The following is a 56,355-nucleotide window of genomic DNA, read 5'->3' as shown; positions in this document are numbered from 1 at the left end:
TCTTCGAGCCCAGCCAGCGATCGACGTAGCCTGCCGCGAAGCAGCCGAAGATGGCGATGACGTTCAGAATAATGCCGTAGATGCCGATTTCGATCGTCGCCCAGCCGAACATGCCGGCCGCGAAGGTGCCGCCGAGGATCAAGAGACCATTGACGCCATCCTGATAGATCATGCGGGCAATCAAAAAGAGGCTGATGCCGCGCCGGCGTTTCAGCTCACTGAGGGTCGCCGAGAGCTCACGCAGGCCCGATCGAACGGCGGCGCGAAATGGCAGACCGCGGGCTGCATCCGGGGTGAAGAAGAACATCGGCAGGATGAAGATCAGATACCAGACGGCCGAAATCGGCCCGGTGATGCGTGCGTCTTCACCGAGCGTGGCATCGAGGCCGAAGAGCGGCGTCAGGCCGAGGATGGTCTTGCCGGTCTGCGGATTGCCGGCCAGCAGCGCAACGACGGTAATGAGAACGATCATCCCACCGAGATAGCCGAGCCCCCAGGCGGCGTTTGACAGCCTGCCGACATCATCCTTGCCGACCAGCCGCGGCATCATGGAATCGTTGAAGACGATTGAGAATTCGGCTGAGATCGAGGCCAGGATCATGAAGATCACGGGATAGATGACAGGCGATCCGGGTGCAGCACCCCAGAGGCAGAACAGGCTCGCGATCTTGATGACGGCGAAGAAGGCGATCCACGGTTTGCGCGCACCGGATTGGTCGGCGATCGAGCCGAGGACCGGGGAGAGAATGGCGATGATCACCGAGGAGATCGTCGCCATGTTGCTCCAGGTCGTCTGGGCGGAGACGGGATCGGCCGTCAACCGCGCAACGAAATAGGGGCCGAAGATGAAGGTGGTCACCACCGTGAAGAACGGCTGAGCCGCCCAGTCGAAGAACATCCAGCCCCAGATGCCCCGTGCCGGCACTTTGGCCGGCACGTGATTGTCGATTTCGGTTACCACCAGATCCTGCCCTCAATCCCTCACCCGCCTGACGGGGTCGGGGCGGACTGTGTCACCTTGCCCGGCCGTTCGCAAGATCGCTGAGCAGGCCTGCGGCAACGGTGATGCGCGCGAGATTGGGCTCGCCGCTTTCACTGAGACCACCGAGTTCCTCAGCTATGCGATTGATGCGGATGCGATCCTCCGCATGCCATGCCTGAACCGGCTGCTTGTCCTTCGGATGGTTGGACAAGGCGGAGATGACGATATCGCGGCGGGCGCCGGCGATCTGGTCGAGGCTGCGCGCCAAGGCGAGGCTTTCGTAGTGATCGCCGGTGACGATGCGGCTGCCGGCCAGCAGCAGGCGGCCGACCCGGAAGGTCTGCGACACCGTGAAGTAGCTTTCCGCCGCCCGGTTCAGCGTATCGCCGGTGCGTTCGGCGATCTGCATGATCTCCGGGACGAGGACGAGCGCGTAGATCGTCGCGATCTCCGAAGCCAGCTTTTCCGGCAGGCCGGCTGCCAGATATTCCGCTTCGCGCGCCGCGATCTCGGCGGCGAAATCCGCCGGGATATGGCTGAGGAAGACGGGACGCAGCTTTTTCAGGGCTGCGCGAAGCCGGCTAACGGTTTCCTCGATCTCACCCTTCGTCGCACCGGTCTTCAGCAGGAGACGCGTCAGCACGGTATAGACCTCGGTGATCTCGCCATAAACGCGGTTCTGCATCTGGCCGCCCACCTTGCCGTCCAATGCGTCCGTCTCGTTCCAGAGCCGGTCGAGGTCAAAGCCGTCGCGAGCGATGACGGCAGCCTTGACCACTTCGGCGGCTGATGCCGCCGTGGCATCCATCATGCTGACAGCAAAGCCGGGGCCACCACGGTTGATGGCCTCGTTGGCAAGCGCCGTGCCGATGATTTCGCGGCGCAGACGATGGCTTTCGATATCGGTGGCGTTCGAACGCTGCATCTTGGCCGGGAAGTAGCGGCTGAGGGTTGCGGCGAAGTAGGGGTCGTCAGGCAAGTCGCTGGCCACGATTGCATCGAAGAGAACAATCTTGGCGTAGGAGAGCAGCACGCCGATTTCAGGGCGGGTGAGCGGCCGTCCGTTGGCGTAGCGCTCGGCGAAGGTCTGGTCGTCAGGCAGGGTCTCGACCTTGCGGTTGAGCTGCTTGGCGCCTTCCAGCACGCCCATGAAGCGGCTGAGCTCGAGACCGTTGCCGGTGCCCTTGCGCTCCGTCAGCGAGATCGCCAGGGATTGCAGGTAGTTGTTGCGCAGGACCAGCGTCGCCACTTCGTCGGTCATGGATGCGAGCAGCGTATCGCGCTTGGCGCGCGTCAGCCGGTCGTCGAACATGGCATTGGCAAGTGCGATTTTGATGTTGACCTCGACGTCCGAGGTGTTGACGCCGGCGGAGTTGTCGATGGCGTCGGAGTTGCAGCGCCCGCCCTTGAGGCCGTAGGCGATGCGGCCCTTCTGCGTGACGCCGAGATTGGCGCCTTCGCCGATCACCTTGGCGCGGACTTCCTCGGCCGTGATGCGGATCGGATCGTTGGCGCGGTCGCCGACTTCCGAATCCGTCTCGGACGGCGCCTTGACGTAGGTGCCGATGCCGCCGAACCACAGCAGATCCACCGGAGCCTTGAGGATCGCGGTCATGATCTCGAACGGTGTTGCGACCGATTTGTCGATGCCGATAGCAGCCGCCGCTTCCGGTGTCAGCGTCACCGACTTTGCCGAACGGGAAATGATCATCGCGCCCTTCGACAGGACGGACTTGTCGAAATCCTGCCAGCTGGAGCGCGCGAGGTTGAAGAGGCGCTGGCGTTCGGCCAACGTCTTCTCCATGTCCGGATCCGGATCGATGACGATATCGCGGTGGTCGAAGGCGGCAAGCAGCCGGATCTTCGGGGAGAGCAGCATGCCGTTGCCGAAGACGTCACCGGACATGTCGCCGACGCCGACGACGTTGAAGGGCGTCGTCTGGATGTCGATGTCCATTTCACGGAAGTGGCGCTTTACAGTTTCCCAGGCGCCGCGCGCGGTGATGCCCATCTTCTTGTGGTCATAGCCGGCCGAGCCGCCCGAGGCGAAGGCGTCGTCCAGCCAGAAGCCGGCTTCCTGCGCCAGCGCATTGGCGGTGTCGGAGAAGGTGGCGGTGCCCTTGTCGGCTGCGACGACGAAATAGGGATCGTCACCATCGAGGCGCACCGTATCGGCCGGCGGAATGATATCGGCGCCGGAGATGTTGTCGGTGATCGATAGCAGCGTGCGGATATAGGTCTTGTAGGCGTCGCGGCCTGCATTGAAGACCTCGTCGCGGCTACCGCCAACCGGAAGCTTCTTCGGATAGAAGCCGCCCTTGGCGCCGACGGGCACGATAACCGCGTTCTTGACCTGCTGCGCCTTCACGAGGCCCAGCACTTCGGTGCGATAGTCTTCGGCGCGATCCGACCAGCGCAGGCCGCCACGGGCCACCTTGCCGAAGCGCAGATGCACGCCTTCCACTTCGACGCCATAGACGAAGATTTCGCGGAAGGGGCGCGGCTCGGGCAGGCCGTCCAGCAGCTTCGGATCCAGCTTGAAGGCCAACATGGCCTTCGGCGTACCGTCCGCGTTCTTCTGGAAGTAGTTGGTGCGCAGAGTGGAATCGATGGCGTTGACGTAGCGGCGCAGGATGCGGTCGTCGTCGAGGCTCGGAACGTCGGCAAGTTCGGTTTCGATCGCCGCGTGCAGATCGGAAAGCTTCTTCGTGCGGTTCTTGTCGCTGAGCTTGGGGTCGAGCGTGTCGTAGAAGAGGCGGAAAAGCGACGCCGCAATGCGCGGATATTTATCCAGCGTCGATGAGATATAATCCTGCGAATAAGCGATGCCGGCCTGCCGCAGATAGCGCGAATAGGCGCGCAGAACGTTGGTTTCGCGAGCGGAGAGATCGGCCGAGACGATCAGCCGGTTGAAGGCATCGTTGTCGATCGTGCCACCGAAGGCCGCAAGGAACGCTTCCTCAAGGGCCGCACCGTGACGAGCGAGATCGATGGTCAGACCGTTGCGGGCTTCGAGCTCCATGTCATGCAGCACGACGTGGCCGGTCGAGCCGTCCTTTGCTGTGACATAGATATCGAATGTGCGCTCGCTGATGACGTTGAAGCCGAGATTTTCGAGCAGGGGCACGCGGCGTGAGAGCGCGAGGTTGCCGTCTCCATGGAAGATCTTCAGCGAGAGAATGTCGCCCGCCTCGTCCTTGCGGACATAAAAGCCGATGCGGATCGGATCGGCTCCGGCAGTTGCGATCATATCGGGTAGATCGGCGAAGGCGTCTTCCGGCGAGAAGGCTTCCTGAAAGGCCTGGCTGACAGAGATGCCGGGAGCCTTGGGGCCGGCCAGCATGACGAAGCGCTCGTCCCAGCGGGCCGTGATGGCGCGAATCGCCTCCTCGAGCTTCGCCTGTGGAACATGTGGCGTCTTGCCAGCGCTGCGGCCGATGATGAAATGCACGCGGGCGACGCTCGCCTCCGGGAAGGCCGGATAATAAGCGGAAACGCGCCCGTCATAGACTGTCTTCAGATGATTGCCGATCTTCTCGCGAACGACGGAATCATATTCCTCGCGGGGGACATAGACGATGACAGACACGAACCGATCGAAATGGTCGATGCGCGGCAATGCGCGCACGCGCGGACGGTCCGTGAGGTCGTTGATTTGTTCGGCGAAGCTCGCGAGCAGGGCCGTGTCGATCTGGAAGAGATCGTCACGCGGATAGGATTCCAGCGTGTTGTCGAGCATGCGGCCAGAATGGCTCGTCGGGTCGAAGCCGAAGTGATCCTTGACCTTCTGTACCTTCGAACGCAGCAACGGCACTTCGGCGGCAGCGCTCGTGTAGGCCGTCGAGGTGAAAAGACCGACGATGCGCAACTCGCCCGTCACATTGCCGTCGGCATCGAAGCGCTTGACGCCGACATAATCCATATAGGCGCGGCGATGGACGATCGACTTGACGTTGGCCTTGGTGACGATCAGGAAATCGGGGCCATCGAGGAAGGCGAGGATTTCCGGCGTCGTGGTGACGGCGTCCTTGCCCTGCCTGAGAACACGGACATCCGGATTGGAGAGAATGCCGAGGCCGGTGCCGCGATCCCGCTCGACCTTGGCGTTGGCGCCCTTGCCGGAATAGACATATTCGCGCATGCCGAGGAAGGTGAAGTTGCCGTCTCTTAGCCAGGCAAGGAAAGCAAGCGCTTCGTCACGGTCATTCCTGCGGCGGCCGGCGGCCTCATAGGTGGACAGCTCCGAAATGACGGTGTCGAGACGCGACAGCATCGGCTTCCAGTCGGAAACGGCAAGATGCGTCTGGTCGAGCACGGTCTGGACCCGCTTGATGAGGTCGTTGGCCTGCGCCGTTGTCAAAGGCGAGAGATGAAGCTGGATATGGCTGACGCGATGGGTGGGATCGCTCGGGTGCTCGGCGGAATAGAGGCTCGGCTGCTTGCCCTCCTCGATGACCAGAATCGGATGCACGGCCATGTAGAGGTCGCGATAGGTGCTGGTGACATCGCCCATGATCGATTCGTAGAGGAAGGGCATGTTGTGGTCGGTGATCGAGAGGATCGAGACAGCAACGCCATCCGGCTCGATGCCGGCGGCCTGCTCTATGCTGACGCGGGGCGCATTGCCGTTCCAGGCTGCAAGCTCCTTGGCCGCATGAGTTGCGGCAAGCGCCAGCATCTCCGGCGTATAGCGCTCCATATCGTCATTGCTAGCCCGGCCGAACAGGATTTCAGGGTCGAGGTGTGCCCCGCCCGCCGCCACGGCCAATTTGCGTGCCGCGTCGATCTGTTTTTCCCGTTTCGGATTGGTCTTGGGCGCCATGAAATTCCTCCCGATTTTCGAATTTTGGCCACAGTAGCAGAAGGTTTAGCGAAAAAACTGGCAAAAAGAATGCGAATTTGGTTCGTTTCGGACGGATTTTAGTCGGTTTTTTTAAAAAACTTACCGAAAATGACGATGTTGATGAAAAGCAGACTTAATCGGCGAGAAATTGGCGGAAACGACTCGTCAACAGAGGTTTTCATGACTCTGTGAAGGGCGGTTGACAGAGTGGCGCGAAAGGGATCATCAACGTGCGCCATTGCACTTTGAAGTCCTGAACTGAAAGCACAATCATGTCGCAAGTGTCTGCCGGCGCCGTTATCGTCATTTCCAGTCATGTCGTCAGAGGGTCCGTCGGCAACCGCGCCGCCGTTTTTGCGCTGGAAACGCTCGGGCACCCGGTTTGGGCGCTTCCGACCGTCGTTTTGCCCTGGCATCCCGGCCACGGCCGGTCGACGCGATTAAACTTCAATGAAGCGGATTTCGACCACGCGATCGACGATCTCATCGCTGCTCCGTGGCTGCCGGAGGTCAAGGCAGTTCTCTCGGGCTATTTCGGCAATGCGGCGCAGGCCCTGTCCGTGGCGCGGCTCGTCACGGCCTTGCGGGAAAAGAACCCCGATCTTTTATACGCGTGCGATCCGGTCATCGGCGACGCCGGCGGTCTCTATGTGCCGCAGGTGACCGCCGAGGCGATCCGAGATCATCTCATTCCGCTGGCATCGCTCGCAACGCCGAACCGCTATGAGCTTGCATGGCTGGCCGGGGCACCGCTTGACGACAACAATGCCATCATCGAGGCGGCGCTTGCGCTTGGCCCATCTCGCATGCTGGTGACGTCGGCCGTGCCGATGATGGCCGGCGGCATCGGAAACCTCTATCTCAGCGGTCGAAGCGCTTTGCTTGCCGAGCACCGCAGCATCGAAGGCGCGCCGAACGGTCTCGGCGATCTGCTGTCGGCCGTATTCCTATCGCGCCTGCTATCCGGCATGGACGAGGAGCGGGCACTGCAGCTGACGACGGCCAGTGTCTATGAGGTGCTGGCGCGCGCCGTCAAACGCGGCAGTGACGAGCTGACGCTGGCGACGGATGCAACGAGCCTGTCGACGCCGATGGCCATGGTGCAGATGCGGCACCTCGTTCACCCGGCGCAACGCCGTAAAAACTAGCGCTTTGCGGCGGTTAACGCTTTTTGCAGCGCAGCAGTTGCCATCGCTCACAGCGCGCTGTAATCCAATATCCATGCAAAGCTTTCCAGACACCCTTCTGAACGGTTATCGCAACTTCATGAGCGGGCGTTATGCCGATGAGCGCGAACGCTATCGCACTCTCGCCGAGCTCGGCCAGAGCCCATCGACGCTTGTGATTGCCTGTAGTGACTCCCGTTCCGCGCCGGAGATCATCTTCGATGCCGGACCGGGAGAGCTCTTTGTCATCCGCAACGTCGCGAACATGGTGCCGCCTTACGAGCCGGACAGCAATTTCCATGCGACGTCGGCAGCACTCGAATTTGCTGTTTTGTCGTTGAAAGTCTCCGACATCGTCGTGATGGGCCACGGCCGCTGCGGCGGTATTCGCGCGGCGCTTGATCCCAATGCCGAGCCGCTGTCGCCGGGCGATTTCATCGGCCGCTGGATGGCATTGCTGAAGCCTGCCGCCGAACAGATTCAGAGCAATGACATCATGACGCAGACCGAGCGTCAGACGGCCCTCGAGCGCATTTCGATCCGCAATTCGCTGGACAATCTGCGCAGCTTCCCGGAAATCAAGGCGCGCGAGGAGGAAGGCAAGTTGAGCCTTCATGGCGCGTGGTTCGATATTTCGACGGGTGAATTGTGGGTGATGGATCCTCAGACCCGCGATTTCAAGCGTCCGGATATCTCATAATCCGCAATGGCTGAAACAAAAAAGGCGCTGCGAACCGTTTGGTTGCAGCGCCTTTTTTGTTGTTGAGGGTGTCTTATCTGCCGTCGATCTGCTGGCCGATATAGGCAATCGCCTGCTGATAAACCCGCGCGTCGTTCCAGCCGGCGATGGCGGCGAAATTCGGCTCGCCGGGCTGATAGCCGGCACCGGGCTGCCAGCCGTGGCCGCGCAGGAAGTTTGCCGTCGAGGCGAGCGCGTCGGCGCGTGAGCCAACCAGGTCAACACGGCCGTCGCCGTCTTCGTCGACACCGAAAGCAACGACGTTCTTCGGCATGAACTGCGTCTGACCGATCTCGCCATGGGCAGCGCCGCGAGCGGACGGGCTGAGATAGCCTTCGCCGACGAGCTTGAGGGCGGAGTAGAGCTGCTCGGTGAAGAAGGCGGAGCGGCGGCAGTCATAGGAAAGAGTAGCGACGGCCGAGAGCGTATGCTGATCGCCCATGTAGCTGCCGAATCCGGTTTCCATGCCCCAGATCGCGATGATCGGGCCTGGGGGAACGCCGAAACGCTTCTCGATCTTGGCAAACAGGGCGGCATTGGCCTGCTTCATGCTCTTGCCGCGATTGATGATCGTCTGGCCGCCGCGCTTCTTCATGAATTCCTCGAAGGAAAGCTTGAAGCTCTTCTGGCCGCGATCGGCGCGGATGGTGGGCTGGTTGTAATGAACATTGGCGAAGGCCCGGTCGAGGACGGAGGGGCTAACGCCCTGTCCCTGAGCTTCGCGCTTGAATTCCTGCACCCAGTTCTCGAAGCCGGCGGACGTATTGCCGCAAGAGGCGGCATTTGCCGCAATCGGCATTCCCAGCAGCAAGCCGCCTGCCACGAGAGCCGCCATTCCAGACTTTGTGAAGCGCATTCAGTGTCCCCAATTCTTACCGCGATGCGAACGCGGTAACCGTTTTCAATGGCGCTCAAACCCTTCCTGTCCAAGGGATTGCGCACGTTTAGCCTTGATCGACAATGCCAGCATCCGGCCGTCATGTCATTATCACACTTTAGCGAGCGATATTTTTCGTTTCATGTGAAACATCGCTGCCAAAATCATTCACAAAAGCCCCGCCATTTCATGCGAATGGCGGGGCTTTTATTCAATCTTGAATACTTGAATAGCCAGAGAGGGTTTATAAACCGTAAATTGGTTTACAAAGCCTTATGCAGCCTGCTTGCGCGGCTTGATCAGGCCGCGGTTGACCAGCAGCTCGGCGATCTGGATGGCGTTGAGCGCGGCACCCTTGCGCAGGTTGTCGGAGACCACCCAGATGTTGAGACCGTTTTCGACCGTCGCATCTTCGCGAATGCGCGAAATGTAGGTCGCATCTTCGCCAGCAGATTCGTACGGCGTGATGTAACCACCGTTTTCGTGCTTGTCGATGACGAGGCAACCGGGCGCTTCGCGCAGGATGTCGCGGGCCTGATCCGCCGTGATCTCGTTTTCGAACTCGATGTTGACCGATTCCGAATGGCCGATGAAGACGGGGACGCGCACGGCCGTGCAGGTGACCTTGATCTTCGGATCGAGCATCTTCTTGGTTTCGGCCAGCACCTTCCATTCTTCCTTGGTGTAGCCGTCTTCCATGAAGCTATCGATGTGCGGAATGACGTTGAAGGCGATGCGCTTGGTGAACTTCTTGTTCTCGATCGGATCGGCGACGAAAACGGCGCGGGTCTGATTGAACAGCTCGTCCATGCCATCCTTGCCGGCGCCGGAAACGGACTGGTAGGTCGAGACGACGACACGCTTGATCTTGGCGAAGTCATGCAGCGGCTTCAGAGCCACGACGAGCTGCGCGGTCGAGCAATTCGGGTTGGCAATGATGTTGCGCTTGGTGAACTGCGTGACGGCATCCGGGTTCACTTCCGGCACGATCAGCGGCACGTCGGCGTCGTAGCGCCATGCGGAGGAGTTGTCGATGACGACGCAACCCTGGGCGCCGATCTTCGGCGAGAACTTCTTGGAGACTTCGCCGCCAGCCGACATCAGGCAGATATCGGTGCTGGAGAAATCGTAATTCTCCAGGTTGGCAACCTTCAGCGTCCGGTCACCGAAGGAAACTTCGGTTCCCTGCGAGCGAGCGGATGCAAGCGCCACGACCTCATCAGCCGGGAAGCCGCGTTCGGACAGGATGTTGAGCATTTCGCGTCCGACATTTCCGGTCGCGCCCGCTACTGCAACTTTGAAACCCATTTCTCAAGCTCTCTTTCTCTTCTCTCCTCTTTGGCGAGGGGGGAACCGCGGCCGTAACGACCGGTTCCTGTCCCCAGCCGAGCCGGGGAGAGAGCGGCAGGCCAGAGACGTCAGACGGTTTTCGTCGTCGTTTTGGCCTTGGTTTTGGAAGAAACCGGAAAATAGACATTCCCCCCGGCGCATTCCGCCAGGTGACTGAAGCATTCGATCTGTTCGAAGCGAGCCATGGAAGTCTTCCTTTTCCGTCGCCGGTTCTAAGAGGTTTTCCACAGGAGTCAAGGATTTCCTCGCTATTGCCGAGGGGCAGCGAGGAAATCGAGGTTATGGAATGCCGCTTGCGATCAACGCCTCCGAAGGCGGGTGACCGGGTAGTCAGCGATTGGTCTTGCGCGTGATTTCGAAGAGGAACCAGGTGCGGCGCTCGGTCTCGTCAATCCAGTTCTCGAGAAGGCTTGCGGTAGCGACATCGCCGTATTCGTCGCAGACATCGTGCACCGTGCGCATTTCAGCCGAGAGCTTGAGATTGTCGTCCGCCAGTTCGGCCAGCATATCCTGCGGATCGACATATTCGGCGTCGTTGTCCGGAATGCGCTGAAGCTTGGCGATCTGGCCGATAGACCGCAGCGTGGTGCCACCGATCTTGCGGGCGCGCTCGGCCATTGGATCCGTCATCGCGAAAATCTGATCGCCATGCTCGTCGAGAAGCAGGTGATAGTCACGGAAATGCGGGCCGCTCATGTGCCAATGGAAATTCTTGGTCTTCAGATAAAGGGCAAATACATCTGCCAGAAGGGCACTCAAGGCCGCGGAAATATCGCGGGTTGCGTCTTCGCTGAGATTGGTGCGGGTGCCCAATTTCGATTTGGTGTTGGCGGTATTCATAAGACGTCCTCCATTTGTTGTTCACGACAGCGATCGCCGGCGGATCTTAGGGGAGTTCGATGACATCGCTGCTGCGTTCGATCGCATTGAAAACAGGATCTATTTTGAAAATATCGCGGACGAAATGTCGCTGCGCGGCACGATCGACTACGGTTTTGAGCTGAAAACCCAAACACCTTGTTAACATAGGAAAAAGGATTGGTTTGGCAATCACCTGCCGAAAGCAGCTTGCCGGGCGCGCATCCAAGTCACGCGCCCGGCACCGCCACCTATGGGGGCGGCATGGCGGCGGAGTAATTATTTCAGGCCGCCGCCGGTATAGATGGTTTCGCCGGTCAGCCAGGCAGCATCCTGTGAGGCGAGGAAGACGGCGACCGGGGCGATGTCCGTCGGCTGGCCAAGACGGCCGAGCGGCGTCTGGGAGACGAGGTGTTTTTCAAAATCACTGCCGATAACGCCGGCGGCGACGACGCCTTCCGTTTCGACGCCGCCCGGCGCCAGGTTGTTGACGCGGATATTGCGAGGACCGAGTTCCTTGGCGAGGATTTTGGTGATGGAATCCACGGCCGCCTTGGTTGCGGTGTAAACGGACGCAGTCGGCAGGTTCATGCTGACGGCGTTGGAGCCGATATTGATGATATTGCCGCCTTCCGGACCAAAATGCTTGACGGCTTCACGAGAGGTCAAAAGCGTGCCCAGCACGTTGATATTGAATTCACGATGGAATTCTTCCTCGGTGAACTCCTCGATCGGCGCGAACTGGTAGACGCCGGCGTTGTTGACGAGGATATCGACGCGGCCGAAAGCCTGCTTTGTTTCCGCGAAGAGCCGCTTGACGTCTTCGGATTTGGAGACGTCGCCATGGACGGCGAGCGCCTTGCCGCCCTTGGACGTGATTTCAGCCACGACCTTGTCCGCACCCTCGCGGCTCGAGGCGTAATTGACGATGACGGCGGCCCCTGCTTCGCCCATCGCCTTGGCGATCCCAGCGCCGATTCCCTTTGATGCACCGGTTACGATCGCAACCTTGCCTGCCAGCTTGCTCATGCCATTTTCCTTCAGAAAATTGTTAGACAGTTTTATAATCATCGAATCAATTTGGCGCATGCGACCCAATCGTGGTTCCGCATCGTCACTTTGATATTTAGATAATCATCTAAATGATACAAGAGCAGTGTGAGAAAATGGTGAGGCCGTGAAGAGCGTCAGATTTTGGAGAGTTCCGCCAGATATGCGTTCAGGGTATCGCGCTTGAGCACGAGATTTGCGAACTTGCCTTCACGCTGGATCTCGATGAGACCGGCATGTTCGAGTTCCTTGATGTGATGTGACATCGTTGCTGCGCTGACGGCATGGCATTCGTTGAGGGCGCTGCAAGCCATGGGCTCGGTTCGCGTGCCGATCTCTTTCAGGATCTGTACACGTCGCGGCTCGGCAAGTGCGCGGGATATCAATCCCATCTGCCTTTCGCTTAAACGTACCGGTCCTGCATCCATCGCTTTTTCATCGCAAACATCATGAAATCGGATTGATCTTCTTCGACAACCCGTCAGCCAGATATATGAATGTGAGCGGGGCTTGGCAACCTTTGCGCTGCGATCATGCTTGAGGCTGCCATGGGAGGGAGAAATACCGTCGAATACGGATTGGATCAGGCGGCGGCCTGATCCTGCTTGCTGATCTTGAACAGGGTGCGGCGCGGTGTCGGCAGGCCGGCATCGTTTATCCGGAAGAGCAGCCCATAGCGGGAATAGACGATCGCCGTCATGAAGGAGAACCAGCCGCCCAGCGCCAGCCCGGCAATGACGTCGCTTGGATAGTGCGCGCCAACCATGACGCGGGTGATTGCCAGCCACAGCGCACAGGCGGCGAAGATATAGCGGTAGCGCGGGAAGAGGAAGGCAAGCGCCACGAACAGAGCACCGATGGTGGTCGCATGGCCCGATGGGAAGCTTTCGAAGCTGGCGCGGCCATTGAAGGGCGAGAAACCGAAAGGACCCCAATCGGCAAAATGCGTCGGGCGGGCGCGGCCGATGGCGCGCTTCAGAAGATTGGCGAGAATTCCGGAGAGAGCAATTGTTGTCAGCAGATAGCCGCCGATCTGGCAGATACGCAATGCCTGGCAGCGACAGCGCGGGGAATGCAGCAATCTGGCACCGGCCCAGCCTTCGAAGAACAGGAAGGCGCTGATGATGAGGATCCAGCCGGACTCGCCGAAATTGGTGAGCATCTCGCCGAAGAAATGGATGGAGGGCGACAGGCTTTTGAGGGTTGCGCCGACAGGCCAATCAAACAGGAAGGCCGAGAGAAGCACGACATTGGCCGTCAGAAACAGGCAGATCTTCCAATGGCATGGCGCAAGACCCGCGTCGCTTCGCCGCCAACGTCTATCGAGAGACGTCAAGATCGCCTGCATAAGTACCGTCCATTGTCGATTTCCAATCAAGTCGACGACTAGCAGGTTCCTGTAACAGGATTTTTAAAGCGCCGAGTCCTGGCCGTTGCTCCCGGTTCACGTCTTCGTGCAACGGAAGGCATGGGCAAATTCCGACGAAAAGATCCCGCCCTGTGTGGCAGAGCGGGATCGGGTGTTTCACGTGAAATATTTCAGGCGATCTCTGTCCGTGGCTTACGCCACTGCAGATTATGCCGAGAGAGCCTTGAATTCCGCGAGGATGGCATCGCCCATTTCGGTGGTGCCGACCTGACGGCTGCCTGCCGACATGATGTCGCCGGTGCGGATGCCGCTGTCGAGCACATTGGCGATCGCCTTTTCCAGCGCGTCAGCTTCAGCAATCAGGCTGAAGGAGTAGCGCAGGCACATGGCGAAGGAGGCGATCATCGCGATCGGGTTGGCAATGCCCTTGCCGGCGATGTCGGGTGCCGAGCCATGCACGGGCTCGTAGAGCGCCTTGCGCTTGCCGGTCTTGGCGTCCGGTGCGCCGAGCGAAGCCGACGGCAGCATGCCGAGCGAGCCGGTGAGCATGGCGGCGACGTCGGACAGCATGTCGCCGAACAGGTTGTCGGTGACGATGACGTCGAACTGCTTCGGCTGGCGAACGAGCTGCATGCCGCCGGCGTCAGCAAGCATGTGCTCGAGCTGCACGTCGGCATATTTTTCCTTGTGCGTCGCGGTGACGACCTGGTTCCAGAGCACGCCAGACTTCATGACGTTGCGCTTTTCCATCGAGCAGACACGGTTGTTGCGGGTGCGCGCCAGTTCGAAGGCGACGCCGGCGATGCGCTCGATTTCGTAGGTGTCGTAGACCTGGGTGTCGATGCCGCGCTTCTGGCCGTTGCCGAGGTCGATGATTTCTTTCGGCTCGCCAAAATAGACGCCGCCCGTCAGTTCGCGGATGATGAGGATATCGAGGCCGTCGACCAGCTCCGGCTTCAGCGACGAAGCCGATGCGAGCGCCGGGTAGCAGATAGCCGGGCGCAGGTTTGCAAACAGCTGCAGATCCTTGCGCAGGCGCAGCAGGCCTGCTTCCGGGCGTACTTCATAAGGAACCGCATCCCACTTCGGACCGCCAACGGCGCCGAAGAGAACCGCATCGGCCGCCATTGCCTTTGCCATATCGGCATCGGAGATCGCCGCGCCATGCGCATCATAGGCGCTGCCGCCGACAAGGCCTTCATCCGTGACGAAGCCGGCATTCTTTGCCTCGTTCATATAGGCGATGATCTTGCGAACCTCACCCATGGCCTCGGGGCCGATGCCGTCGCCCGGCAGGAGGAAAAGATTGCGAACTGTCATGGGAAAGCCTCCGCGAAAGAAAAAGTTGCGGGGTTTTTAGACCTGCAAATGCGGCTTTTCAAGCGAGGAAGCGGCCGAAACGGTACGGTTTTGGGACGTGTTGAGGCCTCTTGCCTTCCTCGGCATGTGCCAAGGTGCCTTGTCCGGTTTCGGCTTTTTACTTATGAGTGGCTATGCATAAACAAATACGAGCAATTTTTACTGACACTACAATTCGAGTTTATCAGGCTTATGGCGATCAGATCGCCGATGTAGCGCTTCGGCACGGCACTTTTGCAACGCCGTTCAGTTTCTCGCGAATGACCTGGATCAAACCTTCTTTTCTCTGGATGATGTATCGCTGCGGCTGGGGTCTCAAGGACGATAACCAAAAGCGGGTGCTGGCGATCGATATCGATCGTGCCGGTTTCGAGCGTGCATTGTCGATGGCATGCCTGAGCCATTTCGATCCTGAGCTTTACTCCAGCGAAGCAGCCTGGAAGGAAAGGCTCCAAACTAGCATGGTCCGGATTCAGTGGGATCCAGAGCGCGATATCTTCTTTCGGCCTTTGTCGTACAGATCACTTCAGATTGGCCTCAGCGGCGATGCAGTTCAAATGTATGCTGAGGAGTGGATCAAGGCGATTACCGATATCACGGATGAAGCTTCACGCCTCAAAAAAGCACTTGATGCGGGAGATCGCGCCTATCTCGAGGCAAACTTGCCGCAGGAGCAGCTTTATCCGCTGCCACGTTCGATTGCCTCGGTGATCGGAGCGGACTGATGAGCGCTGCCGTGATGCAAAGATAGGTGGCCGGCCTCCGATACCTGCTCGGAGACCGGTATAGTCCATTTGGCTTACTCGGCCAGACCGAGCGAAGCGAGGTAGGCAGCAGATGCCGGGATCTTCGACTTGTCCTTGATCTCGATGATCAAACGCGGATTGCTGTTGAGCTTGCCAAGCGCAGCAAAGACGGCGCGCCAGTGGATGTTGCCTTCGCCGAGGCTCCAGTGACGGTCGGCATAGCCGTCCGCATCCTGCAGGTGGATATGCTGCAGGCGGTTGCCGGCGGCATGGACGTAGTAGTCAACAGGCGGAGCGCCTGTGTAGCCATGGGCGTAATGGGCATGGCCGGTGTCGATCGAAACGGCGACGGCGGACGAATTGAAGCTGTCGGCGAGGCCGACGCGGATATGGGGATCCTTGTCCTCGATGTTCTCGATGACCATGGTAAGCCCGATATCTTCAGCGCGCTTGACGGCATCCTTCAGCGTCAGATGCGTGTATCCGATGATCTTCTCGCGCTCGCCCTTGTTGTTGTCGAGGTTGTTGTAGGACCACGACGTATAGGGGCTATGGATGACCATCTGCGTGGCGCCGATATTGGCGCAGACGTCGAGTGCCTGCAGCAGGCGCTTGGAAACGACGGCGCGGATATCGGGATCCTGCGAAGCGATGACGAAGCCCCAGAACGGGCCGTGAATGCCAAGGCGTCCCTGATGGCCGTCGAGCAGCTTGCGGGCACGCTCGGCAAGCGGAGCCCAGTCGCCGTTGAGGACTTCGGCTTCGACGAAGCTCTGGAGTTCCAGATCGCGCGGCTTTTCGAGCAGCCAGTCGCGATGGGTTTCGACGTCGTCGAGCGTCATGGCTGCGCCGACAATGGGAAGGGAGGTCATGGAGAAGCTCCATTGCGTGGGGAGAAATGAGGGTGGGGAGAAGCCCAAAGGGTCTCGGTTGGCCTATATGGACCTGCTTCTTGTCGAACATATTACAGGGGGTGGAAAAGATGCGTCTTTTCAAAAGCCTAAAATAAAAAAGCCGGGCTGTAAGGCCCGGCTTCGACATGCAGAATAGCGATGAAAAACCGATCAGGCGGCCCAGGGGCGCGATGCGCTGTTGGTCTTTTCGAAATTGTCGATCGCGGAGGATTTTTCCAGCGTCAGGCCGATGTCGTCGAGGCCGTTCAGCAGGCAATGACGCTTGAATTCGTCGAGTTCGAACTTCAGCGAGCCGCCGTCCGGGCCGGTGATTTCGAGGTTTTCCAGATCGACCGTCAGAATGGCGTTGGAGCCGCGCGAGGCGTCGTCCATCAGCTTGTCGAGGTCTTCCTGGCTGACCTTGATCGGCAGAATGCCGTTCTTGAAGCAGTTGTTGTAGAAGATGTCGGCGAAGCTTGTCGAGATGACGCAACGGATACCGAAATCGAGAAGTGCCCATGGAGCATGTTCACGCGAGGAGCCGCAGCCGAAGTTGTCGCCCGCGACAAGGATCTTGGCGTTCTGATAGGCTGGCTTGTTCAGAACGAAATCTTCGTTCAGGGAGCCGTCTTCGTTGTAGCGAGCTTCAGCGAAGAGCCCCTTGCCGAGGCCGGTGCGCTTGATGGTCTTCAGATAATCCTTCGGGATGATCATGTCGGTATCGACATTGACGACCGGGAGGGGCGCTGCGACGCCGGTCAACTTCACGAACTTGTCCATGGGGTCCTGCCTTCATTCTCGTCTAAGCACGAATTATCCTGCCAATAGAGCAAATTCGGCCCGAAATGAAGGAGAATCTTGGAAGTGCTCTAAAAGGCGGCAATTTGGTCGCCTCGCCCTGAGGCGAGCGTGGATAGGACAAACGAGTTAGGCGGCAGGCAATGCCGGACCGCCCTACCCTGCCTGCAAACTCAAAGGTCGATGATGGTGCCGCGACCGTCGTTCCAGATGCGCATTTCGCGCTGGCCGTTCGTCTTTGCCTTGGCATGCACCGGCGCCGGCTTCATGCGAAGCGAAATAGCGCGGGCGGCCATGAGCACGGTAAGAATGCCGCCAACAGCAAGCGTGACCGAAACGGTAAACAACGCCATGGCTGCGAACACGGTGATACCGGCAAGCGCAATGAACAGGGAACGAATATTTTGCATGGTCGAGACCTCTCTACGTCAAGCAATGTGGCCCTCTTCATTCCCCTCTGCAAGAGGAGCGTGGCTTTTTGTTGACTTGCCTGGCCATCAAAAGCGCGGCAAAACGGCACAATGAGCCAATCCGCGAGTCAAAACTCCCCTTCCCGCCCCGCTCGACTGCGCCGCTCGGTGCTGAGTGTTCCCGCCATCAACCGCCGCGCGCTCGACAAGCTTTCGAGTCTCGATTGCGATGCTGTCATCTTCGATCTCGAGGATTCCGTTTCGCCTGACATGAAGGCGGAAGCGCGGGAAAATCTGCGGGCGTTCTTTTCGGCCTCGCCGCTGCCGGGCAAGGAGCGGATCATTCGCATCAATGCGCTTTCCTCCAATTTCGGTGCGGAGGACATGGCGCTGGTCGCCGAGCTTGAGCCGGATGCGGTGTTGCTGCCGAAAGTTGACGAGCCGCAGGATGTCATGGCGGTTGGTGATTGGCTGGCCGAGGCCGATGCGCCGGAAAGCCTGCGTATCTGGGCGATGATCGAGACGCCGCGGGGCGTTCTCAATGCGGCCGCGATTGCCGAAGCGGGACGTACGGCCGGCAGCCGGCTGGATTGCTTCGTCGTCGGTCTCAATGATCTCAGGAAGGAAACGGGTGTTTTGCCGCAGTCGGGTCGCGCCTATCTCGTGCCCTGGCTGATGCAGGTGGTGTTGGCCGTCAGCGCCTATGGGCTTGAGGCTATCGACAGCGTCTTCAACGATTTCAGGGATGCCGATTCTTTCGAGGCAGAGTGCGAGCAAGGTCGTGCCATGGGTTTCGCCGGCAAGATGCTGATCCATCCGAACCAGATCGAGCCGGCCAATCGGCATTTCGGTCCGGATGCAGCAGCTATTGCCGAGGCCGAGGCCATCATCGCTGCCTTCACAGAGCCGGGCTCCGCCACTCTCAATGTCGTGAACATCGATGGCCGCATGGTCGAGCGCCTGCACCTTGTTCAGGCGGAAAGACTCGTCCATAAAGCTCGTCAGATCGAGCAGCGCTCATCGGGTGCGGCAGCGTCGCCTCGCACAGAGGCCTGACCGTCCGATAGACTGGCCACACAAGAAAGATGTCTTGATGAAACTCTACCGCTTCCTCACCGGTCCCGATGACGCTTCCTTCTGCCACAAGGTGAGTGCCGCGTTGAACAAGGGCTGGGAGCTATACGGATCGCCGACCTATGGCTTCAATGCTACGAGCGGTCGTATGGAGTGCGGACAGGCCGTCATCAAGGAAGTGGCCGGCAAGGATTACGATCCGGACATGAAGCTTTCCGAGCAGTAAGCGACTGAAGTTCGTCACCCCGGCCTTCTTGCGGTCGGGGTCGATATCACCGATCCGTCGCTTCCTCGGCGCTTTCCTCGATGCGCTCCATATCCTCGTCGCTCAGGCCGAAATGGTGGCCGATCTCGTGGATCAGGACATGGGTGATGATGTCGCCGAGGGTTTCTTCGTTCTCGGCCCAATAATCGATGATCGGCCGACGATAGAGCCGGATCTTGTTCGGCATGTCCCCTGTCTGGGCGGTAAAGCGCTCCGAAATGCCGCGCCCCTCGAAAAGGCCGAGCAGGTCGAAAGGGGTTTCCAGCGCCATATCCTCGAACACTTCGTCATCCGGGAAGTCCTCGATGACAATGATGAGGTTACCGGTCAGCGCGCGGAATTCTTCCGGCAGGTGGCTGTAAGCCTCCGTCGCCAGGGATTCGAATGTGCTGATTGAGGGCGAGTGGCGATCGCGCCAATCTTCGCTCTGGTCAACGCGAGCCATGAATGCTTCCTTCCATGGGGGTCATATAGAGCCTTTGCTCTGCTTTTACGAGAGTTGATTGGAGGGTGATGCTGAAAAGTGTTTGAGCAGTTTTGGGCCGATATCATGCTCTACCTCTTTGATTTTAAAATGGATTCACATTTTAGCTTGTTGCAGCCTGAAACAGCTCGCCTCTTTGCACAGGAATATTTTCTCATAAATTGGTGTTGACTCTTTTTCCCAGCTCTGGAATCCATAAGAACATAACAGGAACATTACTGATCTGGAGCTAACGTCATGGCTGAGACCGCCGTGGCGCGGGAAACGCTTTTTGCCCTGCGTGAAACCATTGCCCGACTGGAAGGCAGGCCGATACCGGCACTGGCGGCGGCTGCGCATGACATGCCGGCCGACAAGCCGATCATGGGATCGACGGATACTGCGAAGCGTCCGTCATCCCGGCCCATGCCCGAGCAGCAACTTCTTGCCATCGGTGTCGACGATCTCGATGACGCGCTGCAAGGCGGCCTGCCGCTCGATGCGCTGACGGAAATCCGTTCGCTTGGGTTGCGTGATGCCGGATCGGCGAGCGGGTTCACGCTGGCGCTTGCTGCGCGGCTGCGTGCGCACGCTTCGGAGACGACTGCGGCGGCCTCTCCGGTCCTGTGGATCGGCGATACGGTCGCCACGATGGAGGCAGGTCTTCCCTATGCCATCGGCATCCGGGATTTCGGGCTGGAGCCTGCGGATTTTCTGCAGGCTTCGCCGCGCAAGCTGGAGGATGCGCTCTGGGTGGCGGAGGCAGCGCTTGGCAGCGCCGCATTTGCGGTCGTCATTCTGGAAGTTCGCGGCAACCCCGCCCGTTTCGGCCTGACGGAAAGCCGGCGGCTGGCTTTGAGGGCAAAGGCGGTGGGGCGGCCCTTGTTTCTATTACGACAGGGAGGCGAGGAGGAAGCGAGCAGCGCCCTCTTCCGCTTTTCCGTCGAACCCGCGCCATCGCTGGCGCGTCCCCTGCCGGATGGATCGGTGCTTGGCGGCAGCATCGGTCACCCGGCCTTTCGTCTGACCTTGGAAAAGAGCCGAAACCCGGCGCCCCTTTCCATAACCCTGGAGTGGAATGCCCATGACCGCCGCTTTGCCCCTGTCCTCGACACTCAACGCCCTGCCTTTCCCGGCGAACACGCAGCGCATTCTGGCGCTGACCTTTCCGCATCTGCCGACCGACCGGATCGCACGCAAGCGATGGGGTCTGTCCTGGCGTTCAACAGGCAGGCTTGAAGCGCCGCCGCTTGCCTGTTCAGGAAAACTCAACAATGCCATGCGGCTGACTGCCCTGAACGAGCGCGCGGAGATGATCGGCCTGAAGCAGGGCCAAGGCGTGGCCGAGGCAAAGGCGATCTGCCCCGATCTCGATGTTGTCGAGGAAGACCTCGCTGCCGACCGCAAGCTTCTGGAAGCGATCGCCGACTGGTGTGATCGCTATACGCCGTTGGTGGCGATCGACGGCAAGGATGGGTTGTTTCTCGACATTACCGGCTGTGCTCATCTCTTCGGTGGCGAGGAAGCCCTGCTTGAGGACATCCTGATCCGGATTTCCCGGCTGGGCTTCGATGTGCGTGGCGCGATTTCTTCCGCGCCGGGCCTGTCGTGGGCGGTTGCACGCTTTGACGATAGCCGTGTCGTTCCTCCGGAAGCGATGGAAGAGGCTTTGGCGCCGTTGCCGGTCGCATGCCTGCGGCTCGGCGAGGAGACTGTTGTTGCCCTGCAGAAAATGGGGCTGAAGCAGGTAAGCGACGTTCTGGCTGCACCGCGTGCACCGCTCGCCCGCCGTTTCGGTACGCAGCTGCTTCTGCGGCTTGATCAGTCCGTCGGTCTTATCGACGAGCCGATCTCGCCACGCCGGCCTGTCGCACAATTGTCGGCCGAGCGCCGTCTGGCCGAGCCGGTGCAGGCGGAAGAGGAGATTCTCCAGCTTGCCCGCCAGCTTGCCGAAACCCTGAAGTCGGGGCTGGAAGCCCGCGGTGTCGGCGGCCGTTCTTTCGAACTCCTGCTGTTCAGGGTGGATGGTGAAGTCTTCCGCATCATGGCCGGCGCATCGCAGCCGCTGCGGGAGCCGAGCCGGATTTCGAGCCTGTTCACGGAGCGCTTCGGCGCTATTCATGACGATCTGGACGTCGGCTACGGCTTCGAGATCGTCCGTCTCAACGTCCTTCAGCATGCGCCTTTCGATGCAGCGCAAGGCGATTTCGTCGGGGAAGGACGTCAGGATGGTTCGCTTGCCGCCTTTGTCGACCGTGTAGCCGCGCGGCTGGGGCCGGAGTGTCTGCAAGGGTTCGAGCTGCAGCAAAGCCATATCCCCGAGCGCGCCGTGCGGCCGATGCCGGCGATGACCATTCTCGCGTCGAAACAGCGGACGGCCAATCAGGATGCCGGGCGCGGATTCTTCCGTGGCGAGCGGCCGTTGCGGCTCTTTCGCGTTCCGGAATTGATCGAGGCGGCAGCGGCCGAGGTGCCCGACGGCCCTCCCCGGCAATTCCGTTGGCGCAGGATCATGCATCGCGTTCGGCGGGCCGAAGGCCCTGAGCGACTTTCGGCGGAATGGTGGACGGAAGAGAAGCCGGAACCGACCCGCGATTATTTCCAGGTCGAGGATGAAGGCGGTCATCGCTTCTGGCTGTTCCGCAAGGGGCTTTATGGCCAGACCGCAACGTCGCCGGACTGGTATATGCACGGGGTCTTCGCATGAACGCGCGCCCGAGCTTTCATGAACCCATGCCCTTCTTCGAGATCGGGGTGAGAACGAACTTCTCCTTTCTCGAAGGGGCTTCCCATCCGGAAGAGATTGTGGCGCAAGCCGCCTTCCTGAAGCTGTCGGGCTTTGGAATTGCCGACCGCAATTCGGTCGCCGGCGTGGTCAAGGCGCATGCGCATACCAAGTTTCTCAAGGAAAAATACGAGGAAGGCGCCAGGAAGAACCTGGAGCTTCGCGCGAAAGGCGAGCCGGAAGAGCCGCTTTTAAAGCCGGTTCCTTTTAAACCTGGTGCTCGCCTGGTGTTTTCGGATGGCACGCCCGACATTCTTGCCTATCCGGAAAACCGCACGGGCTGGGCACATCTTTGCCGGTTGTTGAGCGAAGGCAATCTGCGCGGTGAGAAAGGCATCTGCATCCTCAATGAAGCCGACCTCGTGGAATGGGGCGACGAGATGATGCTGGCGCTCATTCCCGATGCCGACAGCGTCGAGACGACTGAAGGGCAAGCAAAGCTTGAGGCGTGCCTGAAGCGGCTCTGGATGCGCTTTGGTCGAAAATTCCACATGGTCCTGTCGCCGGCCTATGACGGGCGGGACCGGATGGTCTTTGCCACACTCTCCATTCTGGCGCAGCGCAATGGTGTGCGGCTGATCGCCAGCAACCAGCCGGTCTATCACGCGACCGAACGCAAGCCGCTTGCCGACATCGTCATTTCGATCCGCGAGCATGTGCCGATCGCCGAGGCGGGTTTCAAGCTGGCCGCCAATGCCGAGCGCTATATGAAGGACGCTGCCGAAATGATGCGCCTGTTCCGGGATTATCCGAAGGCGATCGCCAATACGCAGAAGTTTTTTAGCCGGCTGTCTTTTTCATTGGATGAGCTGAAGCATAATTATCCCGACGAAAGTGTTCCCGGTGAAACTGTTGAGGAAACGCTGAAGCGATTGACGTGGGAAGGGGCTAACTCGCGTTTTCCCGAAAAGATTCCCGAAAAGGTCTCGATGCAGATCGACCATGAGCTCAAGCTCATCCGTGAGCGGCAATATGAGCCCTATTTCCTGACGGTGCACCGGATCATGGAGTTTGCCCGCAGCCAGAATATCCTGTGCCAGGGGCGGGGATCGGCTGCCAATTCGACGGTCTGCTATTGTCTCAGGATTACCGAGGTCAATCCCGAACTAACAAGCTTGCTTTTCGAGCGTTTCATCTCGACGGAGCGGGAGGAACCACCTGACATCGACGTCGATTTCGAGCATGAGAAGCGCGAAGAGGTCATCCAATTCATTTATGAGCATTACGGCTTCAGACATGCCGGGTTGACGGCGGCCGTTACCAGCTATCGTGCTCGCTCGGCCGGTCGCGAAGTGGCGAAGGCCTTCGGTCTGTCGGAGGATGTGCAATCGGCTCTTGCGAGCGGCGTCTGGGGCTGGTCGACGGAGGATCTATCCGAGCGCGAGGCGAAGATTGCCGGCCTCGATCTCAAGGATAAGACAACACGGAATGTCCTCTCCTATGCCTCGACATTGATGGGCTTTCCGCGGCATCTCACCCAGCATGTCGGCGGCTTCGTCATCACCCGGGATCGATTGGACGAAGTGGTTCCGATCATGCATACGGCCATGGACGATCGTTACATGATCGAGTGGAACAAGGACGATCTCGACAATCTCAATATATTGAAGATCGACGTCCTGGCGCTCGGCATGCTGACTTGTCTCGCCAAGGCTTTTGACCTGCTGCTCCTGCACTACGACGTGAAGAAGGAACTCGCCGATCTTGGCAGCAAGGAATATCCCGATGGCAAACCGGTCTATGACATGATCTGCCGCGCCGACACGATCGGGGTTTTCCAGATCGAAAGTCGGGCGCAGATGAGCATGCTGCCGCGTCTGCGTCCCCGCAAATTCTACGATCTGGTCATTGAAGTGGCGATCGTCCGGCCAGGCCCGATCCAAGGCAACATGGTGCATCCCTATCTCAAGCGACGGGATGACGAGCTTCATAACCGGCCGATCAATTATCATCGTCCGGAACTGGAAGCGGTTCTGAAAAGAACTCTAGGGGTTCCGCTTTTTCAGGAGCAGGCGATGCAGATCGCCATTACGGCGGCCGGATTTTCTGCCGCCAAGGCCGATCGGCTGCGCCGGTCCATGGCGACGTTCAAGCGAACGGGAAGGGTAGACGAATTCAAGCAGGATCTGGTTTCGGGCATGGTCGCAAACGATTACCCTCGGGACTTTGCCGAGCGCTGCTTCAGCCAGATCGAAGGTTTCGGTGAATATGGATTTCCCGAAAGTCATGCAGCGTCCTTTGCGCTGCTCGTCTATGCTTCGTCCTGGTTCAAGACCTATTATCCCGATGTCTTCTGTGCGGCGATCCTCAATGCCCAGCCGATGGGTTTCTATGCGCCGGCGCAGTTGGTGCGCGATGCGCGCGAGCATGGGGTCGAAGTGCGCCCTGTGGATGTCAATTATTCCAATTGGGACTGCCTGCTGGAGAGAGGCCGCTTTGACAAGCGAGCCGTTGAGCCACGTCACGCCTCGATGCGCGAGGTCATCAAGACGGAATCTGCCGTTCGGCTAGGGTTCCGTCAGGTCAAGGGTCTATCGGAAAAGGAGATCGATCAACTCGTTCAGCGTCGCGGCGAGGGTTACAAGTCCGTGCGTGATCTCTGGCTGCGTTCCGGTCTCGCCAAGTCTCAGGTCGAGCGTCTGGCGGATGCGGATGCATTTGGCTCCATCGGCCTGAGCCGGCGCGAAGCGCTCTGGGCGGTGCGGGCGCTCGATGCCGGCAGTGCCGCCGAAAAGCTGCCTCTCTTCGATCTCGGCGATCACACGGATCTGCAGGTCGAGCCGGTGGTCGCGCTGCCCGAAATGTTGCCTGGGGAGCAGGTCATCGAGGATTATCGCTATCTTTCCCTGTCGCTGAAAGCGCATCCGGTTTCTTTCCTGCGTGCGGATTTCGCGCGCCAGGGCATCGTGCAGAACCGGGATTTGCTTAAGGTCGCGAATGGCCGGATGGTGACGATCGCCGGGCTGGTGCTGGTGCGCCAGCGGCCGGGCTCGGCAAAGGGCGTGATCTTCATGACCCTGGAGGATGAAACCGGCGTCGCCAATGCGATCGTCTGGCGGAATAAATTCGAAAAGTATCGCGCCATCGTCATGGGCGCGCGGCTGGTGAGGATCCGCGGCCGCCTGCAGAGTGCCAGCGGCGTCATTCACGTGGTGGTCGATCACATCGAGGATATGACGTCAGCACTCGGCATCCTGAAACGGGAGGCACGAAGCTTCGGTGCCTGCGAAAGGGCGGACGAGGTGCTGCGGGCCACCATGGATCACAGGCAGAAGCAACCGCGCGCCTTGCCGGACCTGTTCTCGAAGCATAATGGTCCAGCAGCGGAAGGCCGCAGGGATACCGCGGAAACGGCGAAAGTCATGCCGAGAGGCCGCAATTTCCATTGATGAGCGGTGTTTTACGCCCGCAGCGACAGGTGTTGATCTCGACTGTCGCTCAAAAGAATCGTTTCTTTCTTGACAAAGGCCGTCTTCTTTAACAATAACAAGACAGCAAATGTCATGTTTGACGGGCTGAGCGAAGAATGCTGGTTTGTAGCTGTAATTACATCACCGACAAGGAAATCCGGGAAGTCATCACTGAACTCCTCGATCAGGACTGTTGGCAGCTCATCGTTCCCGCCAAGGTCTATCACGCCATGTCGAAGCGTGGCCGCTGTTGCGGCTGTTTCCCGAATGTCGTTGATATCATTATACAGACTACCGAAGATTATCATGCCCGTCGGCACTCGACGGAAGCCGAAATATTTGATTTCATGTCCCGCCTGAAAAAATTCCATGAAGACAACAGGAGAGCGGACATTGAAAGGCGACAAAAAAGTCATCGAGCGGCTTAACGAGGCGCTGTTTCTCGAGCTTGGCGCAGTCAATCAGTATTGGGTTCACTATCGGCTTCTCGAGGATTGGGGCTACACCAAGCTCGCCAAGAAGGAACGTGCTGAGTCCATCGAGGAAATGCAGCACGCCGATCGTCTCGTCGCACGTATCATCTTCCTAGAGGGTCACCCGAACCTGCAGACGCTCGCGCCGCTGCGGATCGGCCAGAACGTCAAGGAAGTGCTGGAGGCAGATCTTGCCGGCGAATACGACGCCCGCACGGCTTACAAGAAGTCACGTGATATCTGTCACGATGCCGGCGACTATGTGTCGATGAAGCTGTTTGAAGAGCTGCTGATGGACGAGGAAGGTCATATCGACTTCCTGGAAACGCAGCTCGAGCTGCTCGGAAAGATCGGCGAAGCCAAGTACGGCCAGCTGAACGCCGATTCGGCTGATTCTGCGGAATAATCTGAAACCATGAGACCGGCCGCCATCGCGGCGGTCTCATTTTCGATCAGTCTTCGGCCTTCAGGCCGGCCAGATGCGTGAACTCGCTCACGACCTTTTCATAGACAGAGCGTTTGAAGGCGACGATCAGGCCCGGCAGCGTTTCCATCGGCTTCCATTCCCAGGCATCGAATTCCGCCTCGTGGCCGCCTGGCGGCGGGTTGATGGCGATTTCGCTTTCGTCTCCGTCGAAGCGGAAGGCGAACCAGCGCTGGGTCTGGCCACGGAATTTACCCTTCAGACCGATGCCGATGAGCTGCGGCGGCAGATCGTAATTGATCCAGTCCTTCGCTTCCGCAAGCAGCGTCACCGTCTTCATCCCGGTTTCCTCATAGAGTTCGCGATAGGCCGCCTTGAGCGGGTCTTCACCCTCGTCAATGCCGCCCTGCGGCATCTGCCAGAGCTGCGGCGAGCCGTCATATTCGGAATTGCCGACGGGGATGCGCCGTCCGGCCCAGACGAGACCGTCCCGGTTCAGGATCATGATGCCGACACAGGGGCGGTAGGGCAGGTCTTCGGCTCGCACGGGCGCGTTGGGCTTGCTCATTTTTCTCTCCAGTGGTCAGGGCTGCTTCGGGTCGTCGGCAAGCGCCGAGACCGCGACGATTTCGATGCCGCGCATGGCGGCTTCCTCGCTCCATTTGCTGATGGCATCGACGCTCTCGTCAAAGGCGGAGGCGACGCCGATCGCCGAACCGTTGCGGCGCGCGATGCGCTCCAGCTCATCGAGCTTCTTCATAATCGCATCCTGCTGCAATTCCGCATCCAGCTGCACGTCGGCAAAGGCATGCGGCACCGCCAGCGTCTTGGCCAGCATCCCGGACTTGGATTGTGCCGAGGACCCATCGTCGAGGAACAGCAGGCCGCGCTTGCCGATATCGCGCAGCACCGGCTCCATCGCACCCGGATTGGCAAGGAATTTGCCGCCGAGATAGTTCATCACACCGGTGTAATTGGTGATCTTGCCCATCGCCTTGTGCAGATTGTCGATATTTTTCGCAGCCGACAAAGAGGTCAGCAGCGTATCCGCACCTGGATTGTTGCTGGGGTAATCGAAGGGCTCGAAGGGCACCTGGATCAGGATTTCATGGCCGCCCCGGCGCGCATCCTGCATCCAGCGCTGAAGGCTGTTGCCGCTTGCCGCAAAGGCGAGGGTGATTTCCTCCGGCAGCTTTTCGATGGCGCGCTGCGTGCCGGTCTGGCTGAGGCCGAGCCCGCTGACGACAATGGCTATGCGCACCCCGCGAGCGCCAGACCATGGCCTGGCATATTGATCCATCGGTCGCAGACCATCCGGTCCGGTAATCGGCAACTTGCCGAAGGGAGAATCCTCGAGCAGGCTGTCATTCGGCGTTGCCGCCATGCGTGGGTCCTGGCCGATCCTGTTGGCATTGATGATCACAGGGCCGCTGCCATCGCGGTTGCTGGGGCTGAACATGGTCACGACGGAGCCGTCGCCGGTCACGACGCGGCTGGTGTTGGCGCCGGACTGCGGATCGACCTGGGTCAAGCTCGACTGGCTATTGGGTGCGGGCTTGGTTTCGGCTGGCGGCGCGGGATCTTCCTTCTTTGCGGTCTCGATCGGCCTGGTTTTCTGCAGATCGTCACGCACGAGCGCCGAGTAAAGCGAAAAGCCGGCAATCGCGATCAGACAGACGCCGCCGAGAATGCGTCCGAAGGGTATGGAGCGCCGGCGGCGACCAGGGCCGCGGTTCTGTCCCAACGGTGCATGCAAATCCGTTCCCAAAATTCCAAACCACTCCAAGCGGAAAATTTTACTGGCTCGAACAATCCCTCTCGACAGAGAGCAAAGCTGCTCGCAGCACCTAAAGCGCTAAAACATGAACGCAACTGTTTTGAACAGGGCCGATTTCGTTCGGCCGGGAAGAGCGGCACGCAACGCATTGTGCCGCTTCTCCTTATGAAAGCGCCGGGTCTGTTTCCAGCCCGGCGCGTGTTCCTTACTTGGAGGAAACTGCCTTTTCCGGGTTCGGCGGGAAGGACGGATCCTTCTTGGCGCCGCGCAGCAGATCGAGCGCGTAGTTGAGCTGGATATCGTCCTTCGGATCCGGCGGCATGTAAGCCGAGGAGCCCGAACCCTTGTCGGTTTCGCTCTGGCCCTTGATATGGCCCGGCAGGCTGGATTCACCTTCGGTCGTCAGCTTGCCCTTCAGATCATCCGGCAGCGGCTGGTCGACCTTGATGTCAGGCGTGATGCCGGTGCCCTGGATCGAACGGCCCGACGGGGTGTAGTAGAGCGCCGTCGTCAGGCGAAGCGCACCGTTGCCGTCACCCAGCGGGATGATCGTCTGAACGGAGCCCTTGCCGAAGGACTGCGTGCCGAGCACGGTGGCGCGGCGCAGGTCCTGCAGGGCGCCGGCGACGATTTCCGAAGCCGAGGCCGAGCCGCCGTTGATGAGCACGATAATCGGCTTGCCGTCGGTCAGGTCGCCCGGGGTTGCGTTGAAGCGGCGGGTCTCATCCGGATTGCGGCCACGGGTGGAGACGATCTCGCCGCGCTCAAGCACGTCGTCGGCAACATTGATCGCCTGATCGAGCAGACCGCCCGGGTTCAGACGCAGGTCAAGGACATAACCCTTCAGCTTGTCGGCCGGGATGTCCTTCTTGATCTTGGCGATCGCGGCTTCCAGATCCGGCGTTGTCTTTTCCGTGAAGGAAATGATGCGGATATAGCCGACATCGCCGCCTTCCTCGCGCGACTTGACCGCGGCAATGGCGATCACGTCACGAACGACCGTGACTTCGATGGGCTTGTCGACACCCTTGCGCAGCAGGGTCAGCTTGACGGGCGTCTTGACTTCGCCCTTCATCTTGTTGACGGCGTCTTCCAGCTTCAGGCCGCGCACGGACTGACCATCGATCGCAGTGATGTAGTCGCCGGCCAGCACGCCGGCCTTGGCGGCAGGCGTATCGTCGATCGGGGTAATGACCTTGACGAGATCGTTGTCCATGGTGACTTCGATGCCGAGACCGCCGAATTCACCCTTGGTCTGGGTGCGCATGTCTTCGGCATCCTTGGCATTCATATAGCTCGAATGCGGGTCCAATGAGGTCAGCATGCCATTGATGGCGGCTTCGATGAGCTTGTCTTCCTGCGGCGGCGTCACATACTGGGCGCGAACGCGTTCAAAGACGTCGCCGAAAATCGACAACTCCTTGTAGGTGGAGGTGCCCGCGGCTTCCGCTGGCGCTACCGCCGAGTATATAACGCCCATCGCGGTCGCACCCATCAATGCGCCGACGAGAACAAGAGAAGCCCTACGTATCATTGCGTGCCTTTCCAGTATCTTTGGAGGTCCACCAGGGCCGAGAATCGACCGGCTTTCCATCTTTTCGGAATTCAATGTAAAGCGTTGGCCGATCCGTTTCCAGCGCCAATGCGGTCGCGCTCGCGACTCTTTTTTGGCCCATCGTGGCGAGCGGCTCGCCTGCGAAGACAAATCTGCCGGGGCGCGTCTTGATCGCGTCCATTCCCGACAGCACCATATGATAGCCGTCGCCGGTATCGAGAATGATCATCTGGCCGTAGCTGCGAAACGCGCCGGCATAGACGACCGTGCCGTCGGCTGGAGCCGTGACCAGGGCATCCGGACCCGTCGCAATGGTCAATCCCATCGCCGTGTGGTCGGTGCCGTCGTTGTCGCCGAACTGGCGGAGAATATCGCCCGCCACGGGCAGCTCCAACTTCTGTTTCAAGTCGGAAAAGGGATATGCGGGGGTAATGCGGTTTTTATCGGGCACGCCGCTTTCGGCCAGGGCCTTGGCCTGCTCGCGCTGCTGATCGGTCATCTGCGCGCGGCGCGCCTCTTCCGCGCGGGCCGCAGCGGCGGCATCACGGACCGAGCCGATCTGGCTTTCGAGGGAGGCGACAAGCCCTTCCAGGCTGGTTGCCTGGCCCGCCAGTTCTTCGGCGCGCTTGCGCTCGGCATCGAGTTGAGCAGTGTTTTCCTTGCTGTGCTTGTCGTTTTCAGCGATCAGCAGGTCCATTCGCCGCTCCTCCTCCAGACTGTTCGTCACGGTGGTGGTGAAGCTTGCCTTTTCGGCTTCTGCCTGGTCATGCAGCTTGCTGAGATCAGTGAGGTCGGCGAGAAGCTTGTCCGTCTCCTTGCGCATGCCGGGCACGACGGCCCCGAGAAGGATGGCGCTGCGCACAGAGGCAAGGGCGTCATCGGGCGTGACCAGCAGTGCAGGCGGCGGATTGCGGCCCATGCGCTCGAGTGCGCCTAGAACTTCGGCCAAAAGGGCGCGGCGATCATGCAGCGAGGCGCGAATCTTGTCCTGCTTGACGGCGAGATCCGTCAGCGTCTTCTCGCTGTCCTGAATCTTGCGATCCAGATCCTTGCGGCGTGCGGCACTGTCTATCAGCGCCTGTCTCAGACTTGTCGTGCTCTTGTCGAGAGAGGCGATGCTGTCTTCCAGCTCCTTGGTCTTGTCGGAGGAAAGGCTAATCGTCTTCGAGAGTGCTTCGAGTTGCGTGCGGGTCTCGTCGCGCTTGCGGGCAAGATCAGCCGCCGGATCGGCCGCCTGCTGCGCAGGGGCGGCTTCGGATGTGCGATCGTCCGGTCCCTGCGATGTCGGGGCCGCTGATTCCTGCGCCAGCGCCATGTCCTTCACGGATAGGGGGCCGATCACATAGGCGCCCACGCCGATGGTTGCCGCCAAAGCTGGCAGCACGAGACGTGAAAGGATAGGCGGGGCTCTTCTCATCCAGTCGTTTCGGGCATGGTCCTTCGAATCGCGTGAAAATAGGCCGATTTGCCGCGATCATCCAGGAAGCATCGTCATTTTCAGGGCGGGAATCAAAACACGCCTGTGTGAGCGTTTCGTTAACGCAAAATGCCCGAAAGCCAAACTGCTTTAAAAGTGGGATCAGGCGGCTACACCCGGTGATACGGATGGCCGGAAAGAATGGTAACGGCGCGATAGAGTTGCTCGGCAATCAGGATGCGCACGAGTTGGTGCGGCCAGGTCAGTTTTCCCAGGCAAATCGTCATGTCGGCCCTGTCGTAAAGGGCGGGATCGAGACCGTCGGCGCCGCCGATCGCGATTGTCAGGTCGCGCTTGCCCTGATCGCGAAATGTGCCGAGCATGGCGGCAAACGCTTCGCTGTCGAGCGCCTTGCCGCGTTCGTCGAGCAGGATGAGGATGCCGCCGTCCGGATGCGCCTTTTGCAGGAGGCCCGCTTCTTCGCGTTTGCGGGTCTCGCTATTGGAGGCGCGGCTTTCGGCAACCTCGGTTATGCGCGCCATTTCCAGGCCGATGGCGGGGCCGGCCTTGGCGAAACGATCGAGATAACGAGCCGCAAGATCCTTTTCAGGGCCGGCTTTCAGCCGTCCCACTGCAAAAAGACCTATCCGCATTCTCGCTCCCAGACGCTTTCCGCCTTTGGCGGCACAAAAGAAAACTCTGGCCGGAAGGCTATGTCCGGCGCCGTAAAGCGACTAACCCTGGGTCGAGAAAACGCCCTTGGGGCTTTGAGCATTGCCAATGGGAAGCTGTCACGAACTTCCCTTGGAAATACGATTGCCCGGTTAGTGCAGCGTGCCTTCGTCGAGATCCGGTGCCCACATCTTTTCGATGTTGTAGAACTCGCGGATTTCGGGTCGGAACACATGAACGATGATGTCGCCGGTGTCGATCAACACCCAGTCACCGCCATCCAGACCCTCGACGCGGGCATTGCCGAAGCCCTCGTCCTTGAGATCGGTCATAAGATGGTCGGCAATCGCCAGGACATGGCGGTTCGATCGGCCGGAGACGACGACCATGTGGTCTCCAAGCGCAGATTTGCCAGCAATGTCGATGGTGACGATATTTTCGGCCTTGGAGTCCTCGAGGCTCACGAGGACGGCTTGCAGGGCGCGGGCAGCGGCATCGGCGCCACGTTCCGGGCTCTTCGGGATAACGACAGGCGTTCTTCCCTTGGCGTGTACTGTTGTCAGTGCTCTTCCTTCCTTGAGTAACAGAACATGCACATATGCGATCTGAGTCGATCACGCTACAAAGATAGGCATCAAAGCATAAAGGTTTCAAGACGCCCGGGGTGCTCCAACAGGGTACAAGACAAGGATTTGTGCCTCGATACGACAATTTCGCACCAAATATGGATGAAACCTACCTCCAATGGACGTGATATCCGCCCTTCGGCTTCTTACTCGGCAAAATGCCGTGATGGACATCCCGTAGGCGGATACCGATCCCGATGCTCAGCCTGGCATGTACAGGCAGGCTAAGGCCGCGTATACCACTCTGCAGAGCAGATCTCGTTCCAGGTACCATGACAGACGTTCCGCAGCCACCGTTGAAGCCCATACTCCGCATCAGCTTTTCGGGGCAGGATCGGCTCGGGCGCGGCAAGATGGAACTCCTGGAACATATTCAGGAAACCGGCTCGATCTCGGCTGCCGGCCGCGCCATGGACATGTCGTATCGCCGGGCCTGGCTGCTCATCAGCGAGTTGAACCATATGTTCAGAGAGCCGGTGGTGGAATCGCAGCGCGGCGGCCAGAAGGGCGGCGGTGCGGCACTCACGCCCTTCGGCGAGGAATTGCTGCGGCGGTTCCGCGGCATGGAAACGACATTGCGCGCGGCGATCGCCGACGATCTGAATTGGCTCGAGGCCAATCGCAGCCCGGCCGAGGCGGCCGGGCAGAAGTCCTGATTACTGTTCGAGCGCCACAGTCTTGATGACTGCGTGAACCGCCATGCCGATCCGCAATCCCAGCCGATCGGCCGAGAATTGCGTGATGCGGGCATTCACGATGTCTCCGCCGCAATCGACCCTGACCTCCGCCGTTCCGTCGGCAACCGTGCCGATCTCCAGAACCTTGCCATCGAGGATATTCAGGGCGCTCAGGCCTTCCGGCCGCGTTGTCGCCAGCATGACGTCGCGGGCGGGTATGTGCACGCGCACCGTTTTGCCGACGGTTGCGGTCTGACCCGGTACGATGAGTTTTGCCATCTTCAGCGCGACCACGGTCAGCTGATGGCGATCGTCCATCGATTCCACGCGGCCTTCCAGCAGCACGCCGGCTTCGCGGCGATCCGTCGCTAGCGGGCCGGAAAGCTGGCTGAAGATATCGACGGCTGCGCCGATGCTTTCGACCTTGCCATCACGCATGACGACGACACGGTTGGCAAGCCGCGCCACCTCGGCGATTGAGTGGCTGACATAGATGATCGGGATGTTGGTTTCATCGCGCAACCGCTCGAGATAGGGCAGGATTTCCGCCTTGCGGGCTTCGTCAAGCGCGGCAAGCGGCTCATCCATCAGCAGAAGTTTGGGTGAAGATAGGAGGGCGCGTCCGATTGCGACACGCTGCTTCTCGCCGCCGGAGAGTTTTGCCGGCCGACGGTCGAGAAGCGCGCCGATGCCGAGGAGATCGACGACGCCGTCGAAGCTTTCACTGCGTTCGCTTTTGGGTGCGAACCAGCGGCCGTAATTGAGGTTCTGGCGCACGGACAGGTGCGGAAACAGCCGTGCTTCCTGAAAGACATAGCCGAAGCGACGGCGATGGCGCGGCACGAAAATCTGCTTGGTCGTATCGGCGAGCACCGTGTCGTCAAGGATGACGCGGCCGTGATCGGGCCGCGTGAGGCCGGCAATGATACGAACGATCGACGTCTTGCCCGAGCCCGAGCGGCCGAAAAGCGCGGTTACGCCGCCCTCGGAGGTGAAGGAAGCCTCGAGCGAAAAGGCGCCGAGGCGGTGACGGATATCGACCGTGAGCGTCATTCGAAATCCACCCTGCGGCCGGCGAGATAGGCAAGGAATTCCGAGGCGAGCAGGGCTGCCATGGAAATGACGATGGCGACGATCGTCAGCCGCATGGCGCCGGCATCCCCGCCTGGGACCTGGGTGAAGGTGTAGATCGCCGACGACAGCGTCTGGGTTTCGCCTGGAATATTGGAGACGAAGGTGACGGTGGCGCCGAATTCGCCCATGGCCTTCGCAAAAGACAGGATCATGCCGGCGATCACACCGGGCAGGATCAGGGGCAGCGTTACCGTCAGGAATGTCCAGGCCGGACTGGCGCCCAGCGTGCCGGCTGCCTCCTCCAGCTTGCGGTCGACGGCTTCGATCGACAGGCGGATGCTCCTGACCATCAGCGGAAAGCCCATGACGCCGCAGGCGAGCGCGGCGCCTGTCCAGCGAAACGAGAAAACCAGGCCGAGATATTGTTCGAACAGCGCGCCGATCGGCCCTTTGCGCCCGAAGAGAATGAGCAGGATGAAGCCGGTGACCACGGGCGGCAGGATCAGCGGCAGGTGAATGACGCCGTTGAGGATGGATTTGCCCCAGAAGCGGCCGCGGGCCAGCAGCAATGCGGCGCCGATGCCAAAGGGCAGGCTCACCAGCATGGCAACAATGGAAACGCGCAGGCTCAGCTCGATGGCCGTCCATTCGTCGCTGCTTAAACCCAATGCGTCCAAATTCCGCCCCATCAGCCATTCGCCGAAACAATTCAGGCCCGCCATGCACCGGCGAGCCTGGGTTCTTATCGTCCCTGTCCAGGGTATCTCACGACAATAGTCAGTGCTTCAGAACAGTGAAGCCCTCATGCTCGAAGAAGGGAACAGCCTTAGCCGATTTCAGGTAGTCGAAATAGGCTTGAACGTCGGGGTTCTTGCTGCTGCTGGTGATGGCGAAGGGGTATACGATCGGCGGATGGCTGTCAGCCGGGAAGGTGCCGACGACAGCGACGCCCGGATCGGCGGAGACGTCGGTCTGATAAACGATGCCGTAAGGTGCTTCGCCGCGCGAAACGAGGGCGAGGGCTGCGCGCACGCTCTCAGCGCCGGCGACCTTCTTTTCAACCGACGACCAGATACCGAGCTTTTCCAGCGCGGACTTGCCGTATTTGCCTGCGGGCACGGATTCCGGCTGGCCGATCGCCAGGCGGCCATCGCCGAGCAGAGCGGCGAGATCCAGGCCCTGCTTGATTTCGACCGGCTTTGCCTTGTCCTTGGCGGCAACGAGAACAAGCTTGTTTCCGAGAAGATTGACGCGGCTGTCGTCCTTGATCAGCTTTTTCTGGGCGACATAATCCATCCAGTTGGTATCGGCGGAGATGAAGACATCGGCCGGTGCGCCGTTTTCGAGCTGCTTGGCGAGCGGGCCGCTGGCCGCATAGGAGACGGTGACTTCCTTGCCGGTTTCCTTGGTGAAGGCCGCGTCGGCATTATCGAGCGCATTCTTCATGCTGGCGGCAGCAAAGACGACGATCTTGTCGGCTGCGAATGTCGGTGTGACTGAGAGGCCAAGCCATGCGGCTGACAATGCGGCGGTTGCAAGCTTAATCCATCGGCGGCGGCTGGTGGCCATCTTAATTCTCCCCAAAGATGTCGACATGTTTCGAGAGATATAACGACACGCGATGCTTGGCTAGGGATGTGCTTATAAAAATACATCGCGATATTGTTGCCTAACCCTACGAATTTAATGGACTTTTGCCGCGACAGCGCATATGAGCGGGCCTCGGCCTCACCAAAAATGCATAACTAGATTCGCCCAAGTTATTGGCGAACGCTCACGAAGTTAGACGTAACGTTACGAACCGTGGGATTACGGGCTATTCCGCAAGTGCTTTTCGAGTGCGAAATGCCTGCGATGAGGCAATTTTTGGAAAAAGAAGCATTTTTTGGGCAGGAAATTTTAAGAGCTATGTATTCAATGCATTGCTGCAATGCGCAATCCGCCATTTATCAATCAGCAAAATCTGGTAAAACATAATCATCGAAACGGCGATCTCCTCCTCCCAATGCCGTTCGATATGGATCAGCAACTCTCCTCCTCCCAGTTGCTGATCAGGTTCAAAAGCCCGACGCACCTCCTCCCGCGTCGGGCTTTTTATTTTCCAAGCATTTACAAAAAAATTGGCGGAATTATTGTGCGGCGCGCAGGGCGGTCGAGCTTAGCGCCGAACGCGGTCCATGGATGAACGTCCAGGCTGGCGCACGCTTCTTCCAGAGCACACGGGCATCGTCCTCATCCACGCGGGCGTAGTGGAACGTCTTTGCCATCTTGGCGGAGAGGTAGGACAGTGTCGATCCGGGCCTGTCGATGACCGCGATCGGGAAAGTGCGGGCGATTTCTTCCCACTTCTGCCAGCGGTGAAAGGTGTTCAGGCTGTCGGCCCCCATGATCCAGATGAAGTGGACATGGGTGTTGCGTGCCTTCACATGCGCCAGGGTGTTGGCCGTGTAGCTCATGCCGAGCCTTTGCTCGAACGCCGTGACCTTGATGCGCGGGTTGTGGAGCAGCTGCTCGCTGAGTGCGATGCGTTCGGCAAGCGGCGCCAGGTGATTGCGGCTCTTCAGCGGATTGCCCGGCGTCACCATCCACCACAGCTGATCGAGGCCGAGCCTGCGAATGGCGATCTCGGCGACAAGTGCGTGGCCGCGGTGCGGCGGATTGAACGAGCCGCCGAAAAGGCCGACCACCATGCCGCGCTCGGCATGGGGCATGCGCAGATAGCGTTGATCGACCTCTTCTTTCAGCACGTCAGGGCCGTATCTGTCCGGTGCCGCGAACGCGATATTTGAAGGAGGTGAGCTGCTCGACGCCAACAGGCCCACGCGCATGCATCTTGCCGGTGGCAATGCCGATTTCCGCGCCCATGCCGAATTCGCCGCCATCGGCAAATTGCGTCGAGGCATTGTGCAGGAGGATTGCCGAGTCGATCTCTGTAAAGAAGCGTCCGACAACAGCCGGGTCTTCGGCGATCACCGCCTCCGTATGGTTCGACGAATATCTGTCGATATGCTCGATCGCGCCCGAGATACCATCGACCAGCGCCACCGAAATGATCGCGGCAAGATATTCGGTCGTCCAGTCTTCCTCGGTTGCGGCCTTTAGGCCGGGTGCGAGCTTGAGAACGTCAGCCGAGGCGCGGATTTCACAGCCTGCCGCTGCAAGCCCATCAAGCAGCGGCTTCAGGTGAGTGGAAGCGACCTTCTTGTCGACCAGCAGCGTTTCGGCGGCACCGCAAATGCCCGTACGGCGCATCTTGGCGTTGACGACGATCGCCTTCGCCATTTCCAGATCGGCCGAAGCGTCGATATAGATGTGGCAGAGGCCTTCCAGATGCGCAAAGACCGGCACGCGCGCCTCGGTCTGGACGCGTCCGACGAGGCTCTTGCCGCCGCGCGGCACGATCACGTCGATATTGCCTTCAAGGCCCCGCAGCATGGCGCCGACGGCGGCACGGTCGCTGACGGGCACGAGCTGGATGGCATGTTCCGGCAGGCCGGCCGCCTTAAGGCCTTCGACCAGGCAATCATGAATCGCCTGCGAAGAACGACGCGAATCGCTTCCGCAGCGCAGGATCACGGCATTGCCGGCCTTCAGGCACAGCGCGCCGGCATCGGCCGTCACGTTCGGCCGGCTTTCGAAGATGACGCCGATGACGCCGAGCGGCGTGCGCGTGCGCTCGATCTGCAGGCCGTTCGGACGATCCCAGGCCGCAATGACTTCGCCGACCGGATCGGCAAGGGCGGCAATCGCCCGGATGCCCTCGGCCATTTCGGCGACGCGCTTGTCGTTCAGCGTCAGGCGATCGACGAAGGAGGCGAGCATATCCGTGCCCTCGACATCCTTCAGATCCCGAGCGTTTTCGGACAGGATATGATCCTTGCGGGCCAGAATGGCATCCGCCATGGCGTTCAATGCCTTGTTCTTGCTTTCGGTCGAAGCAAAGGCCAACGGTCGCGATGCAGCCCGGGCCTTGCGGCCGATATCGTTCATCAAGGTATCGATGTCGGGGCTTTGTGCGACAGTATCAAGCATGCGCTTCGTCCTTCTTCAACTTCTCGGCCTTCGCCTTGACGGATGCCGTCATGACGAGGTCGTCGCGGTGCACCATGGCGGCGCGGCCGGCATAACCGAGGATCGCCTCGATCTCTGCCGATTTGCGGCCAGTAATTTGGCGCGCTTCTTCGGCATCGTAGCCGGCTAGACCACGGGCGATCTCGCGCCCCGACGGGCCGATGACGGCGACCGTGTCGCCGCGGCCGAAATGACCGACGACGTTGCGCACGCCGGCCGGCAGCAGGCTCTTGCCGGCGCCGAGCGCGGTCACGGCACCCTCGTCGACATGCAGCTCGCCAGCCGGCTGCAGCTGCCCTGCAATCCAGGTCTTGCGGGCGGTGACGGGTGTGCCCGATGGTGCGAACCAGGAGGAACGGGCACCGCTTTCGATCGCGTTCAGCGGCCGATCTGTCTTGCCCGACGCGATGATCATGGCGCAGCCGGCACCGGTGGCAATCTTGCCCGCATCGATCTTCGTGCGCATGCCGCCGCGCGACAGTTCCGAGGCGGCGCCGCCGGCCATGGCCTCAATCTCAGGCGTGATGTCGGCGATGGTATCGAGGAATTTCGCTTGCGGGTCGAGATGCGGAGGCGCGGTATAGAGCCCGTCGATGTCAGACAGCAGGACAAGAAGGTCGGCGCCGGTCATGGTGGCGACGCGGGCGGCGAGGCGATCGTTGTCGCCATAGCGGATTTCGCTGGTCGCGACTGTATCGTTCTCGTTGATGATCGGCACGGCGCCGATCTTCAGAAGCTGGTTGATGGTGGCGCGGGCGTTCAAGTAACGGCGGCGCTCTTCGGTGTCGCCGAGCGTCAGCAGGATCTGACCGGCGACGATATCGTCGTGAGAGAGGCTTTCCGACCAGGCGCGGGCGAGCGAAATTTGGCCGACAGCCGCTGCCGCCTGACTTTCTTCCAGCTTCAGAGCCCCGGAGGGCAGATCGAGTACAGAGCGCCCGAGCGCGATGGCGCCCGAGGAAACCACAAGGACATCAATGCCCTTGGCCTTTAGCGCAGCGATATCGGCGCACATGCCGTCGAGCCAGGATTTCTTCAAGCCGGTCTTGCGATCGACCAGGAGAGCAGAGCCGATCTTGATGACGATGCGGCGGTAGCGGTCGAGCGGCTTGCGGGCTGTCATCCCTGCTGCTCCCCGTCGCTGCCGTCTTGTCCGTCGGCATCCGCCTCGTCCAGATCGTCGGAGACCTGAACATCGCGATGCCGTACTTTCACAGTCTTTGCCGGCTTGTCCGCTTCGCCGGCATTGGCTTCGACGATGACGTCGCGTAGCGCACGCAGCACTTCGGTCATGCCACGGCCGGTGACGGCGGAAATCTGGAAGGGCGTCTTGCCGCAAGCCCGCGCCAGTTCGCGCGTCTTCTTCTTCAGCGTTTCTTCGTCCACCACGTCGATCTGCGAGAGGGCGACGATTTCAGGCTTGTCCGGGATGCTGTTGCCGTAGGCTTCGAGTTCGTACTTTACGGTCTTGTAGGCCTTGCCGACTTTTTCTTCCTGCGCCGAGACCAGATGCAGCAGCACGCGGGTGCGCTCGACATGGCCGAGGAAGCGGTCGCCGATGCCGACGCCTTCATGGGCGCCTTCGATCAGGCCGGGAATGTCTGCGAGAATGAATTCCTGCCCATCGATGGTGGCAACACCGAGATTGGGATGGAGCGTCGTGAACGGATAGTTGGCAATCTTCGGGCGCGCGCGGCTGACGGCGGCAAGGAAGGTCGATTTTCCGGCATTGGGCAGACCGACGAGACCCGCATCGGCGATCAGCTTCAGTCGCAACCAGATGGTCTTTTCTTCGCCGGGCAGGCCGGGATTGGCCCAGTCCGGCGCCTGATTGACCGAAGATTTGAAGTAGGCATTGCCGAAGCCACCGTTGCCGCCGGCCGCCAGCCGGAAACGCTGGCCTTCCTGCGTGATGTCGCAGATCAGTGTTTCGCCATCTTCCTCGAAGATCTGCGTGCCGACAGGTACCCTCAGCGTCACGTCTTCGCCCTTGGCGCCGGCGCGGTTCTTGCCCATGCCATGCGTACCGATCGTTGCCTTGAAGTGCTGCTGGTAGCGGAAGTCGATCAGCGTATTGAGGCCGTTGACCGCCTCGACCCAAACATCGCCGCCGCGGCCGCCATCGCCGCCATCCGGGCCGCCGAACTCGATGAATTTCTCTCGGCGGAAGGAAACGCTGCCCGCGCCGCCGTCGCCTGAGCGAATAAAGACTTTTGCTTCATCGAGAAATTTCATCTTACGTCCGTCACTCGGTATCGGCGCATATCCCTTCGGATCGAATGGGATTCAGAAAAGCCTATGCGCTCTTTTCCATGGTTGCCGCGCCTCACGCATCCAGGGGACGCATTGGGCGGCCGTTTGCCCGTCATGTCGCCTTCGATATAGGCGCTTCGGGCTGAGGTCAAAGAATATCGTGCGGCTCCCGTGCCATAAAGGGGCGGAACTGCATGATTGGTATGTAGGTCATCGCCGGTTTGACCGGCGATGACCGATTCCAGGGATCTCAGGCCGCCTGAAAGAGCCGCAGCGCGCCCGGCTTCAGCGTGGTTTCGATGTGCGGAACCATGGTGTTGCGGGCAAAGCTGTAGATCTCCGAGCAACCGGTGATCTCGAAGCCGAGCTTTTGCTGCAGCTTCAAGGATGCCGGATTGTCGGCGAAGACGCCGGAATGGATGGCGACTTCGGGCATGCGACGGGCAAAACGTTCGAGCGCAGCCTTGACCGCTTCGGTCATGATGCCTTGCCGCCAATAGAAGCGGTTCAGCCAATAACCGAGGTGCCAGCGGCCGTGGCGGAGCTCGATACCGACGTTGCCGATATGGGCATCATCCCGCTCGGTGATGGCCAGTTCCCAATCGGTGCCCAGTCCGGCGGTGTGCTCGACCAGCCAGTCGAGCGCATCCTGCCGGTCATAGGGCGCGGGGACGCGGGCCAGCATGCGGGTGACGGCGAAATCTGAAAGCGATTCCGCGATCATGTCGGCGTCGCTGAGCCGGTGCGGGCGCAGCGTCAGTCGGCCGGTCTGGATGACCGGCGTCGGCCCGGGTGTCAGGATCCGGTCGTTTCGACGGGTGAGGGCGAGCGCGTTCATCTCTGACCTCCCCAGCTACGCAAGGATATCCAGGTCTTGCGATCGAGCCTGTACCATTCGACCGGTACGGTGCTGCCGAGCGCCAGGGATGCGGCGAGGCCCGATCCCTGAAACTGGAAGCCGCACTTTTGAATGACCCGTCTCGAGGCGACATTCATGACCCGGCAACGGGCATCGATCTGGGCGACATTCTCCCGCGTGCGGAAGACCATGTCGACCAGCGCGTGTGCTGCCTCGGTCGTGTAGCCCTGGTTCCAATAGGGTTCGCCCAGCCAATAGCCGATCTCGACGGTGCGCGGATCGGCCGTCGGCTCGACCCCGCAGCATCCGAGAAAGGCGCCGTTGTCGGCTTTCGTAATCGCATAGACGCACTTGCCAATCTCGCCAAGTTTCGTGCGTCGCACGAAATCGGCGGCATCATTGGCCGTATACGGGTGCGGCATACGCGACACCATCGTGGCGACATTGGCGTTGTTGGCGAGATGGGCAAGGGCGTCGATGTCTTCTTCGTGGGGCGCGCGCAGAACGAGCCTTTCCGACAGTAAGACGGGGCAATCGGTCCTTAACCTATCCGGCCTCAGCCGTTCTTCGGGAGACCTTGATTGGTCTTCCCTTAACAATTCGCCTTGCATGGTTCAGTCCTCCTTGGTTGAGGGTAAAGAAAAAGGGGAGATGGCGCCCCATCTCCCCTTTTTTCTTGACTGAACCTTGTAGCGTCAGCCGGGTCGATGAGACGCCGGCTGTTTTAGAGCGCTACCGGCTTATTCCGCTGCTTCCGCTTTCGGCATTACAGACACGTACACGCGGCCATTGGCCTTCGTACGGTAGTTCACGTTGCCCGCCGTAAGCGCAAAAATCGTGTGATCCTTGCCGAGGCCAACGTTGGAACCCGGGTGCCACTGCGTACCGCGCTGACGCACGATAATGTTGCCTGCGATGACGGTTTCGCCGCCGAACTTCTTCACGCCAAGGCGCTTGGATTCGGAATCGCGACCGTTGCGCGAGGAACCGCCAGCTTTTTTGTGTGCCATTGGAGTTCTCCTTTAAACCCTGATCCCGTTACTTACTTGGCAGCCACGATGTCCGTGATGCGGACAACCGTGTGATGCTGACGATGGCCGCGCGAACGCTTCGAGTTCTGACGACGGCGCTTCTTGAAGGCGATGACCTTCTTGCCGCGGTTGTGCTCGACCACTTCGGCCTTGACGGAAGCGCCCTGAACGAAGGGAGCACCAATCGCAGCGTCGGCGCCTTCGCCGATAACGAGGACTTCGGTGAATTCTACGGTGTCGCCGGCGGTGACTTCGAGCTTCTCGATGGTCAGCACGTCGTTTGCTGCCACTCGGTACTGCTTACCGCCGGTCTTGATGACTGCGAACATTTTTTATCCTTTCATGTTCGTTCCAGCTCTCTCGTCCCGAAGGCGAGTGGCTGTCTTTTTATCAGTCTGAGTTTAGCAGGAATTCCAGAGACTTAATGGTCTCGAAAAGATCTGCCGGTGAAACCCTGCGCAAAGCAGGGCTGGCAAGGCACGGACTTATCCACACCTATTGCGCCGCACGGATATATAAGCGTCCCTGATCTGTCAAGGCGAAAGGATGAAAAGCTTTCATATTCGCCCTTGCTATCCTCTTCGTCTCTCGCTATGTAGCCCTCCGCGCCTGACAGCGCCGACCAGCATAACCGGAGAGGTGGCAGAGTGGTCGAATGCACCGCACTCGAAATGCGGCATACCTGCAAGGGTATCGTGGGTTCAAATCCCACCCTCTCCGCCAGTCACAAGATGTTTGTGAGGCATTTTGTTACCTTTGCTCGCAGCTGAATCTCATATTAATTGGTATTTCTAAAAGTCTTAAACAAAAAGATGAGATGAGATTCGCTAGTCGAAGTCTGCCAGAATGGGCTTTCGGGCAAGCTTTTCATAAACAGCTGCTAGCTTCAGGGATGTCGTTGTCGGAGTCGGCGCAAACCACGACAGATTCGCTCTTAAGGACGATATGAACGTAAGGAAATCGACAGCAGAGATTGTTTTATAAAAATTCAATGGTCGACCGTAGTCAGAGTCACGGTATCTGCCATGGGTTATGCCGTGCCTATTAGTTTTATCCGCTAAACTATAAAGCGATGAATCTGTATAAATGTAGTCCCGCGTAAAACTTTCGAATGCAATGAACATGGACTCGATTTCGTCCATGTCGCCCATTTGCTGTCGGCGAACCTCGTTTAGGCAATTTGAGGCTAGAGTGGCAAACACTTTGCGCACCCCGAGCTTGGGCGCTCCTTCTCCTCTGACATTCAGCAGCTCTCGCCCGGCGCCCTCAATTACGGGAATTAAGCCGGCAACGGCGGTATGGTGAAGTCCAGCAAAATGAGCTGCAACGGCCTCGGCAATTGTCTGTCGGTACTCGCTGATGACGGGAGTGATTGGATATCGATCACATACCATAGCGGCAACGCCAATAGGCTCATAGAGATAGGCCATGCGGCCCTCAAGCTCATCTTGGGTAAAGCTACCGTTTGATGCACGAATTGCAGAAGCCAGTGATGCTAGGTGCCCCATCTGAATGTATGGCGGGATAAACCAGCCGACACTATTAAAATGCCGCTCCCATTCTTCTAGCTTTCGCATGAGTAAAGCGTCCTGCTGAGATCAAGTTCATAAACGGCGTGCTTTCTCGTGCTCACCCCTCCGGAAACCGATAGACCACGTCCGCAAAAGACCCGGTCGGAAACACGTAGAAGAATTTCAGATTGGCGGATGATTCGTTGCGGATGCCGTGTTCGGCGTTGCCGGGGATGAAGACTGTTGTGCCGGATTTGACGGCCGTCTCTTCTCCGTCGATCTGGACGATGCCGGTTCCCTCGAAGATGAAGTAGATTTCCGATGGGTTGTGGCGGTGCGGCTTGAGTTCGCCGCCGGGCGCGAGGTCTGCGATGCCGGCGCTCATGCTGTCCGTGGGGGTCATGTCGCTGCTGAGCAGCGTGTGCCAGGAGATGGAGCCATGGACAGGGTCGTTCCATCCGTCGCGCGGGCGCTCTTCGGCTGTGGTGATAACGGCTTGCGATCGTTTTGTCATTTTGCCTCAAAACGTTGGGTCAGCAACCATTGCCGAACGGTGTCACAATCGTGGAGAATGTCAATTGGATGGGTCTCTGGTTTGACGTTTGCCGCGATTCCTGTCTTGGCGTTTCTCGCGGGCAGGGAGAGGCGAGATCGGGACGTGGTGAGGGCGGGAGGGTTTCCCGCTCCTCTGTTTGGGTCGCGATTAACTTGACCTTATGGCCTCAGCTCCGTCGCAGGAAATCCGCGATCAGGCTCGAGATGGTTTCCGGCGCATCCTCGAAGCAATAATGGCCGACACCGGGGAGGCGTTCGATGGGGCCCGACGGGAAGAGGGCGGAGAAGAGCGGCAGGAAATGTTCCGCATGCAGCGTCCTGTCCGCTTCGCCCCATATGGCGAGCGCCGGTTTGCCACGGATGATGCGCTGGGCTGCGGGATCAGGTATCTCGAATTGATGGGCGTCGGTCGCAAAGCCTTTGGCCCAGCCGAGCGCGCCGAGGCACTCGGCCGCGGTGGCAAAAGGCGTGCCATAGGCTTCGATCCAGGTGTCGTCGATGACGCCGTTGTTTTCAAAGCCATTGAGCTTGAGCGTGCTCAGAATGTTATAGCCGAGATTGTCGAGCACGGGCTCCAGCGTGCCATCGGCTTCGGCCTTGAGAATCCATTGAAACCACGGGGATACGGCGGCATTTGCCACGCCTCGCTCCATGCTGTCAGGTTGGCCGAAGGGCGTTGGGCCGTTTGCGGAGATGATGCGACTGATACGGTCAGGATGACGGGCGGCAAGGGCCATGCCGACCGGGCCGCCGAAATCATGCATAACGAGGGTGATATCGGTGAGGCCGAGCGCGAGCACGAAAGCCTCCAGATTGGCGATATGATCTTGCAGCCGATAGCTGCGGTCGGCCGGTGTTTCGCTTTTGCCGAAGCCCATGTGGTCGGGAACGACGACGCGGTGCGTGCGGCTCAAGGTCGAGATGAGGTGTCGAAACAGATAACCCCAGGTTGGCTCGCCATGCAGGCAGAGAACGACTTCGCCGTCGCGTGGTCCTTCATCGACGTAGTGCATGCGAAAACCCGGTGCATCTGTGAAATGCGGAGCGAAGGGGAATGTGCCTGCGAAGGTGGCGTCAGAGGGAATCATATTGCTCTCCTATCGTGGTTTTAGTTTGAAACCATAACTGCGATAGCTCTTGTGGTTTTAATTTGCAACCGTTATATTCGAGTGACGATGCGACGGCTTATCGGCGTCGCTTCGACAAGGATGAATGAAAGCGAGCGAGGGCAGAGCGGCATGGCCAAAAGAGTAAGCCACAGGGATTCCATGTGCGGGGTGGCGCGGCCGCTGGATGCGATCGGTGACTGGTGGTCGCTGTTGATCATCCGCGACGCCTTCGATGGGCTGCGCCGGTTCGGCGAGTTTCAGAAGAGCCTCGGGCTTGCCAAGAACATCCTCTCGGCCCGGCTGCGCAATCTCGTTGCTCACGGCATCATGGATACCGTGCCGGCCGCCGATGGCAGCCCCTATCAGGAGTATGTGCTGACGCAGAAGGGGCAGGGCCTGTTTCCGCTGCTGGTGGCGCTTCGCCAATGGGGCGAGGATTTCTTCTTCGCGCCAAATGAGCCGCATGTAACGCTGGTCGACAGGGTGACAAGCCTGCCGGTGCGGCGGCTGGAGCTGCGGGCGCAGGATGGGCGGATGCTGATGGCCGAGGACACTCTGGTCGTCGTGCCGCCGCCCGTGGATGAGAGCGAATAAACTAGCCGGCGCTCTTTGCGCAGAACCTATTCGGCGACGAGCCCGCTGCGGCGCAGAAGTGAGAGGAAGAGAAGCGGGATCAGCGTCGTCAGGATGATCGTCACGAAGGCCATGGCCATGCCGAGGCCGATCGAGCCTTGTTCGAACTGTCGCCAGATGAAGGTAGCGATGGTCTGCATACCGACGGGCGCCAGCACGATCGAGGCGACGAGCTCACGGGAGGCGAGCGCGAAGACGAGCAGCATGGCGGATGCCAGGCTCGGCAGCACCAGCGGCAGCAGGATGCGGCGGAAGACTGTCAGTGTTCCGGCACCCGAGACACGGGCGGCAGCCTCGAGATTGTCGCCGATCTGCTGGAAGGCGGCGGCGGAATAGCGCGCCGTCTGGGGCAGCAGGATGCAGCAATAGGCCAGCAGCAGGATGATGCCGGTGTTGTAGGGCGTGAATGGCAGGCCGGGCATGTTCCAGACGAGGATCAGGCCCACGGCGACGACGATGCCGGGGAGCGCATTCGGCAGCACGGTCATAATGTCGATCAGCATGCGGCCGCGCATCTTCGTTTTCACGACGGTATAGGCTGCTGTAATGCCGATGAGACCGGTGATGACGGCGGTGCCGACACCGAGCGCTAGGCTGTTGCCGAGGGCGGCCAGCGCGCCGGCGCTGTTGCCGAAGACGGAAGCGAAATTGTCGAAGCCGAGATTGTCGATGACGAGGCCGCGCGAGATCGTTTTCGAGAGCGCGGTTGCGAGGATCGACAGCATGGGCACGCCGGTCGCGAGGAACGAGACGATGCCGAAGGCCAGCAGAACAGGCGCGGTCATCGCGCCGAGCGGCCGCTTGTCCTTGTTCTGCGGCTTGCCGCTGACGGTCTGGTAGGAGCGGCGCGAAAGAATCCGGCGCTGGATGAGAAATGCGATCAGCGAGATGATGACGAGGGTGAGCGACAGGATGGCCGCACCCGGCAGGTCGATCGGCCAGTCGCCGATGCGGGTGTCGATGCCGGTCACAAGCACCTGGAAGCCGGCGCGACGGCCGAGCGCTGCCGGCGTGCCGTATTCCTCGATCGCGGCGGCAAAGACCAGCAACAGGCTGGCGGCAAGGCCCGGTGCCGACAGCGGCAGCGTGATCCGCCAGAAGGCGCGTGCGGGCGAGGCGCCGAAGACGCGGCCGACATCGGCATAGCGGGCGCCGACGGCCTCGACCGTGCGCGAGACGGCGAAATAGACCACCGGAAATGTGTTGAAGGTCATGACCACGGTCATGCCGGCCAGGGAGAAGAGGGTCGAGGCGAGGTTGAAGCCGACGAGCTGCTGGAGATAGCCGCGCGGCTGCAGCGTCATGATCCAGCCGAGCGTGGCGATATAGGGCGGGATCATGAAGGGCGTCAGCAGTAGCACGTCCCATACCGGCGCGAAGGGAATGCGGTAAAGCGCCCGCAATACACCAAGGGGAACGGCGATAACAGCCGAGGCGAGAACGACGGCGCAGCCAAGAAGGATGGTATTCGTCGTCATGCCGATCAGCGCTTCATCGGCCAGCGTCTTGCCGATGGCCGAGAAGGGGGCCGCAAACGAGCCTTGCCCGAGCGAGGGAAAGACGGCCTGCAGCACGACTGCGACGAAGGGAAAGGCGACAATGATGATCAGCCCCAAGGCTGCGAGCCAAGCTGCCGGCACCGGAGCGCCTGTTCCCTTCGCACTCATTCTTTCAAGCCTTACTTGCCGCCGAACAGATCGCTGATCTGCTTCAGGATTTCCTTGCGCTTGCCGTAGACGGCATTGACGTCGTAATCGAGCAGCTTGAGATCGCTCATCAGCGGCCGCGAGGCCGGGATGTCGGAGCGGGCCGGCATCAGGAAGGTGGCTGCAACCAGCTTCTGGCCCTCATCGGACAGCATGTAGTCGACGAACTTCTTGGCTTCGTCCTGATGCTTGGACCAGTTGAGGATCATGACCGGGCGCGGTGCGATGACCGTACCGGACTGCGGGAAGATAACGTCGACGCTCTCACCCTTGGCCTTGGCGGCGAAGGTGATGTAGTCGACGGCGCCGAAGACGGCGGCCTTGGCGCCCTGCAATACCGGGTTCAGCGCTTCGGCGTTGGCGCCGGCGATGACGGCTCCATTGTCCTTCAGATCCTTGAAGAGCTTGTCGTTATCCTTGGCGCCGAGGGCGGCCGTCAGCTCGAAGGAGGAGCCGGACTGGGCGGGATCGGGAATATTGACGAGATCCTTGAATTCCGGCTTGGCGAGATCGGCCCATTCCTTCGGCTCGGACGTGCCGCTCTTGGTGTTCCAGGCGATGCCGAGCGCCGACACACCCTGGGCAACCGCGGTTTCCGACTTCAGAAGTGCCGGGACCTTCGCCGCATTCGGGCTGGTGTAAGGCACGAGCCAGCCGCGCTTGGTGAAATCGGTTGCCGTATCCCAAGAAGCCGAAATCAGCACATCGACGGCCGGGTTGGAGGCTTCGGCCTCAATGCGCGCCATGACCTTACCGGTCGTTGCCTGGAAGACGTTGACCTTGATACCCGTCTGGGCGGTGAAGCCGGCGGACAGCTTGTCGATCAGGTTCTGCGGGCCTGCGGTGTAGACGGTGATATCGGCATGGGCGACGCCGCCCAGAAGCGCGCTCGAAAGTGCAAAAATTGCAATTGATTTCAGCGATTTAAACATCTCTTCCTCTCTATAGTCTCAAATCATGGTCCTGCTAGAACCACAGGATGCTGTCGGTATCGACCGAAAGGCCGATCTGCTCGCCTGCCCGGACCTTGACCGGGCTCAGAACCTGTAGCTCGATGCCGGTGGTGCCGTGCGGTGCGGCGGTGACGAGGTGGCCATCTCCCCGGAAATGCGAGCGGATCGCCGTTGCCGTCAGGCTCGGCTCAGCGGCCGCACCGAGCGAGATGGCGCGTGTGGGGATAAGAATTCTGGCCCTGTCCCGTCCTGGTCGCGCTGTGCTTGACAACACATGCGTGCTTCCCGCCAGCCGCCAGCCATCGTCTCGCCACTCGAGATCGGCCGTGCTGCCGAGCCGCAGGAACTCGGCGACTTCGGGTGACGCCGGACTTTCGATCAGGATATCCGGCGAGGCGAGCTGGGCAATCTCGCCGGCGCGCATGATCGCGACTTGGTCAGCAAGCGTCAGGGCCTCGCTGTGGTCGTGCGTGACGTAGATCGCCGTCAGGCCGAGCGTGGCGATGAGTTCGGCAAGTTCGCCGACCATGTTTTCGCGCAGTTCGCGGTCGAGATTGGAGAGCGGCTCGTCGAAGAGGATCAGCTGCGGTTCGGCGACGATGGCGCGGGCGATCGCCACGCGCTGCTGTTGGCCGCCTGAAAGATCGCTTGGTCGCCGCTGCGCAAGCGCCGAAAGCCCGACGCGCTCCAGCGCCCGCCTGGTACGCTTCTCGCGATCAGCCTTTGAAACGCCGCGCATTTCAAGGGGGAATGCGACGTTGCCGCCGACGGTCAGATGCGGCCAGAGAGCGTAGTCCTGGAAGACCATGCCGAGATTGCGCTTTTCCGGCGGCACGAAGGTCTTCGATCCCGCATCGGCAACCACTTGGCCGGAAATGCTGATCGCCCCTTTGGTCGGTGCAAGCAGCCCGGCAACGAGACGAAGAAGGGTCGTCTTGCCGCAGCCCGAAGGGCCGAGGAGCGCGAGCGTCTGTCCCCTGGCGAGCGAAAGATCGATACCGCCCAGAACGATCGCCTTGTCGTAATGAAGTTCCAATCCTGTTGCCGAAACGGCAGCCTGGATCCGGTTTGCGTCACTTGTCATCGGAAAATCGGCGTTTCTAAAATCTGCAAGCCTGAGTAGAGGCGCTGCATGACAATGGTGTGACGAATTCACGTCAAGTTGTCTTGCGGGCCACGCCGCCAGGGTCATTCCGCTGCCGGATGATACCGGGGTCTATTGGCGGCGTGTCTCGATAAGTCGATCTCGGATGGAGTGGACCGGAGACAGATATTTGTCAGCGCCATATCCAGTCCTGATCGATTGGTTCGGCAATACAGCCATTCTTTTTTGCTATGGCTTCCGGGGTTTACTCTTGATCCTTATGGGTTATTTCAGCCGTCAACTCATTGTTCAATTCTGCTTTGCTTCGACTTGGTCTCGAATGGACCGGCGTTGAAGATCAAAAGCTCGTTGTTGTTTCGGCAGCTTCGGTCTTTTGCGCGAGCGTCACGTTCAAAGCAGCGGTCGTCCGATGAGCGTGCCTGCGACGTCTGGCCCACGAGGGGAAGGACATGGATTGCACGGGCAATATCAGGGAACCGATTTTTGAGCCAGGAAAGTACCGTAATGCCGGAACGTATCGCGCGAGAATGGAACGCTCTCGTCGAGAAGACGTCGACAGAAACGCGCAACATCGTCCACACGATCGTCCACACCTACGAGGATGAGCTGAAGCAGCGCTACAGAGCCTATCTGGAAGGCGATCCCGATCTTCTTTCCCTGATCGGCGAAGATGCCAATCTGGCCGCCTTCACGGCCCGGTTCATGGAATGGGTGCAGCAGCTCGTCAACCGCGAGGCGACATCCGGCGAGATCTTCTTTTCGCAGCAAGATAGCCTGGGCGAGACAATGGCGCGTATCGGCTTTCCGCCGCACGCTGTTTCGCGATCGATCCGCAAGATCAAGCTATGGTTTCTGCGCCATCTGTCGGAGACCGATGTTTCCCGACAGCAACTGGTCGACGCGATGGCCTTTATCATCGGGCTTTTTGATATTGCGCTCGAGATCCGTGAGGCCAGCTATCAAAAAGGCGTAGCCTCGAATGCGCGCGTCAACGAAGCCTATCGTCTGCATCTGCTCGGCCAGAATCTGGCGATGGAGCGGGAGCGCCAGAGGGCTGCTCTCATGGAGTGGGGGCACGGGCTCCTGGCTTCCTTTTACCAAAGCGCCTCCTCCGCCGGCTTGCCGCGGCTTTGGAAGAGCGAGCTCGGCCTCTGGCTGAACCACAAGGCTCATATCCTGTTTGAGCGCGAGCCCAAACTTGAGCTGATCAAGACCCTTGTTACCCGGATCGACAACGAGCTCGTTCCAGCGCTGGAGCGCGTGAGCTTCAATGACCGCTCGCAGATCAGCGATGCCGCGCGAAAGATCGAGGAGGAGCTTTCGGCAATCAAGTTCCTGCTGAGCGGTATTTTCGAAGCGCATATCGAAGTCGAAAGCGGACGGGACCCGCTGACGCAATTGCTGACGCGCCGTTTCATGCCGTCTGTGCTGATGCGTGAGATACAACTGCAGAAAATGTCCGTCGCCGGCGGCTTTTGTGTGCTGCTGCTGGATATCGATCATTTCAAGCGTATCAACGACACGCATGGCCACAAGGTGGGCGATCAGGCGCTTCGGTCGGTCGCGGTCGCGATTACCGAAACTGTCCGCCAGACCGATTTCGTCTTCCGCTACGGTGGCGAGGAAATGCTGATCGTGCTCGTCGAATGCGATGAGGGGATGGGCTTGCAGGTTGCCGAAAAGATCCGCGCCGAGATTTCCAGCCTGTCGGTGCCGCTTGCCGATGGCGGCAGGCTTGCCGTCACCGCCAGTATCGGCGTTGCCGCCTTCCAGGTCGAACTCGATTACGAGCGTATTCTGGCGCGTGCCGACAAGGCGGTTTATGCGGCCAAGGAGAGTGGCCGAAACAGGGTGAGGTTGGCATCCGCTTCCTGAGGCTGATGACGTCATTTGTCGTGGCTACCGGGAATGGTTCGTTCGATGACGAACTATTCCCCGCCCTCCGGTGGTTAAACTGAAGTCCTCAAAAGGAGGATTTTGCGATGTTGACGGACAATGCCGAACTCACCCCGATTGAGGACGATCGCAGGCATATCGAGATCAAGCCGAGCGTCCTTTATATCGGTACGCCCGTGGCGCTGATCACCAGCCTCAATGCAGATGGAACGACGAATATTTCGCCCATGTCCTCGGTCTGGACCCTATTCGATCGCGCCGTGCTGGGTCTCACCGCCAGCAGCAAGGGGCGGGAAAACATCATGCGCGAACGCCAGCTCGTGCTGAATTTCCCTGCGCCGGATCTCTGGCCCAAGATCGAGACGCTGGCTCCGACGACGGGCCGCAATCCCGTTCCGCCGCACAAGCAGAAGATCGGTTATCGCTTCGAGGCCGATAAATTCGATGTTTCCGATCTCACGCCGCAACCCGCCGAGCTTGTCCGGCCGTTGCGGATTGCCGAATGCCCTATTCAGTTCGAAGCGGAGATGGTTGCGGCCCATACGCCGGGAGGTGACTGGCCCGCCGAGCGTCCGGAAGCGTTCTGGATCATCGAAGTGAAGGTGCTGCGTGTCCATGCTCACAGGAATATTGTCGTGCCGGACACCAACCATATCGACACCGCGCAATGGAGCCCTCTGCTTTACGTTTTCAGGCATTATTTCGGCCTCGGGCCGGATCTGGGCCGGACCTTCAAGGCGGAGCGATAACCGCTCCGTGCACGCCGAAATGATCACGCAGTGCCTGCCCGGCGAGGCCGTCTATCCGGCGGCTTCCGCCCCGGTGATCAACAGCTCGAGACCGCCATTGAAAAGGGCTTCATGCCCGCTTGCCCGGTAGAACCTGAGCGCGCTGGCAAGGTTCGGCCGGCTTTTGGCCGCCTGATCGAGGGCGGCCTTGTCAGCCGGATCGCCCGCGTCCGCCTGCTCTTCCAGCACGCATCCGACCACATAGCGGCTAATGGCAATCTGCAGGCCAAGGGCTCTTCCCGGATCGAAACCGGCAGCGACCAGACATTCGAGCTGAGCCTCAATCGAATCGAGATCTGTTGGATCCGCCTCCGTTCCGGCATGAACGCGGGCGCCGTCGCGCCATGCCAATAGCGCAGAACGGAAGCTGCGGGCATTGACGCGCACGAATTCCTGCCAGGTTTCTCCGGCTAAGGGGGCTGTGCGCGTGTGGTTCCGTCTCAGCATCTCGGTGTTCATCGCTGCCAGCAGCGCCTGCTTTCCTTTGAAATGCCAATAGAGTGCCGGTTGCTGGACGCCCAGGCGTTGGGCGATCAGCCGTGTCGAAAGCCCATCGATGCCGACCTCATTCAGAATAATCAGCGCGGTATCGACGATCTGGGCCCGATCGATTTTCATGACCTCTCCGATTGACAGTTTAGAGTGTATAATTTATCGGCGATAAAGTTCCTTATCAACGATAAATTTATGCTATGAACAAGATGCTTCTGACCATTCTGGCTGTGGTCATCCTCGATGCTGCCGGCACCGGGCTTGTAATGCCGATCCTGCCGGAGCTTTTGCGGAGAGTCGCGCATACGCCCGATCTTGGCTGGCGCTACGGCGCTTTCCTGTCGCTTTATGCCGGGCTGCAGTTTCTCGCCGCTCCCGTTATCGGAACTCTCAGCGATCGCTATGGACGCCGGCCCGTTCTGCTGATCTCGCTGGCTGGCGGCATGATCGATTATGCCTTCATGGCTTGGGCGCCGGGCTTCTGGTGGCTGTTTCTCGGCCGTGCCGTTTCCGGCCTCACGGCCGCCAATGCCTCGGTTGCGGCCGCATGTTTGACGGATATTACCCCGCAAGAGAAGCGCACGCGCGTCTTCGGGCTGCTCAGCGCCTGTTTCGGCATCGGCTTCATTCTCGGACCCGTCATCGGCGGCTTGCTCGGCACTGTATCCCTTCGCGCGCCGTTCGTGGCTGCCGCCGCTCTCGTGATGACAAATTTCATCGTCGCGTTGTTCGTCTTGCCGGAAACCCGTGCGATCACGCCGGAGCGCATCGATCCAGCGGCGTTTCATCCGCTCGCGCCACTGCGCTGGGTTGGCGCCTTTCCGGCGTTATTGCCGCTGCTGTTCCTGTCTCTGGTTCTCGGCATGGTCGGCGAGGTTGGCGGCACCATATGGGTGCTCTACGGTCAGGACAAATTCGGCTGGGATACGATGACAGTCGGCTTGTCACTCGCGGGCTTTGGCCTCTTCCATGCGCTGGCCCAGGCTTTTGTCGCAGGATCTTTGAGCGAACGATGGGGCGAGCGTGCCGCGCTGATCGTTGCGATCATCTGTGATAGCGCCGCCTATGTCGCGATTGCCTTTGCGACGCGCGGTTTTGTCGCCTTCCTGCTGTTTCCGCTCTTTTGCCTGGGTGGTATCGGTCAGCCGGCGCTGGTGTCATTGATGACGCAGCGTGTGAGCGCCGACGATCAGGGGCGTCTCCAGGGCGTGCTGAGCAGCCTGACGAGCCTTGCATCCGTCATTGCGCCTCTCGCCATCAGCGAAATCTATTTCGCCTCGCGGCCAATCTTTCCCGGGCTGGTCTGGATTGTCGGCGCGTCGCTTTATCTCGTTTGCATGCCGGTATTGCTTGCGACGCGACGAAAGGCGGCCAGCGCATAGATCTGCCGCCCCTGGCCGGCGAGCAGCGATGCGCCGCCCCGCAGGCGCTCAATTCAATGAATCGTCCGTGTCGGGATCCTTGACCTTGCCGAACAGGCTCTTCAACGCGCTTGTTTTCGCCTTCGTTGCCTTATTGGCCTTGATCGCGCGTGTTGCGGCCTTGGCCTGTTCCAGCATCATCTCGATCTGGATCTGCTGAATTTCGGTCAACCGCTCCCATTGGCGATTGAGGAGATGGTCGACCTTTTCATGCAGATGGCGGATTTCCAGCTCAGCCTTGAGGTTCACCTTGTAATCGTTGAGTGCGCGCAGCCGATCCTTCTCTTCCTGACGTCGCTGGCTCATCATAATGACGGGCGCCTGCAGCGCGGCGATCGTGGATAGGACCAGGTTCAGCAGGATGAACGGATAGGCATCGAACGCCTGCTTCTCGCCCAAGACGATGTTGACGGCCATCCAAACGCCCAGAAACAGACAGAAGGAAATGATGAAGGTCCAGCTGCCGCCGAAGGAGGCAACGCCATCTGCCATGCGGTCGCCGATGGAACGATGGTCTTCGTAATCCTCCTCGATGTTCTCGGCCAGCGTATCGTGCGTCTTCAGGCTTTCGACGACTTCATCTTCGAGCGTGGAAAGCTCGCCGCGCTCGTCCGTCAAAAGCTCGGCAATATATTGAGCGCGATAGTCATCCATCACCTTGCGGCTGATATAGTCGTCAGCGCGAAGCTCGGGATGTTTCTGGCGCATGAAATCCGCCAGCGAAGGGCGCAGGTCGTCGACGTGAACGGCGTCCTTCTTCTTGAGCGTTTGGCCGGTAATGGCATCCACGAGCTTGACGGACTTGGCCTTCGCCTGGGCAAGGCTCTTGGTGTAGTCGTCCATCTCCACCACGGTCGGCGCTTCGCCTTCGCCGGCATCGAAGTCGACGATCCCGTCCGCCGGATCAAAGGTCTTCGTTTCTGTCATGCGGGGGCCCTCTTTTCGGTTTCGCGCTCATTTAGCCAATAATGCGAACAGGAATGTGACTGTTAAAAGACGGCCTGAATCTGGGATATCACCGTCTTGTCCGCACTGGCTCCACGTTTCATAACGTCATTGTCCTAAACAACGGCAAATGAAATTCCGACTTCCGGTATTGTGGCTATTACAAACCTCGAAAGCACCGGCCTGCACCGGCCTAAAGCTCATGCCATTAGACCATTCTGACCCACGAATCGCCGCACAATTACGCATCTCATATCAAAGCCCAACGACTGCCATCCGCCGCATTACGGCAAATATCGAAGACCATCGCCATCCATAGGCTCCATCCTCCAAAAAAATGCCGGGGCCCGCGTTAAAGTGTTTGCATCCTCGCAAAATTCGATTATAGAGGCCCTGCTTTGCCCGCGGAACACAAGAGGTTCGGCGGTCGATGGGGAATAGTTCAATGGTAGAACGACGGACTCTGACTCCGTTAATCTTGGTTCGAGTCCAGGTTCCCCAGCCAATTCTCAAATTCATAGATAGTGCATTTTAAGCCTTTAGGGGCTTAAACCAATTTGTATGAATTTCACTCATCGAAAATCGATACAATAGTTTGACCGCGTTCACTAATGGTGCGTCTGGTTGTGTTTCGGACTGTCTCGGGCTATCTGGTGGCTCGGTTCAGACACTCGAGTTCCTTAATTTATTGTCATTGGCTCTCTTTTAGGCGAAAATTCCGCCGCAATGAGGTTAATGACCGCAAATGAAATGGTGCCGAAGTTTGGTAGAAATGGATTTTAGATGACGATATTGGTTTCTGGTGGAGCCGGGTTCATAGGCGGGAATTTTGTTCTTGACTGGATTGAGCTGCAGGAAGAAACGGTCATCAATCTCGACAGGCTGACCTATGCCG

At 59.7% G+C, this 56,355-nt stretch carries 53 protein-coding genes, 2 tRNA genes and 2 pseudogenes (1 of these 57 only partly in view); 18 read left to right on the top strand and 39 right to left on the bottom strand.

From position 1 onward, the window contains the following. Together HGP17_RS30460 and HGP17_RS30455 are read right to left on the bottom strand one after the other, a co-directional pair. Positions 1-964, bottom strand: partial view of an MFS transporter gene (locus HGP17_RS30460; protein WP_168815329.1) — the 5' portion only. It extends 425 nt beyond the left edge of the window; the window shows 964 of its 1,389 coding nt (coding positions 1-964); the start codon lies at positions 962-964; the stop codon falls past the left edge of the window. A gap of 49 nt (positions 965-1,013) precedes the next feature. Then, entirely contained in the window at positions 1,014-5,804 is a 4,791-nt protein-coding gene (locus tag HGP17_RS30455; RefSeq protein ID WP_168815175.1) for an NAD-glutamate dehydrogenase, read from the bottom strand. A 293-nt stretch (positions 5,805-6,097) separates the two neighbouring features. On the opposite strand from HGP17_RS30455, the gene pdxY reads away from it, so the two are divergent. Beyond that, positions 6,098-6,973 carry a pyridoxal kinase PdxY gene (gene pdxY / locus HGP17_RS30450; RefSeq protein WP_168815173.1) on the top strand — a complete coding sequence of 292 codons (876 nt, stop codon included), beginning with the start codon at positions 6,098-6,100 and terminating at the stop codon, positions 6,971-6,973. A gap of 73 nt (positions 6,974-7,046) precedes the next feature. Then, entirely contained in the window at positions 7,047-7,691 is a 645-nt protein-coding gene (locus tag HGP17_RS30445; protein ID WP_168815172.1) for a carbonic anhydrase, read from the top strand. Positions 7,692-7,764: 73 nt separating this feature from the next. Here HGP17_RS30445 and HGP17_RS30440 read toward each other — a convergent pair whose 3' ends face one another. The 8 genes and pseudogenes from HGP17_RS30440 to leuB form a co-directional block, all read right to left on the bottom strand. Then, entirely contained in the window at positions 7,765-8,586 is an 822-nt protein-coding gene (locus HGP17_RS30440; RefSeq protein ID WP_168815170.1) for a lytic murein transglycosylase, read from the bottom strand. 294 nt (positions 8,587-8,880) lie between these two features. Continuing rightward, the gene (locus HGP17_RS30435; RefSeq protein WP_168815168.1) at positions 8,881-9,915 is read right to left on the bottom strand and encodes an aspartate-semialdehyde dehydrogenase; all 1,035 of its coding nucleotides are present in this window, start codon (positions 9,913-9,915) and stop codon (positions 8,881-8,883) included. A gap of 110 nt (positions 9,916-10,025) precedes the next feature. Continuing rightward, positions 10,026-10,231, bottom strand: a pseudogene (locus HGP17_RS33855) (hypothetical protein). A 56-nt stretch (positions 10,232-10,287) separates the two neighbouring features. Next, positions 10,288-10,797, bottom strand: a complete 510-nt coding sequence (locus HGP17_RS30430) for a DNA starvation/stationary phase protection protein (protein WP_168815160.1) — start codon at positions 10,795-10,797, stop codon at positions 10,288-10,290. 297 nt (positions 10,798-11,094) lie between these two features. After that, positions 11,095-11,844 carry a glucose 1-dehydrogenase gene (locus tag HGP17_RS30425; RefSeq protein WP_168815159.1) on the bottom strand — a complete coding sequence of 250 codons (750 nt, stop codon included), beginning with the start codon at positions 11,842-11,844 and terminating at the stop codon, positions 11,095-11,097. A 158-nt stretch (positions 11,845-12,002) separates the two neighbouring features. Continuing rightward, positions 12,003-12,257, bottom strand: coding sequence for a helix-turn-helix domain-containing protein (locus HGP17_RS30420; RefSeq protein WP_205926199.1), 255 nt, complete (start codon positions 12,255-12,257; stop codon positions 12,003-12,005). A gap of 191 nt (positions 12,258-12,448) precedes the next feature. After that, on the bottom strand, positions 12,449-13,213 hold the full coding sequence (gene lpxE / locus HGP17_RS30415; RefSeq protein WP_168815157.1) for a lipid A 1-phosphatase LpxE: 765 nt from the start codon (positions 13,211-13,213) through the stop codon (positions 12,449-12,451). A gap of 228 nt (positions 13,214-13,441) precedes the next feature. Further along, the gene (gene leuB / locus HGP17_RS30410; protein WP_168815156.1) at positions 13,442-14,554 is read right to left on the bottom strand and encodes a 3-isopropylmalate dehydrogenase; all 1,113 of its coding nucleotides are present in this window, start codon (positions 14,552-14,554) and stop codon (positions 13,442-13,444) included. Between the two features lie 173 nt (positions 14,555-14,727). Between leuB and HGP17_RS30405 the strand changes: the two genes are divergently transcribed. Beyond that, a complete protein-coding gene (locus HGP17_RS30405; RefSeq protein ID WP_168815154.1) occupies positions 14,728-15,318 on the top strand; it encodes a DUF4291 domain-containing protein in 591 nt (196 codons plus the stop codon). 74 nt (positions 15,319-15,392) lie between these two features. Here the strand turns inward: HGP17_RS30405 and HGP17_RS30400 are convergent, their stop codons facing one another. The 3 genes from HGP17_RS30400 to HGP17_RS30390 form a co-directional block, all read right to left on the bottom strand. Beyond that, positions 15,393-16,211, bottom strand: a complete 819-nt coding sequence (locus HGP17_RS30400; protein ID WP_168815152.1) for a sugar phosphate isomerase/epimerase family protein — start codon at positions 16,209-16,211, stop codon at positions 15,393-15,395. 192 nt (positions 16,212-16,403) lie between these two features. After that, complete coding sequence (gene leuD / locus HGP17_RS30395) at positions 16,404-17,012, bottom strand: 3-isopropylmalate dehydratase small subunit (protein WP_168815151.1); 609 nt, start codon at positions 17,010-17,012, stop codon at positions 16,404-16,406. 191 nt (positions 17,013-17,203) lie between these two features. After that, positions 17,204-17,440, bottom strand: coding sequence for a hypothetical protein (locus HGP17_RS30390; RefSeq protein WP_112339850.1), 237 nt, complete (start codon positions 17,438-17,440; stop codon positions 17,204-17,206). 111 nt (positions 17,441-17,551) lie between these two features. On the opposite strand from HGP17_RS30390, the gene HGP17_RS30385 reads away from it, so the two are divergent. Together HGP17_RS30385 and HGP17_RS30380 are read left to right on the top strand one after the other, a co-directional pair. Continuing rightward, a complete protein-coding gene (locus HGP17_RS30385) occupies positions 17,552-18,496 on the top strand; it encodes a CoA ester lyase (protein ID WP_168815150.1) in 945 nt (314 codons plus the stop codon). Between the two features lie 37 nt (positions 18,497-18,533). Continuing rightward, complete coding sequence (locus HGP17_RS30380) at positions 18,534-18,740, top strand: DUF1737 domain-containing protein (protein WP_168815149.1); 207 nt, start codon at positions 18,534-18,536, stop codon at positions 18,738-18,740. 46 nt (positions 18,741-18,786) lie between these two features. Here HGP17_RS30380 and HGP17_RS30375 read toward each other — a convergent pair whose 3' ends face one another. Then, complete coding sequence (locus tag HGP17_RS30375; RefSeq protein WP_168815148.1) at positions 18,787-19,224, bottom strand: metallopeptidase family protein; 438 nt, start codon at positions 19,222-19,224, stop codon at positions 18,787-18,789. 276 nt (positions 19,225-19,500) lie between these two features. Here HGP17_RS30375 and HGP17_RS33850 point away from each other — a divergent pair, with 276 nt between their 5' ends. From HGP17_RS33850 to bfr, 5 genes are all read left to right on the top strand, one after another. Continuing rightward, positions 19,501-20,481, top strand: a complete 981-nt coding sequence (locus HGP17_RS33850) for a hypothetical protein (protein ID WP_246704296.1) — start codon at positions 19,501-19,503, stop codon at positions 20,479-20,481. Positions 20,482-20,521: 40 nt separating this feature from the next. Then, positions 20,522-21,949 carry a DNA polymerase Y family protein gene (locus HGP17_RS30370; RefSeq protein ID WP_246704298.1) on the top strand — a complete coding sequence of 476 codons (1,428 nt, stop codon included), beginning with the start codon at positions 20,522-20,524 and terminating at the stop codon, positions 21,947-21,949. After that, entirely contained in the window at positions 21,946-25,416 is a 3,471-nt protein-coding gene (locus HGP17_RS30365; protein ID WP_168815146.1) for an error-prone DNA polymerase, read from the top strand. Before HGP17_RS30370 ends, HGP17_RS30365 begins: the two co-directional genes overlap by 4 nt. A 137-nt stretch (positions 25,417-25,553) precedes the next feature. Beyond that, entirely contained in the window at positions 25,554-25,865 is a 312-nt protein-coding gene (locus tag HGP17_RS30360) for a (2Fe-2S)-binding protein (protein ID WP_065091867.1), read from the top strand. After that, a complete protein-coding gene (gene bfr, locus HGP17_RS30355; protein WP_047559539.1) occupies positions 25,831-26,316 on the top strand; it encodes a bacterioferritin in 486 nt (161 codons plus the stop codon). Before HGP17_RS30360 ends, bfr begins: the two co-directional genes overlap by 35 nt. Positions 26,317-26,362: 46 nt before the next feature. On the opposite strand, the gene HGP17_RS30350 is transcribed toward bfr, so the two are convergent. The 6 genes from HGP17_RS30350 to rsfS form a co-directional block, all read right to left on the bottom strand. Continuing rightward, positions 26,363-26,902: an RNA pyrophosphohydrolase gene (locus HGP17_RS30350; protein WP_168815145.1), complete on the bottom strand. Its 540-nt coding sequence runs from the start codon at positions 26,900-26,902 to the stop codon at positions 26,363-26,365. 15 nt (positions 26,903-26,917) lie between these two features. Then, entirely contained in the window at positions 26,918-28,102 is a 1,185-nt protein-coding gene (locus tag HGP17_RS30345; RefSeq protein ID WP_168815144.1) for a divergent polysaccharide deacetylase family protein, read from the bottom strand. Between the two features lie 214 nt (positions 28,103-28,316). Next, positions 28,317-29,645 (bottom strand): S41 family peptidase, encoded by a 1,329-nt coding sequence (locus HGP17_RS30340; protein WP_168815143.1) that lies wholly within the window; start codon positions 29,643-29,645, stop codon positions 28,317-28,319. Next, positions 29,635-31,083: a murein hydrolase activator EnvC gene (locus HGP17_RS30335; RefSeq protein ID WP_246704295.1), complete on the bottom strand. Its 1,449-nt coding sequence runs from the start codon at positions 31,081-31,083 to the stop codon at positions 29,635-29,637. The genes HGP17_RS30340 and HGP17_RS30335 overlap by 11 nt, the downstream gene beginning before the upstream one ends. A gap of 170 nt (positions 31,084-31,253) precedes the next feature. Further along, positions 31,254-31,736, bottom strand: coding sequence for a 23S rRNA (pseudouridine(1915)-N(3))-methyltransferase RlmH (rlmH, locus tag HGP17_RS30330; RefSeq protein ID WP_168815142.1), 483 nt, complete (start codon positions 31,734-31,736; stop codon positions 31,254-31,256). 171 nt (positions 31,737-31,907) lie between these two features. Further along, complete coding sequence (gene rsfS, locus HGP17_RS30325; protein ID WP_168815140.1) at positions 31,908-32,351, bottom strand: ribosome silencing factor; 444 nt, start codon at positions 32,349-32,351, stop codon at positions 31,908-31,910. A gap of 302 nt (positions 32,352-32,653) precedes the next feature. On the opposite strand from rsfS, the gene HGP17_RS30320 reads away from it, so the two are divergent. Then, the gene (locus tag HGP17_RS30320; RefSeq protein ID WP_168815130.1) at positions 32,654-33,037 is read left to right on the top strand and encodes a winged helix-turn-helix domain-containing protein; all 384 of its coding nucleotides are present in this window, start codon (positions 32,654-32,656) and stop codon (positions 33,035-33,037) included. Here HGP17_RS30320 and modC read toward each other — a convergent pair whose 3' ends face one another. The 11 genes from modC to rplU form a co-directional block, all read right to left on the bottom strand. Next, positions 33,038-34,111 (bottom strand): molybdenum ABC transporter ATP-binding protein, encoded by a 1,074-nt coding sequence (gene modC / locus HGP17_RS30315; protein ID WP_168815128.1) that lies wholly within the window; start codon positions 34,109-34,111, stop codon positions 33,038-33,040. Next, on the bottom strand, positions 34,108-34,809 hold the full coding sequence (modB, locus tag HGP17_RS30310; protein WP_168815327.1) for a molybdate ABC transporter permease subunit: 702 nt from the start codon (positions 34,807-34,809) through the stop codon (positions 34,108-34,110). Before modB ends, modC begins: the two co-directional genes overlap by 4 nt. Positions 34,810-34,909: 100 nt before the next feature. After that, positions 34,910-35,701: a molybdate ABC transporter substrate-binding protein gene (gene modA, locus HGP17_RS30305; RefSeq protein ID WP_168815127.1), complete on the bottom strand. Its 792-nt coding sequence runs from the start codon at positions 35,699-35,701 to the stop codon at positions 34,910-34,912. A gap of 560 nt (positions 35,702-36,261) precedes the next feature. Continuing rightward, positions 36,262-36,843 carry a nicotinate-nucleotide adenylyltransferase gene (locus HGP17_RS30300; protein ID WP_246704297.1) on the bottom strand — a complete coding sequence of 194 codons (582 nt, stop codon included), beginning with the start codon at positions 36,841-36,843 and terminating at the stop codon, positions 36,262-36,264. Between the two features lie 37 nt (positions 36,844-36,880). Continuing rightward, on the bottom strand, positions 36,881-38,164 hold the full coding sequence (locus HGP17_RS30295) for a glutamate-5-semialdehyde dehydrogenase (RefSeq protein ID WP_168815125.1): 1,284 nt from the start codon (positions 38,162-38,164) through the stop codon (positions 36,881-36,883). Beyond that, positions 38,157-39,326: a glutamate 5-kinase gene (gene proB / locus HGP17_RS30290; protein ID WP_168815124.1), complete on the bottom strand. Its 1,170-nt coding sequence runs from the start codon at positions 39,324-39,326 to the stop codon at positions 38,157-38,159. The genes HGP17_RS30295 and proB overlap by 8 nt, the downstream gene beginning before the upstream one ends. Continuing rightward, on the bottom strand, positions 39,323-40,438 hold the full coding sequence (obgE, locus tag HGP17_RS30285; protein ID WP_168815123.1) for a GTPase ObgE: 1,116 nt from the start codon (positions 40,436-40,438) through the stop codon (positions 39,323-39,325). Before obgE ends, proB begins: the two co-directional genes overlap by 4 nt. A 268-nt stretch (positions 40,439-40,706) precedes the next feature. Further along, positions 40,707-41,294, bottom strand: coding sequence for a GNAT family N-acetyltransferase (locus tag HGP17_RS30280; RefSeq protein ID WP_168815122.1), 588 nt, complete (start codon positions 41,292-41,294; stop codon positions 40,707-40,709). Then, positions 41,291-41,926, bottom strand: a complete 636-nt coding sequence (locus tag HGP17_RS30275; RefSeq protein WP_168815121.1) for a GNAT family protein — start codon at positions 41,924-41,926, stop codon at positions 41,291-41,293. The genes HGP17_RS30280 and HGP17_RS30275 overlap by 4 nt, the downstream gene beginning before the upstream one ends. A 129-nt stretch (positions 41,927-42,055) precedes the next feature. After that, complete coding sequence (gene rpmA / locus HGP17_RS30270; RefSeq protein ID WP_007790980.1) at positions 42,056-42,325, bottom strand: 50S ribosomal protein L27; 270 nt, start codon at positions 42,323-42,325, stop codon at positions 42,056-42,058. Between the two features lie 32 nt (positions 42,326-42,357). Further along, positions 42,358-42,675, bottom strand: coding sequence for a 50S ribosomal protein L21 (gene rplU / locus HGP17_RS30265; protein ID WP_034481231.1), 318 nt, complete (start codon positions 42,673-42,675; stop codon positions 42,358-42,360). Between the two features lie 304 nt (positions 42,676-42,979). Here rplU and HGP17_RS30260 point away from each other — a divergent pair. Beyond that, positions 42,980-43,069 (top strand) — tRNA-Ser (locus tag HGP17_RS30260). A gap of 104 nt (positions 43,070-43,173) precedes the next feature. On the opposite strand, the gene HGP17_RS30255 is transcribed toward HGP17_RS30260, so the two are convergent. The 3 genes from HGP17_RS30255 to HGP17_RS30245 form a co-directional block, all read right to left on the bottom strand. Beyond that, positions 43,174-43,923, bottom strand: a complete 750-nt coding sequence (locus HGP17_RS30255; protein WP_168815120.1) for a hypothetical protein — start codon at positions 43,921-43,923, stop codon at positions 43,174-43,176. 52 nt (positions 43,924-43,975) lie between these two features. Further along, entirely contained in the window at positions 43,976-44,371 is a 396-nt protein-coding gene (locus tag HGP17_RS30250; RefSeq protein WP_168815119.1) for a cupin domain-containing protein, read from the bottom strand. Between the two features lie 208 nt (positions 44,372-44,579). Further along, complete coding sequence (locus HGP17_RS30245; protein ID WP_168815117.1) at positions 44,580-45,500, bottom strand: alpha/beta fold hydrolase; 921 nt, start codon at positions 45,498-45,500, stop codon at positions 44,580-44,582. A gap of 150 nt (positions 45,501-45,650) precedes the next feature. On the opposite strand from HGP17_RS30245, the gene HGP17_RS30240 reads away from it, so the two are divergent. Beyond that, positions 45,651-46,115, top strand: a complete 465-nt coding sequence (locus HGP17_RS30240; RefSeq protein ID WP_168815115.1) for a helix-turn-helix domain-containing protein — start codon at positions 45,651-45,653, stop codon at positions 46,113-46,115. A gap of 26 nt (positions 46,116-46,141) precedes the next feature. Here HGP17_RS30240 and HGP17_RS30235 read toward each other — a convergent pair whose 3' ends face one another. Genes HGP17_RS30235 through HGP17_RS30225 form a run of 3 tightly spaced genes read right to left on the bottom strand, consistent with a single transcriptional unit; the run spans position 46,142 to position 49,897 of the window. Continuing rightward, the gene (locus tag HGP17_RS30235) at positions 46,142-47,821 is read right to left on the bottom strand and encodes an iron ABC transporter permease (protein WP_168815113.1); all 1,680 of its coding nucleotides are present in this window, start codon (positions 47,819-47,821) and stop codon (positions 46,142-46,144) included. An 11-nt stretch (positions 47,822-47,832) separates the two neighbouring features. Continuing rightward, on the bottom strand, positions 47,833-48,792 hold the full coding sequence (locus HGP17_RS30230) for an ABC transporter substrate-binding protein (protein WP_168815111.1): 960 nt from the start codon (positions 48,790-48,792) through the stop codon (positions 47,833-47,835). A gap of 34 nt (positions 48,793-48,826) precedes the next feature. Continuing rightward, positions 48,827-49,897 carry an ABC transporter ATP-binding protein gene (locus tag HGP17_RS30225; protein WP_168815109.1) on the bottom strand — a complete coding sequence of 357 codons (1,071 nt, stop codon included), beginning with the start codon at positions 49,895-49,897 and terminating at the stop codon, positions 48,827-48,829. 525 nt (positions 49,898-50,422) lie between these two features. Here HGP17_RS30225 and HGP17_RS30220 point away from each other — a divergent pair. Together HGP17_RS30220 and HGP17_RS30215 are read left to right on the top strand one after the other, a co-directional pair. Then, on the top strand, positions 50,423-51,793 hold the full coding sequence (locus HGP17_RS30220) for a GGDEF domain-containing protein (protein ID WP_168815107.1): 1,371 nt from the start codon (positions 50,423-50,425) through the stop codon (positions 51,791-51,793). Between the two features lie 107 nt (positions 51,794-51,900). After that, a complete protein-coding gene (locus HGP17_RS30215) occupies positions 51,901-52,563 on the top strand; it encodes a flavin reductase family protein (RefSeq protein ID WP_168815105.1) in 663 nt (220 codons plus the stop codon). Between the two features lie 51 nt (positions 52,564-52,614). Here HGP17_RS30215 and HGP17_RS30210 read toward each other — a convergent pair whose 3' ends face one another. Further along, positions 52,615-53,220, bottom strand: coding sequence for a TetR/AcrR family transcriptional regulator C-terminal domain-containing protein (locus HGP17_RS30210; protein WP_168815103.1), 606 nt, complete (start codon positions 53,218-53,220; stop codon positions 52,615-52,617). Positions 53,221-53,294: 74 nt separating this feature from the next. Here HGP17_RS30210 and HGP17_RS30205 point away from each other — a divergent pair, with 74 nt between their 5' ends. Continuing rightward, the gene (locus HGP17_RS30205; protein WP_168815101.1) at positions 53,295-54,476 is read left to right on the top strand and encodes a TCR/Tet family MFS transporter; all 1,182 of its coding nucleotides are present in this window, start codon (positions 53,295-53,297) and stop codon (positions 54,474-54,476) included. Between the two features lie 48 nt (positions 54,477-54,524). On the opposite strand, the gene HGP17_RS30200 is transcribed toward HGP17_RS30205, so the two are convergent. After that, a complete protein-coding gene (locus HGP17_RS30200; RefSeq protein ID WP_168815099.1) occupies positions 54,525-55,442 on the bottom strand; it encodes a DUF1003 domain-containing protein in 918 nt (305 codons plus the stop codon). A gap of 449 nt (positions 55,443-55,891) precedes the next feature. Here HGP17_RS30200 and HGP17_RS30195 point away from each other — a divergent pair. Further along, positions 55,892-55,965 (top strand) — tRNA-Gln (locus HGP17_RS30195). A gap of 278 nt (positions 55,966-56,243) precedes the next feature. Beyond that, positions 56,244-56,355, top strand: a pseudogene (locus HGP17_RS33845) (dTDP-glucose 4,6-dehydratase); the annotation flags it as partial.

Origin of the sequence: Rhizobium sp. P38BS-XIX (genome assembly GCF_012641435.1) — a bacterium.
Lineage (GTDB): Bacteria > Pseudomonadota > Alphaproteobacteria > Rhizobiales > Rhizobiaceae > Rhizobium.
The sequence above is the reverse complement of the archived record's forward strand: the minus strand, read 5'-3'. Positions and strand labels throughout refer to the sequence as shown.

Coding starts and splice junctions, on each gene's coding strand:
- HGP17_RS30400 (WP_168815152.1), bottom strand. CDS start 16,211: ATGACCTCCCTTCCCATTGTCGGCGCAGCCATGACGCTCGACGACGTC.
- HGP17_RS30225 (WP_168815109.1), bottom strand. CDS start 49,897: ATGACAAGTGACGCAAACCGGATCCAGGCTGCCGTTTCGGCAACAGGA.
- HGP17_RS30205 (WP_168815101.1), top strand. CDS start 53,295: ATGAACAAGATGCTTCTGACCATTCTGGCTGTGGTCATCCTCGATGCT.
- HGP17_RS30405 (WP_168815154.1), top strand. CDS start 14,728: ATGCATAAACAAATACGAGCAATTTTTACTGACACTACAATTCGAGTT.
- HGP17_RS30250 (WP_168815119.1), bottom strand. CDS start 44,371: ATGACAAAACGATCGCAAGCCGTTATCACCACAGCCGAAGAGCGCCCG.
- HGP17_RS30375 (WP_168815148.1), bottom strand. CDS start 19,224: ATGGCTCGCGTTGACCAGAGCGAAGATTGGCGCGATCGCCACTCGCCC.
- HGP17_RS30275 (WP_168815121.1), bottom strand. CDS start 41,926: ATGCAAGGCGAATTGTTAAGGGAAGACCAATCAAGGTCTCCCGAAGAA.
- HGP17_RS30200 (WP_168815099.1), bottom strand. CDS start 55,442: ATGACAGAAACGAAGACCTTTGATCCGGCGGACGGGATCGTCGACTTC.
- HGP17_RS30445 (WP_168815172.1), top strand. CDS start 7,047: ATGCAAAGCTTTCCAGACACCCTTCTGAACGGTTATCGCAACTTCATG.
- pdxY (WP_168815173.1), top strand. CDS start 6,098: ATGTCGCAAGTGTCTGCCGGCGCCGTTATCGTCATTTCCAGTCATGTC.
- HGP17_RS30300 (WP_246704297.1), bottom strand. CDS start 36,843: ATGCCCCATGCCGAGCGCGGCATGGTGGTCGGCCTTTTCGGCGGCTCG.
- HGP17_RS30435 (WP_168815168.1), bottom strand. CDS start 9,915: ATGGGTTTCAAAGTTGCAGTAGCGGGCGCGACCGGAAATGTCGGACGC.
- HGP17_RS30425 (WP_168815159.1), bottom strand. CDS start 11,844: ATGAGCAAGCTGGCAGGCAAGGTTGCGATCGTAACCGGTGCATCAAAG.
- HGP17_RS30340 (WP_168815143.1), bottom strand. CDS start 29,645: ATGATACGTAGGGCTTCTCTTGTTCTCGTCGGCGCATTGATGGGTGCG.
- HGP17_RS30440 (WP_168815170.1), bottom strand. CDS start 8,586: ATGCGCTTCACAAAGTCTGGAATGGCGGCTCTCGTGGCAGGCGGCTTG.
- obgE (WP_168815123.1), bottom strand. CDS start 40,438: ATGAAATTTCTCGATGAAGCAAAAGTCTTTATTCGCTCAGGCGACGGC.
- modA (WP_168815127.1), bottom strand. CDS start 35,701: ATGGCCACCAGCCGCCGCCGATGGATTAAGCTTGCAACCGCCGCATTG.
- HGP17_RS33850 (WP_246704296.1), top strand. CDS start 19,501: ATGGCTGAGACCGCCGTGGCGCGGGAAACGCTTTTTGCCCTGCGTGAA.
- HGP17_RS30390 (WP_112339850.1), bottom strand. CDS start 17,440: ATGCAAAATATTCGTTCCCTGTTCATTGCGCTTGCCGGTATCACCGTG.
- proB (WP_168815124.1), bottom strand. CDS start 39,326: ATGACAGCCCGCAAGCCGCTCGACCGCTACCGCCGCATCGTCATCAAG.
- HGP17_RS30215 (WP_168815105.1), top strand. CDS start 51,901: ATGTTGACGGACAATGCCGAACTCACCCCGATTGAGGACGATCGCAGG.
- HGP17_RS30240 (WP_168815115.1), top strand. CDS start 45,651: ATGGCCAAAAGAGTAAGCCACAGGGATTCCATGTGCGGGGTGGCGCGG.
- HGP17_RS30455 (WP_168815175.1), bottom strand. CDS start 5,804: ATGGCGCCCAAGACCAATCCGAAACGGGAAAAACAGATCGACGCGGCA.
- HGP17_RS30360 (WP_065091867.1), top strand. CDS start 25,554: ATGCTGGTTTGTAGCTGTAATTACATCACCGACAAGGAAATCCGGGAA.
- modC (WP_168815128.1), bottom strand. CDS start 34,111: ATGACGCTCACGGTCGATATCCGTCACCGCCTCGGCGCCTTTTCGCTC.
- HGP17_RS30350 (WP_168815145.1), bottom strand. CDS start 26,902: ATGAGCAAGCCCAACGCGCCCGTGCGAGCCGAAGACCTGCCCTACCGC.
- rlmH (WP_168815142.1), bottom strand. CDS start 31,736: ATGCGGATAGGTCTTTTTGCAGTGGGACGGCTGAAAGCCGGCCCTGAA.
- HGP17_RS30220 (WP_168815107.1), top strand. CDS start 50,423: ATGCCGGAACGTATCGCGCGAGAATGGAACGCTCTCGTCGAGAAGACG.
- HGP17_RS30255 (WP_168815120.1), bottom strand. CDS start 43,923: ATGCGAAAGCTAGAAGAATGGGAGCGGCATTTTAATAGTGTCGGCTGG.
- rplU (WP_034481231.1), bottom strand. CDS start 42,675: ATGTTCGCAGTCATCAAGACCGGCGGTAAGCAGTACCGAGTGGCAGCA.
- rpmA (WP_007790980.1), bottom strand. CDS start 42,325: ATGGCACACAAAAAAGCTGGCGGTTCCTCGCGCAACGGTCGCGATTCC.
- HGP17_RS30210 (WP_168815103.1), bottom strand. CDS start 53,220: ATGAAAATCGATCGGGCCCAGATCGTCGATACCGCGCTGATTATTCTG.
- lpxE (WP_168815157.1), bottom strand. CDS start 13,213: ATGCAGGCGATCTTGACGTCTCTCGATAGACGTTGGCGGCGAAGCGAC.
- HGP17_RS30430 (WP_168815160.1), bottom strand. CDS start 10,797: ATGAATACCGCCAACACCAAATCGAAATTGGGCACCCGCACCAATCTC.
- leuB (WP_168815156.1), bottom strand. CDS start 14,554: ATGACAGTTCGCAATCTTTTCCTCCTGCCGGGCGACGGCATCGGCCCC.
- HGP17_RS30420 (WP_205926199.1), bottom strand. CDS start 12,257: ATGGGATTGATATCCCGCGCACTTGCCGAGCCGCGACGTGTACAGATC.
- HGP17_RS30245 (WP_168815117.1), bottom strand. CDS start 45,500: ATGATTCCCTCTGACGCCACCTTCGCAGGCACATTCCCCTTCGCTCCG.
- HGP17_RS30295 (WP_168815125.1), bottom strand. CDS start 38,164: ATGCTTGATACTGTCGCACAAAGCCCCGACATCGATACCTTGATGAAC.
- HGP17_RS30320 (WP_168815130.1), top strand. CDS start 32,654: ATGACAGACGTTCCGCAGCCACCGTTGAAGCCCATACTCCGCATCAGC.
- HGP17_RS30385 (WP_168815150.1), top strand. CDS start 17,552: ATGAGCCAATCCGCGAGTCAAAACTCCCCTTCCCGCCCCGCTCGACTG.
- HGP17_RS30280 (WP_168815122.1), bottom strand. CDS start 41,294: ATGAACGCGCTCGCCCTCACCCGTCGAAACGACCGGATCCTGACACCC.
- HGP17_RS30230 (WP_168815111.1), bottom strand. CDS start 48,792: ATGTTTAAATCGCTGAAATCAATTGCAATTTTTGCACTTTCGAGCGCG.
- HGP17_RS30370 (WP_246704298.1), top strand. CDS start 20,522: ATGCGGCTGACTGCCCTGAACGAGCGCGCGGAGATGATCGGCCTGAAG.
- HGP17_RS30335 (WP_246704295.1), bottom strand. CDS start 31,083: ATGAGAAGAGCCCCGCCTATCCTTTCACGTCTCGTGCTGCCAGCTTTG.
- HGP17_RS30365 (WP_168815146.1), top strand. CDS start 21,946: ATGAACGCGCGCCCGAGCTTTCATGAACCCATGCCCTTCTTCGAGATC.
- leuD (WP_168815151.1), bottom strand. CDS start 17,012: ATGGACAAGTTCGTGAAGTTGACCGGCGTCGCAGCGCCCCTCCCGGTC.
- HGP17_RS30380 (WP_168815149.1), top strand. CDS start 18,534: ATGAAACTCTACCGCTTCCTCACCGGTCCCGATGACGCTTCCTTCTGC.
- HGP17_RS30235 (WP_168815113.1), bottom strand. CDS start 47,821: ATGAGTGCGAAGGGAACAGGCGCTCCGGTGCCGGCAGCTTGGCTCGCA.